This is a genomic window from Micromonospora sp. NPDC005220, assembly GCF_040607895.1.
Classification (GTDB): domain Bacteria; phylum Actinomycetota; class Actinomycetes; order Mycobacteriales; family Micromonosporaceae; genus Micromonospora.
This window is the reverse complement of sequence record NZ_JBEXHP010000004.1, coordinates 55,214-108,109: the sequence shown is the minus strand read 5'-3', so window position 1 is coordinate 108,109 and position 52,896 is coordinate 55,214. Positions and strand designations below refer to the sequence as shown.

Genomic DNA, 52,896 nt, shown 5'->3' with positions numbered 1-52,896 from the left:
CCGGCGGCGTTCGGGGCAAATAAATTAATTAACAACGGGCCACACGGGTGGGGAGAAGCACCCGGGATGTGGTGGGGGGGCCGTGGATTCAGCCACGGCCCCCGCTGTTGTTCAGGTGGTTAGTGCTTGTCGTTCTGATCCGGGTGGGCGAAGTTGAGGTGCTCCGGAGGCAGCGGGAAGGTCACGTCGTCGCCGAACGGCGACGGCGCGGCGGCCCGGTCGAAGGTGAGCTCGGTCAGCGGCAGCTTGCCCCGATCGTCGACCGCCGGCGCGGTCGGGTGGGGCACCTCCCGGTGCCAGTTCACGCCGCTCTGCGCCTGCGCCTCGGCCCGCGAGTCGTGGGAGCCACCCGCGTGCGAGTGCACCCCACCCCGGGCGGAGCCCGGCGTCGCCGAGCCCGGACGGGCGGTGGTCACGCTGGTCTGGGGCGTCTCGCCCCGACGGAAGATCTTGCTACCAAGCCACACAAGGGGATCGTACCTGCGGTCCACGACCCGTTCCTTCATGGGGATGATCCCGTTGTCAGTGATCTTGATGTGCTCGGGGCAGACCTCGGTGCAGCACTTGGTGATGTTGCAGAAGCCGAGGCCCTGTTCGGCCTGCGCGTACTCCTTGCGGTCGGTCCGGGCATCCAGCGGGTGCATGTCCAGCTCGGCCGCCCGGATGAAGTACCGCGGGCCGGAGAACGCCTGCTTGTTCTCGTCGTGGTCGCGGATCACGTGGCAGACCGTCTGGCACAGGAAGCACTCGATGCACTTGCGGAACTCTTGCGAGCGCTCGACGTCGACCTGCTGCATCCGGTAGTCACCCGGGGCCACGTCCGCCGGAGGGGCGAACGCCGGAGTCTCCCGTGCCTTCTCGTAGTTGAACGAGACGTCGGTGACCAGGTCCCGGATGACCGGGAAGGTGCGCAGCGGGGTGACCGTGACGGTCTCGTCGTCGCCGAAGGTCGACATCCGCGTCATGCAACCCAGCCGCGGCTTGCCGTTGATCTCGATCGAGCAGGAGCCGCACTTGCCGGCCTTGCAGTTCCACCGGCAGGCCAGGTCGGGCGCGTCGGTGGCCTGGAGGCGGTGGATGACGTCGAGGACGACCTCGCCCTCGTTCACCTCCACCATGTAGTCCTGGAGGTCACCGCCGGTCTCGTCGCCCCGCCAGATCCGGAACTGACGCTTCGCGCTCATCGGTTGTCCGCCTCTCCAGCGTCGGCAACGAGGGCGTCGAAGTCGGCGAGCTCCTCGTCGGTGAGGTACTTGGCCAGCTCGGCCCGGTCGAAGAGGCCGATCAGCTCCGGCCGCATCTTCGGCAGCGGCTTGCGGGTCAGCTGCACGGTGTCGCCGTCGAGCGCGCAGACCAGGTTGACCTGCCGCCATTTCGGCTCCATCGCCGGGTAGTCCTCCCGGGTGTGCCCGCCGCGCGACTCCTGCCGCTCCAGCGCCGCCTTCGCGGTGCACTCCGAGACCACCAGCATGTTGCGCAGGTCCAGGGCCAGGTGCCAGCCCGGGTTGTAGCGTCGGCCGCCGGCCGCGCTCACCTTGGCCACCCGCTCGCGCAGCTCGGCCAGTCGCACCAGCGCGTCGGCCAGCTCGCCTTCGCGCCGGATGATGCCGACCAGATCCCCCATCACCGCCTGGAGGTCCTGCTGCAGGGTGTACGGGCTCTCGCCGGTGTCCCGTTGCAGCGGAGCGAGCGCGGTCTCCACGGCGGCCTCGACCGCGTCCACGGCCACCTTCGGCCGGGCGGCCAGCCCGTCGGCGTAGCTGGCGGCGTGCCCACCCGCCCGCTTGCCGAAGACCAGCAGGTCGGACAGGGAGTTGCCACCGAGTCGGTTGGAGCCGTGCATGCCGCCGGAGACCTCACCGGCGGCGAACAGCCCGCGTACGTGGCCGTAGGCGGCGCCCGAATCCGGGTCCACCTCGACGCCGCCCATCACGTAGTGGCAGGTCGGCCCGACCTCCATCGGCTCGGCCGTGATGTCGACGTCGGCCAGCTCCTTGAACTGGTGGTACATCGAGGGCAGTCGGCGGCGGATCTCGTCGGCCGAGCGCCGGCTCGCGATGTCCAGGAAGACACCGCCGGCGGGGGATCCCCGACCGGCCTTGACCTCACTGTTGATGGCACGGGCCACCTCGTCACGGGGCAGCAGCTCCGGCGGACGCCGGTTGTTGTCCGGGTCGGTGTACCAGCGGTCCGCCTCCTCCTCGGTCTCCGCGTACTGCTTGCGGAAGACGTCGGGGACGTAGTCGAACATGAACCGCTTGCCTTCGGAGTTCTTCAGGACGCCACCGTCACCGCGCACCGACTCGGTGACCAGGATGCCCTTCACCGAGGGCGGCCAGACCATGCCGGTCGGGTGGAACTGGAGGAACTCCATGTTGATCAGCGTCGCCCCGGCGCGCAGCGCCAGCGCGTGCCCGTCCCCGGTGTACTCCCAGGAATTCGAGGTGACCTTGTAGGAGCGCCCGACGCCACCGGTGGCCAGCACCACCGCCGGCGCCTCGAAGAGGATGAACTCGCCCGACTCGCGGTAGTAGCCGAACGCGCCGGCCACCCGGTCACCGTCGAGCAGCAGCTCGGTGATGGTCGTCTCGGAGAACACCCTGATCCGGGCGTCGTACGAGCCGAACTCCCGCTGGTCCTCCTGCTGCAGCGAGACGATCTTCTGCTGGAGGGTGCGGATCAGCTCCAGGCCGGTCCGGTCGCCCACGTGCGCCAGGCGCGGGTACTCGTGGCCGCCGAAGTTACGCTGCGAGATCTTGCCGTCCTTGGTGCGGTCGAAGAGCGCCCCGTACGTCTCCAACTCCCAGATCCGCTGCGGCGACTCCTTCGCGTGCAGCTCGGCCATCCGGAAGTTGTTGAGGAACTTGCCGCCGCGCATGGTGTCGCGGAAGTGCACCTGCCAGTTGTCCCGGCTGTTCACATTGCCCATCGCGGCGGCCGCGCCGCCCTCGGCCATCACCGTGTGCGCCTTGCCGAACAGCGACTTGGAGATGATCGCGGTCTTCTTGCCGGCCAGCCGGGCCTCGATCGCCGCGCGCAGACCGGCGCCGCCGGCCCCGATGACGACGACGTCGTAGTGGTGTCGTTCGATGCGAGTGGTAGTGGTCATGTCAGGGGCCCTTTAGTTGATGAACCGCAGGTCGGAGAACCAGCCGGCCGCGAGCGCCATGATGTAGAAGTCGGCCAGCGCCAGGGTGCCGAGGGTGATCCAGGCGAGCTGCATGTGCCGGACGTTCAACGCCGAGACGAAGGTCCAGGCCCGGTAGCGCACCGGGTGCTTGGAGAAGTGCTTGAGCCGGCCGCCGATGATGTGCCGGCAGGAGTGGCAGGAGATTGTGTACGCCCAGAGCATCACCACGTTGACGAGCAGGATGATGTTGCCCAGCCCGAAGCCGAAGCCCTTCGGTGAGTGGAAGGCGAGGATCGCGTCCCAGGTGTTGATCAGCGAGATGATCGCGGCGGCGTAGAAGAAGTAGCGGTGCAGGTTCTGTCCGAGCAGCGGGAAACGGGTCTCCCCGCCGTACTCCTTGTGCCCGTCTGGAACGGCGCAGGCCGGCGGCGACAGCCAGAACGACCGGTAGTACGCCTTGCGGTAGTAGTAACAGGTGAGCCGGAACAGCAGCAGGAACGGCAGGGTCAGCGCGGCGTCCGGGATGATCCACCAGCCGGGCAGGAACCGGCCGAAGTGCGAGGCTTCCTCGACACACCGGTCGGTCACGCACGGCGAGTAGAACGGGGTCAGGTAGTGGAACTGGTCCACCCAGTACCACTTGTGCATGAAGACCCGGACCGTCGCGTACGCCACCCAGGCGCTGAGCCCGATCACGGTGATCAGCGGGGCGAACCACCATCGGTCGGTACGCAACGTCTTCGCCGCGATGGCGGCGCGCGCCCGCGCCCCCCTCGGCCTCGTTGCCGTTGAAGTCATTCGAGTCGTCTCCTCGACGGGCCCGTACGGGCGGGCTGGTCTCTCTCCGGTCGGCACGCGGACCGGCGAACCCGCACCCGCTGCCACGTCATGCGCACACCAACGACCACGCCGGATCGACCGACGCAGCTAAGTGACACACGTTACGCCGATCTCTGCGGGCCGTCCGCGCAAGGGAGTGTCCCGTGTGTCTGGCCTGCGGAAAAGCCGGCGATGCGCCGCGTCGCCGGACACGTCAGCCCGACGCGCCACCGGTGAAGTGCCAGGACGCCAGGCGTACCGAGGGCGCCGCCCACCAGGCACCGTCCACCCGGTCCGGTTGACGCACCGCCTCCGAGCCCAGCCCGAGCACCGCCCCCGGCCCCAGCGCCCGCGGGTACGACTCGGTGAACCGCAGGTCACGGACCGCCCGGACGACAGTGCCGTCCTCGATCAGCCAGACGCCGTTGCGGGTCAGCCCGGTGACGACCAGGCTCTTCGGATCGAGCACCCGGGTGTACCAGAGGTCGGTGACCAGCAGCCCTCGGCGTACGCCGGCCACCAACGCGGCGGTGTCCGCGTCGACGACCGCGCCTGCCGCCGCGCCGGTGGTGCTCCGGCCCGCCGCACTGACCGGCCCCGCCACCGCGCCGGTCAGCCGCAGGTTACGGGCCATCGGGCCCCAGGTAGTGCCACCCGCAACCGCGTGCCCGGTGGACTCCGCGCCCGCCTCGGCGGCGGTCCGGCGATCGTGCGCCACCGCCCGGGTGGTGCCCGCCTCGACCAGCGTCAACGCCCGTCGACCGGTGCCCTCCGCGTCGAACGGCACCCCGGACCCGCCGAGCGGGTCGTCCACCACTGTCACCGCCCGGTCGAACTGGGCCACGCCCGGCTCGGCGAACGACTGCCGCTCGGCGTACCGCTTGCCGTTGAAGCCGTAGAACGACAGGTTCTGCAGCAGGTCCGCCACGGCGGCCGGCTCGAACACCACCTCGTAGTGCCCCGGCGGCAGCTCCACCGGGTCGGCCGCCGCCTGCGCCTTCGCGGCCGCCCGCGCGCCCAGCTCGGCGCCGTCGAGGTCGGACAGCCGGTCGGCGCTGCGCCGGGCCACCCCGTCCGCGCCATCGCGGCGGGCGATGCCGTCCATCGCCGCCTCCACGGAGCGGCCGTACGCCGAGTGCCCGGCCGAGTTGGCGAACGCCGACGAGCGGTGCGCGGTGCGGCAGTAACCGGCGGTGCTGAGGCCCCCGGCGGCGGCCACGAACGCCCCCACCCGGTCGGCCCGCTGATCCGGCTCGGCGTGCGCGGTGGCCTCGTCGACGGGCGGCGCCTCCGGCACGGGCATGGGCGGGGCCAGCCCCGGCCAACCCGGGTCGGGTGGGCAGAGCCGCGCCGCCGCCAGGGTGCGCTCCACCAGGGCGGCCAACCCGTCGGAGGTCACCACGCTGCCGCCGCCGGCGGCCGTCCGACCGTCGACGTGCACCCGCAGTCGAACCCCGACGGTCGACTCCGAGACGTTCTGATGGATACCCGAGTTGGCGAACCGGGTCAGCGCCAGGTCCGCCCGCGTCACCACCGCCTCGGCCTGCGCGGCCGGCCCGCCAAGACGCCGAACCAGCTCCATAACCTGCCCCGCCAGCTCCAACTCCGTCTGCCCACTCACGCTGAGCCCTCTTTCGTTCGCGACTGCGGGGCTCGCAAACCCGGCTCACTCCTCGCGCTCACTGAGCCCTCTTTCGTTCGCGACTGCGGGGCTCGCAAACCCGGCTCACTCCTCGCGCTCACTGAGCCCCCTTTCGTTCGCGACTGCGGGGCTCGCAAACCCGGCTCACTCCTCGCGCTCACGCTGACACCCCCACCCGGACGTTGCGGAACCGGGCCGGCGCCGCCGGGTGGCCGGTGTGCCCGATCTGGCCGGGTTGGCCCTTGCCACAGTTGGGCGTGCCCCAGGAGACCGTCTCGCCGGAGAGCATGTCCATCGAGCGCCAGAACAGCGGGCCGATCCCGGTGTACGTGGGGTTGCGCAGCATCCGCCCCCGCCGCCCCTTCTTGATCTCCCAGCCGACCTCGCAGCCGAACTGGAAGTTGAGCCGCTTGTCGTCGATCGACCAGGACCGGTTGAGGTCCATCAACACGCCGTCGTCGGTGGCCGCGATGATCTCCTCCAGGGTGTGCGGGCCGGGTTCCAGGCCGACGTTTGTCATCCGCACCATCGGCAGCCGAGCCCACCCGTCGGCCCGTACGCTGCCGCCGTAGTCCAGGCTGGCCATCGCTGCGGAATCCCTACCGGCCAGCACACCCACCCAGCGACCGTCCCGGACCGCGTCCCGCTTGACCGCCGGGTAACCCTCGTCGTCGAAGCCGAAGCTGCCCAGCGCGCCCGGGATGGTCGGGTCGATGGTGATGTTCATCAGCTCCGAGCCGTAGCGCAGCGAGCCGAGCTGGGCCAGGTCCAGCCAGGACGTGCCGGCGAACGCCGCCTCCCAGCCGAGGATCCGGTCCAGTTCGATGGCGTGCCCGACCGACTCGTGGATCTGCAAGGCCAACTGCTCGCCGCCGAGAATCAGATCCGTCTCACCGGCCGGGCAGAGCGGCGCGGTGAGCAGCGCCCGGGACTCCTCGGCGATCTGCGCGGCGTGCGCGGCGAGATCCAGCGACTCCACCAACTCCCACCCGGTGGTGCCGTACTGCCCGCGGTAGCTGGGCCAGGAGCGGCGCTGCGTCTCGCCGTCGCCGATCGAGGTGGCCGAGATGCCGCCGCCGCACTCGCGGATCCGCTGGTCGATCCGGTGGCCCTCGCTGGAGACGAACCACTTCGCGGTGTCCCAGATCTGGTACAGGCCCTCGGCCAGGTCCGCGCCGTGCTCGGCCATCGTGCGGGTCGCGTCGACCAGCAGGTCGCCCTTGTCCGACAGGGGCACCCCGAGCGGGTCGATCTGGCAGCCGGAGGCCCAGCTCGCGGTGACCGCCTCGACCGGCACCAGGTCGACCGGAGGGCCCGGCACCCGTGCGCTCGCCATGGCGGTCCGGGTCGCACGCCGGCCGGCGTCGCGGGCGGCGGCGTCCGACAGATTGGGTACGGCGTGGAAGCCCCAACTCGCCCCGACCAACGCCCGGACTCCCAGCCCGACGCTCTCGTCCTGGGTCAACTCCTCCACGTCACCGTTGCGCGCGGTCATCGACTCGTAGCGGCGGTGCATCACCCGCGCGTCGGCGTACCGCGCCCCCGCGTCGAGGGCGGCCTGGACGGCGGCGCTGGCCGCGTCGAACTCGGTCATGGACCGACCCTAGGCCAGCCAACCGACACCCGTCAGGGGACGAGATCCTCCGGCCGGATGGTGGCCCGCACCGGTTCGGTCAGCTCCAACACCTCGCCGCGTTTTGTCGTTGCCCGCTCCACGTAGTGGCCGCCCTGCCGCTGGTAAAGGCGCATGGCACCCGTCCCCTGCTCCACCAGCAGATACCACTCAATGCCGGCTGCGGCGTAGTAGTGCATCTTGAGGACTTTGTCGGTGGACGCGTTGCTGGGCGAGATTATCTCGCAGACCAGGCGCACATCAGCTGACTCGATGTTGGGCTCGTCGAGATCGATTGCGTTGGTGACGACGAGGTCGGGAATCGGTATTCGACCTGGCCGGAGCCGGACGTTCACCGCCTCCAGCAGCTCAAGGTTGGCCGCCTCTGCGGCTGCCTCCAGGATGTTGCCAAGCTTGCGGGAGATTCGTTGGTGCCGTGGAGTGGGTCCTGGGGTCACGTGGAGGCTCCAGTCGAAGAGTTCGACGCGATCCTGCGTCTCGCCGAGGGCGAGGAACTCCTCTTCGGTCCACGGACCTTCGTGATCGAACACCGCCGCGGTCATGGGTCACCTCCACCTCGTGCCACGGGCATCCTCTGCTGGCTGCTCGCCCAATGATCGCACTTGACGTGCGATCAAAGCCATGAACGGGCGTGGATGGCGAGGTGACGGGGGTGCGGGGCCGATGCCGACTCGTTACGCTCGGGCCCGCTGACAGCTGCCGCCTTTGTAGCTTATTTTCGCCCTCGGGACTTTGCTGTAAGTTCTCTTCGTCACTGAGGGAGGCGGCCGTGGACAGCTCGGAACTCTCGCCGTCCGGGGACCCGGATGACCGCCCCGCCGCGCCGGCGCAGCGCTCCGACCAGGACGCCTACCTGCGGGTGCGTGACCTGCGGGTCCGGTTCGACACCGAGGACGGCACCGTGCGCGCGGTCGACGGGGTGTCGTTCGCCGTCGAGCGGGGCCGCACCCTCGGCATCGTCGGGGAGTCCGGCTCCGGCAAGAGCGTCACCTCGCTGGCGATCCTCGGCCTGCACGACCCGAAACGGACCACCATCACCGGGGAGATCTCCGTCGGTGGCCGGCAGGTGGTCGGTCTTCCAGACGAGGAGGTACGCCGGCTGCGCGGCCGGGACATGGCGATGATCTTCCAGGATCCACTGTCGGCGCTGCACCCGTACTACACGGTCGGCCGGCAGATCGCCGAGGCGTACCGGGTGCATCACCCGAAGGCCAACCGGCGCGAGGCCCGCCAGCGGGCGGTCGACATGTTGGACCGGGTCGGCATTCCGCAGCCGGCGCGTCGCTTCGACCAGTACCCGCACGAGTTTTCCGGCGGCATGCGCCAGCGGGCGATGATCGCGATGTCGCTGGTCAACGACCCGGCGCTGCTGATCGCCGACGAGCCGACCACCGCGCTGGACGTCACCGTGCAGGCGCAGATCCTGGACCTGCTCGCCGACCTCCAGGCCGAGTTCCACTCCGCGATCATTCTGATCACCCACGACCTCGGCGTGGTCGGCCAGGTCGCCGACGACGTGCTGGTCATGTACGGCGGGCGGGCCGTCGAGCGGGGCAGCGTCGAGCAGGTGCTCCGCTCGCCGCAGCATCCGTACACCTGGGGGTTGCTCTCCAGCGTGCCGTCGCTGCACGGCGACGCGGACGCGGACCTGGTGCCCATCCCCGGCAACCCGCCCAGCCTGATCAACCTGCCACCGGGCTGTGCGTTCCACCCACGCTGCCGGTACGCGGACCGTGCCGGCAGCCGCTCCCGCACCGAGGTCCCCGAGCTGCGCCCCGCCGGGGCAGATGGTCACCTGGTCGCCTGTCACCTCAGTGCCGAGGAGCGCGCCACGTTCTACGCCGAGGACATCGCACGAGTGGGGGTGGCTGTGTGAGGGCGAGGAACGCAGCGCAGCGGAGTACCGCAGTCCCGAACGGAGGACTGTGGAGATGACCGACGAACCACTGCTGCGGGTACGCGGCCTGAGCAAGCACTTCCCGGTACGCCAGGGGCTGCGCGCCACCGGTCTGGTGCGGGCGGTGGACGGGCTTGACTTCGACGTGCGCCCCGGCGAGACGCTCGGCCTGGTGGGGGAGTCAGGCTGCGGCAAGACCACCACCGGCCGGATGCTGGTGCGGCTGTTGGAGCCGACCAGCGGCAGCATCGAGTTCGACGGGCGGGACATCACCCACGCCGGCCGCCGCGAACTGCGCCCGCTGCGTCAGGAACTTCAGATCATCTTCCAGGACCCGTACGCCTCGCTGAACCCGCGGCACACCGTGGGCCGGATCGTGGCGATGCCGCTGCAGGTCAACGGGATCAAGCCGCCGGGCGGGATCAAGGCGCGGGTGCAGGAGCTGTTGGAGCTGGTCGGGCTGAACCCGGAGCACTACAACCGGTACCCGCACGAGTTCTCCGGCGGGCAGCGCCAGCGCATCGGTATCGCCCGCGCGCTGGCCCTGCGGCCGAAGCTGATCGTCGCGGACGAGCCGGTGAGCGCCCTGGACGTCTCGATCCAGGCGCAGGTCGTCAACCTGCTGCGGGACCTGCAACGGGAGCTCGGCCTGGCCTTCGTGTTCATCGCGCACGACCTGGCCGTGGTCCGGCACTTCTGCCAGCGGGTCGCGGTGATGTACCTGGGCCGGATCGTGGAGATCGGCGACCGGGCCGACATCTACGAGCGCCCGCAGCATCCGTACACCCGGGCGTTGCTCTCCGCGATCCCGGACGTCACCCAGCTCGGCCCGGCGGGTCGGATCCGGCTGACCGGTGACGTGCCCACCCCGCTGGACCCACCGTCGGGCTGCCGGTTCCGCACCCGCTGCTGGAAGGCGCAGGACATCTGCGCCACCGAGGAGCCCGCGCTGGTCCCGCGCGACGGCGGCAGCCAGGCCACCGCTTGTCACTTCCCCGGAGGGGAATCGGCCAGCACGAGCCCCGGAGGGGGAACAGCCGGCACGAGCCCAGAGAGTGGGGCGCCCGTCGGGGCGACCGACGCGGTCGTCGAGGAGGTGTCGTCGTGAGTCTCTCCCCGGTGGAGGGTGTGGCGCTGGCCGAGATCGAGTCCGGCACCGACCCGGGTGAGCCGGCCGCGAAGGGCGTTGTCGGACGCTCGCCCGGTCAGCTCGCCTGGCTGCGGTTGCGCCGCGACCGGACGGCGGTGGTCAGCGGCGTACTCCTGGTCTTCTTCATGCTGTTGGGGTTGGCCGCCCCGCTGATCGAGATGGTCTACGGGATCGGCCCGCGGGAGCAGTTCCAGAGCCTGCTGGACGGCTTCGGCATGCCGCTGGGTTACGCCGGTGGGGTCGGCGGCGGGCACTGGTTCGGGCTGGAGCCGGGGCTGGGTCGGGACATCTTCATCCGGCTGATCTACGGGCTGCGGACCTCGCTCTTCATCGCGTTCGCGGCGGCCCTGATCACCGCGACGATCGGGGTGGTGCTCGGCGCGCTCGCCGGCTACCTCGGCGGCTGGCTCGACGCGGTGATCAACTGGATCACCGACCTGACCCTGGCGATGCCCTTCCTGATCATCGCACTGGCGCTCATGCCCACCGTCACGCTGCGCTTCTACGGTGAGCGGGGGCAGGTGTCGTCCGCGTTCGGGGTGGGTGTGCTGATCGCCGTCTTCGCCATCTTCGGCTGGACCAGCACGGCCCGCCTGGTGCGCGGGCAGGTGATCGCACTGCGCGAACGGGAGTTCGTGGAGGCCGCCAAGGCCAGCGGCGCCGGGCTGGGGCACATCATCTTCCGGCAGCTCCTGCCGAACATCTGGGCACCGATCCTGGTGTCGTTCTCCCTGGCGGTGCCGCAGTTCATCACCAGCGAGGCGGCGCTGTCGTTCATCGGCGTCGGCCTCAGCGACGAGACGCCGAGCTTCGGCCGGATGATCTACCGCAGTCTGGACTTCCTCCAGACCGACCCGGCGTACGTGTTCTTCCCGGGCATCACGATCTTCGCGCTGGTGTTCGCCTTCAACCTCTTCGGCGACGCGTTGCGGGACGCGCTCGACCCGAAGTCGTCCCGGTAGGGGTGGACCCATGTCACGGTTCCTGATCAAGCGGCTGTTCTCCGCCACGCTGACCCTGTTCGCGGTGAGCGTGTTGACCTTCCTGATGTTCTTCGCCCTGCCGCGTGACCCGGTCAGCAGCATCTGCTCGAAGAACTGCAACCCGGAGCGGCTGGAGCGGGTCCGCGACGACCTGGGCCTGAACGACCCGCTGATCAGCCAGTACGCCGGTTACATGAAGGGCATCGTCACCGGACGGGACCTGGGCAGCGCCCAGGGCGGCAGGTGCGACGCGCCCTGCCTGGGCTGGTCGTACGTCACCAACGAGGCCGTCTCGGACACCATCGCCCGGGTGTTGCCGGTGACGCTGAGCATCGTGATCCCGGCGGCCATCCTCTGGTTGCTGCTCGGCGTGGGGCTCGGCATGGTGTCCGCGCTGCGTCGGGGCACCTGGCTGGACCGGCTGGCGATCGGCTTCTCGCTGACCGGCGCGTCGTTGCAGCTCTACTTCGTCGGTGCGGTGCTGCTGCTGGTGTTCGTCTACAACCTGCGGTGGCTGCCGGTGCCCAGCTACACCCTCCTCTTCGACAACCCGGCGAAGTGGGCCAGCGGGCTGGTGCTCGCCTGGGTGGCGCTGGCCTTCCTCTTCTCGGCCATCTACGCCCGGCTGTCCCGGGCGCAGATGTTGGAGACGCTGTCCGAGGACTTCGTCCGGACCGCGCGGGCCAAGGGCCTGGCCAAACCCATTGTGTACGGGCGACACGCGCTGCGCGCGGCGATCACTCCGGTGGTGACGATCGCCGGGCTGGACGTGGGTGGGGCGCTGGGCGGGACGGTGATCACCGAGACGACGTTCGGCATCCAGGGGTTGGGGCGTACCGCGGTGGACGCGGTGCGCTCGGGTGACCTGCCCACCATCATGGCCACCGTGCTGATCGCGGCCGTCTTCGTGGTGCTGGCGAACGTGCTGGTGGACCTGCTCTACGCGGCCATCGACCCCCGGGTGCGGCTGCGCTGAGCCGTTCGCCGTCCCGCGCGTGGCTGCTGGCGGAATTTATCGACAACTGTTACACAACTCGTAGGTTTTCTTCCTTACGATCCTCGGGACGTCGGCGGTTCTCGCCCCGACGAAACCGCACGGCACATGGGTGAAGGGGGTACTTCATGAGACCACGCGTGGTGGCTGCCGCAGGCGGCGCGATCGCTCTGGTGGTGGCATTGGGTGCGTGCTCGAAGAACACGGGCGAGGGCACCACGGTGAACACCGAGCGGCAGCAGACCGGGGTCATCGCGACCGACCCCAAGGACTCGCAGGGTCCGGCGGCCGAGGTGAGCGGGGCGCAGAAGGGCGGCACCTTCACCGTCATCCGGGAGTCGCCGATCTCCCACCTCGACCCGCAGCGGACGTACTCGTTCGCCGGTCTGATGGCCAACCCCCTCTGGTCCCGCTACCTGACCACCTGGAAGGACGACGGCAAGGGCGGCCTGGTCCTCGTCGGCGACCTGGCCGAGACGCCGGGCAAGAACGTCAACAACGACTGCAAGGTCTGGGAATTCACCATCAAGGACGGGGTGAAGTTCGAGGACGGCCGGCCGATCACCTCCAAGGAGATCGCGTACGGCATCGCCCGGTCCTTCGACCCGGACCTCTCCGGTGGCCCGACCTACCTCCAGGAGTGGCTGGCCGACACCCCGCAGTTCGACACCAAGTGGGACTTCAAGAAGAACAAGACGTCGCTGCCGCCGGGCCTGAGCACGCCGGACGCCAAGACGCTGCGCTTCGAGTTCGCCAAACCCCGCTGTGACCTGCCGTTCGCCGTCTCGCTGCCGACCACCGCGCCGCTGCCCGCCGACAAGGACACCGGCATCGACGTGGACAAGCAGCCGTTCTCGTCCGGCCCGTACAAGGTCGCCAAGAACCAGGTCGGCGTGCAGATCACCCTGGACCGCAACCCCAACTGGGACCCGAACACCGACCCGGTCCGGCACCAGTACCCGGACCAGTTCGTGTGGACCTTCGGCCCGACCGCGGACGCCGCCAACAACCGGGTGATCGCCGACAACGGCGCCGACCAGAGCGCCCTCGCCTTCAACACCGTGCCCGCCTCGCTGGTCGCCAAGGTCGCCGGGGACGCCGCGCTCAAGTCGCGGACGATCCTCTCCCCGACCCCGAGCGCCAACCAGCTCGTCATCAACAACCAGCGGGTCACCGACCTGAAGGTCCGTCAGGCGCTCAACTACGCCATCGACCGCGAGGGCATGATCAAGGCGCTCGGTGGTCAGACCGTCGCCGCGCCGCTGACCACGCTGATGCCGCCGGCCACCATCGGTTACAAGGCGTACGAGGCCTACCCGGCTGGCCCCAACGGCAACGTCGACAAGGCCAAGGAGCTGCTCGGCGGCAAGACGCCGGAGTTGGTCCTCGGTGTCGCCGACAACTCCACCGAGCAGCAGCAGGGCGCTCAGCTCAAGGCCAACCTGGAGCGCGCCGGCTTCAAGATCACGCTGCGGAACATCTCGGACGACGCGAAGCTCGACGAGATCAAGAAGAAGGACAACCCCTGGGACCTGTACATCGGTAACTGGGCGGCGGACTGGCCGAGCGGGGCCTCGATCCTGCCGGTGCTCTACGACGGTCGCACCATCAAGGCCGAGGGCAACAGCAACCAGTCCTACTTCAACGACCCGACGATCAATGCCGAGATGGACCGGATCTCGGCGCTGCCCGCCGCCGAGCAGGGCCCCGAGTGGGCCAAGCTCGACGAGCGGATCATGAAGGAGCACGCGCCCGTGGTGCCGCTCTACGTCGACGTGGCCTACAACGTGCACGGGTCCAAGGCGGGCGGGATCTTCATCTCCAGCGTCTTCGGCTACCCGTCGTTCGTGAACGCGCACGTCATGCCGTAAGGCACACCGCAGACCAGAAGGGTCCCCTCTCGACAACGCCGTCGGGAGGGGACCCTTCTGTTCCTGGCGATCGGCTGCGACCTGCGGTTTGTAACCTTGCGGGTACGTACCCGAACGGTTACATTGACGTCATGGACGCCGTGTTGCACGCGCTGGCAGACGAGAGCCGGCGCACGGTTCTCGATATCCTCCGCGATCATCCGGCGAGTGCGGGAGAGCTGGCCGAGGCTCTCCCGATCGCTCGCCCGGGCGTGTCCCGGCATCTCCGCGTGCTGCGGGAAGCCGGGCTGGTCGACGTACGCCAGGACGCGCAACGCCGGATCTACACACTCCGCCCGGAGGCGCTCGTCGAGGTCGACGAGTGGCTTGGGGAGTACCGCCGGCTCTGGGAGAACAGGCTCGACGCTCTTCATACCGAGATCGCACGAGGAAAGAAGGCGCGACGATGACCACGACCGCCACGATGCGAACGCTCGACGAGACCCGCGGAGCAGTCCGGGTCGAGTCCCTTTACGACACGGACATCGGCGACCTCTGGCAGTCGTGCACGACGCCGGAGCGGCTGGCCCGCTGGATGGCCCGGGTCGACGGCGACCTGCGGGTCGGCGGCACGATCCAGGCCGTCTTCACGAGCAGCTGGACCGGTCCGGCACGCATCGAGGTGTGCGATGCGCCCCACCACCTGCTGCTGACGACGAAGCCGGGTACGGACGACGAGGGGCAGATCGAGGCGTGGTTGACCAAGGAGGGCTCCAAGACCCGGCTGGTGGTCGAGGAGCGCGGCCTGCCGATCAGGAATCTCCCGTTCCACGCCTCCGGGTGGCGGGTCCACTTAGAGGATCTCGGTCGGTCGCTGGAGATCGACGGCCCGGTCCATCCGGAGGGCTGGAACTCCGATGCCGGAGCGCCCGGCTGGAAGCAACGCTGGGAAGAGCTCACGCCGGCGTACCAGCAGATGGGAATCAGCTGATGTCGGACCAGATCAGGCTCAGCCTGACGACGGTCAATGCGCCCGACGCGATCGCGCTCGCACGGTTCTACGCCGAGATCACCGGCGGGGTCGCGAAGGGTGACGAGTGCTGGGCGCTCGTCGAGGGGCCGAACGGTGACATCGGGTTCCAGCAGATCGACGACTACCGGCCACCTACCTGGCCGGATGGCGAGGTGGGGATGCAGATGCACCTCGAGTTCTTCGTCGACGACCTGGAGGCGACCGGAGCGCGTGTGCTGGCGGCCGGCGCTACCCGATTCGCGCATCAGCCCAACGCGGACCACTGCTTCGTGTACGCCGACCCGGCCGGGCATCCGTTCTGCCTGTCCACGTGGGGGGTCCCGAGAGTCGGTGACTGATTCAGCTCGTTCGGGCATCTGTTCCGGCGCGACCAACCACGGGGGTTGAATGATGGACTGGTATCCGCCCATCGAGCCGTACGACTCCGGGATGCTCAGCGTCGGCCACGGTAACGAGGTCTACTGGGAGCTGTGCGGAAATCCGGGTGGCAAACCCGCGGTGTTCCTGCACGGTGGCCCCGGCGGTGGCCTGCTCCCGGACAATCGGCGGTACTTCGACCCGTCCGGCTATCAGGTCGTGCTGTTCGACCAGCGAAACTGCGGGCGCAGCCGGCCCTCCGCGGGCGACCCGAAGACGTCACTGGAACGCAACACCACCCCGCATCTGGTGGCGGACATCGAGCGGCTACGCGAGCACTTGAGGATCGAGCGTTGGCTCGTCTTTGGCGGCAGTTGGGGCAGCACCCTCGGCCTGGCCTACGCGCATGCCCATCCCGAGCGGGTCACCGAACTCGTGCTTCGTGGCGTGTGGTTGGTTCGCAGGTCAGACGAGGCCTGGGCGTTCACCTCGGCTGGCGCGGCGCACCTGTTCCCCGCTGAGTGGGCGGCATTTCGTGCTGCGATCCCCGTCACCGAACAGGACGACCTTGTCGGCGCCTATGGCCGCCGCATCAACGACCCCGACCCCGCGGTCCACGGCCCGGCGGCCCGCGCCTGGATGAACTGGGAACTCTCGGCCAACACCCTGCTGCCGATGACGCCACCCGACATCGACGACACCAGCCTGCTGGCGTTCGCCCGCATCACACACCACTACATCAGCAACGGCGGCTTCCTCCCGCCGGAAGGTCTCCTGGCGGGCGTCGACCGCATTCGACACATCCCGACGGTCATCGTGAACGGCCGTTACGACATCAAGACGCCGCCGAACCAAGCCTGGGACCTGCATCGGGTCTGGCCTGAGGCGACGTTTCACATCGTGGAGGGTGTGGGCCACAGCGGCTCCGAACCTGGCACCCGCGGCCTGCTCATCGAAGCCACCACCCAGTTCCTCGCCCGCCAGGCGAACGATCGCGGGTGACGCGAACAGGAGATCTTGGACAGTTTCCGTCCGCTGCTGACGGAAACTGTCCAAGATTCACGGCCCGGCGTCACCGGGACCTCCTTCGCGGGTGTCGCCTCGGCGGGTGCAGAGCAAAGGGTGCTTACCGCAGGTGGGTACGCAGGAAATCCAGCTCCAGGGGGAGCAGCCGCTCGGCGGTGCCGTTGGCGGCCATGTGCGTGGCCCCGGTCAGCGGCAGCACGGCGTGCGGCCGGCCAGCGCTCAGCAGAGCCGCCGACAGCCGCAGCGTGTGCGCGGCCACCACGTTGTCGTCGGCCAGCCCGTGCACCAGCAGCAACGGGCGGGCCTGGTCGGGGCCGGTGACCGGCTCGGCAGCCAACTCGACGAGCGAGTGGTGCGCGTAGATGTCCAGGCCGTCTTCCGGCAAACCCAGATAACGCTCGGTGTACGCGGTGTCGTACAGCGCCCAGTCGGTCACCGGGGCGCCCGCGATCCCGCACTTGAACAGCTCCGGGTGGCGCAGCACCGCCAACCCGGCCAGCCACCCGCCGAACGACCAACCGCGCACCCCAACCCGGCCCAGATCCAGATCGGGGTGCTTGCCGGCGAGCGCGGTGAGGGCGTCGATCTGGTCGGCCAGGATCACGTCGGCGACCCGTCGGTGGATCGCCTTCTCGAACGACGGCGCCACGCCCGGCGTACCCCGGTTGTCGATGGTGACCACCGCGAACCCGGCGTCGGCCCACCACTGCCGTTCCAACCACGCGGCCCGCGCCGCCACGACCTCCTGGTGCCCCGGGCCGCCGTAGATGTCCAGCAGCACCGGCAGCCGCCGGCCGGTCACGTGGTTGTCCGGGTAGAGCACCGCCGCCGGCAGCCGCCGATCGGTCACCCGTTCCAGCAGCGGCAGCGGAGAATACGGCGGGGTGGCGGCGAACGAGCGCAGCTCGGCGATCTCCTCGTTGCCGCGGCGGACCGTCCAGCGCACCCCGGCATGATCCAGCGACGCGAAGCCGACCGCCTGCACGTCCCCACCCACCGCGGCGGTGTACCAGCCGGAGTCGGTGGTGAGCCGGCGCGCGTCCACCCCACCGCCGATGGTGGTGCGGACCCGGAACAGGTGCCGCTCGCTCGGCTCGCCGTCGCTCGCCTCCACCAGCAGGTCGGCCGGGCCGGCGGTGGCCGGCAGCCGACCCACCACCCGCCGCACGTACAGCGACGGCGGGGTGAGCAGGGTGCCGTCCGCGAACAGGCAGCGGGCGTCGTACCCGTCGTGAGCCAGCTCCCCACCGACCAGCACCCGGCCGTCCGGCAGGTGGGCGGGGGTGCCGGCGATCGGCTCGACCCAGCGCGGGTCGGCCAGCTCGGCGTGCACCTGCGTCTCACCCGTGCGAGGGTCCACCGCCAACACCAGCCCGTGCTGCTGCGAGCGGCGCAGCACCGTGATCAACGGGCTGCCCTCGCCCCAGCTGACCCCGGTCAGGTACGGGTAGGTCTCCCGGTCCCAGTGCACGTCGACCCAGCCGTCGTCCAGGTCCAGCAGGTGCAGGCTGACCTCCGCGTTCGGCCCACCGGCCCGGGGGTACGCGACGGCCGTCGGCGGGCTGGCCGGCTGCGCCGGATCGTGCAGGTGCCACCGCTCCAGGCGGGACTCGTCGACCCGGGCGGCGAGCACCGAACGGCCGTCCGGCGCCCACCAGTACCCTCGGTACCGGCCGAACTCCTCGGCCGCGATGTGCTCGGCCAACCCCCAGCTCACCCCGGCGTCCTCGCCGGCCAGCAGGGTGTCGGTGCCGTCGGGGTCGATCACCCGCAGCTCACCCCGGCGCACCCCCTCGGCCGCGTCCGTCACGTACGCCAGCCGCTGCCCGCTCGGGTCCGGGCGTGGATCCAGCACCGGGCCGACGGCCGCCACCTCCACCACGTCCCCGTGCACCAGATCGGCCCGGAACAACCGCCCGGCCAGCGCGAACACCGCAACCCGACCGGCCGCGTCCAACGCGTACGAGCCGATGCCGGCGGCGCTGAGCCGCAGCCGCTCGCGCAGCGCGCGTTCGCCGGGGGAGAGGGAGCGGACGTTCCCGCCCTCGCCCAGCAGGGTCGCCGGATCGGCGACCAGCCGCTCCTCGCCGGTGCCCACGTCCAGCAGCCACAGCGCGTCCGCCGGATCCTCAGGGCCGGCGGAGCGCAGGAAGATCACCCGGGAGCCGTCCTCAGCCACCGAGACAGCGCGTGGCGCGCCGTGGCTGAACCGGTGGGTGCGGGCGGCCAGCTCCGGAAAGTCCACACGCCAAATCGTAGAGCCGGAGCGGAGGTGATGTGGCCGACCTGCGCGGACGCGTCAGCCTCGGCCGGACCGGCCCGCCAGTTAGAGTGACCGTCGTGACGATGCTGCCCGACCGCCGCCTGCTGCTGGTCCACGCACACCCCGACGACGAGTCGATCGGCACCGGCTCGACGATGGCCCACTACGCCGCCGACGGCGCGCACGTCACGCTGGTGACCTGCACGCTCGGCGAGGAGGGCGAGATCCACGTGCCCGCGCTGGCCCAGCTCGCCGCCGCCGAGGCCGACCAGCTCGGCGGGTACCGCGTCGCCGAGCTGGCCGCCGCGTGCGCCGCGCTCGGCGTCGACGACCACCGCTTCCTCGGCGGCGCCGGCCGCTACCGCGACTCCGGGATGATGGGGCTCGCGACCAACGAGCACCCCCGGGCCTTCTGGCAGGCCGACCTCGACGAGGCCGCCGGGCACCTCGTGGAGATCATGCGAGAGGTACGCCCGCAGGTGCTCGTCACGTACGACCCAAACGGTTTCTACGGCCACCCCGACCACATCCAGGCGCACCGGGTGGCCATGCGCGCCGTCGAGCTGGCCGCCGCCGAGGGCTGCGCCCCGGCCAAGGTCTACTGGACGGCCATGCCGCTGAGCGTCCTGGAGGCCGGCATGACGCACTTCGCCGAGTCCTCCGACAACCCGTTCGGCGGCATCGAGGACATCGCCGACCTGCCCTTCGGCACCCCGGACGCGCAGATCGCCGCCCGGATCGACGGCACCGACCGCCACCAGGCCAAGGAGGCCGCGATGCGGGCGCACGCCACCCAGATCCCGGCCAACTCCTGGCTCTACTCGATTGCCGGCAACTTCGGCGGCGAGTTCATGGGCGTGGAGTTCTTCACCCTCGCGGTCGGCGAGAAGGGCCCGGGCAACGGGCCGTACGGCTGGGAGGACGACCTCTTCGGCGGCCTGCCCGCGGAGAGCGCCCCGGACCGGTCCCCGGTCGCGGCGGCGGGTCTCCGGTGACAGTGCCGGTCGCACCGATGACGGTCGTGCAGGACCCGCAAGCCCCGCCCCCGGCGGGGCCACCGCCGCGGTTGGTGGACCTGGGCCTGCGGCTGGTCGGTGCGATCGTCGTGGTCGTCGCCGGGGTGGTGACCGGGGTGCTGGAGCTGCTGCTCGCCACGGTCCGCGTCGGTGGGCAGTTGATCGGCGTGTCGGTACTCCTCGCCATCGGCGCCAACATCGTGCTGAGCTGGTTCGCGTACGAGGCGGTCGGCCGTCGCTGGGCGGTGGCGCTGCCGGCGGTGCCGTGGTTCGCGCTGATGGCGGTCGCCGCCATCCGGACCAGCGAGGGCGACCTGTTGCTGGCCGGCGACAACTGGGTCGGGCTGGCCATGATCGTGGCCGGCGCGATGACCTTCGCGGTGATGGGCTTCCGGCAGATCCTCGCCCCGCAGCCGCCCATGCTCGGCGGCTGATGCCGGGTTGCTGCCGGGTGATGACGTCTCCCAGGTAAGGGTGGTAGATATTCCTGCCAGGGATGCGAACCCCGCGACGGGGCGTACGGCAGGAGGGTCCGGCGATGGACAAGCGGTGGCGTGACCTCGGGGTGCTCGTAGCAGCGCTGTTCGCGGTCAACGTGGTCGCCCGACTGGTCACCCGGTTCGGCTTCGACACTGACGACACCGCGGCCGACCGGGTGTCGCTGGTGATGTTCACGGTGATCGGGCTGCTCCTCGCCGTGGTCGCCTTCCGTTGGGGCCGTCGCCGACCGCTGGCGGACTGGGCGGCCGACATGGCCCTGGTGGTGCCGGTGGCGATGCTGCTGACCGTGCTGGTCGGGCCGCTGCTGGTCGGTCACAACCCGTTCGCCGGCGGCGCGGCGACGTTCTTCGCCCAGATCTGGCTGTACCTGCTCGCCACCGGCGCCGGGCTGCTGATCGGCTACCTGGTGCTCACCGCGCTCGGGCGGGACTACCGCTCTCAGCAGCTCAAGCGGTACGCCGAGGTCAGGGCCGCCAAGCCGCGCCGGGTCGTCCGCCGCTGACCACCGGCCCAGCCCGACCCGCGCCAGGCTTGGCCCGACCGGCCGTACGTCCGGCCGGCCTGACTCGCGCCCCCGCGGCTTGATCGACTCGGCTTCCTTGAAGTCGGGGTGTCCTGGGCACCGGGATGCCGCGAGTTCCTGAAAGTCGAGTGGATCAGCGTTCCGGCGCGACCCGGGTCAGGTAGGTGTGGTGGGTGACGAAGCCGAGCCGCTGGTAGAGCGCGACTGCCGCTTCGTTCCGCTGCTCGACCTGGAGGAACGCGTGCGTCACGCCGCCGGACACGCCCCAGGCGGCCAGTTCGTTGATCACACGGCGGGCCAGTCCCTGCCGGCGGGCCACCGGCAGCACCTCGATCAGACTCAGGCCCAGCCAGCGCCCCTGGCCGGTCACCGTGCCGCGGCCGACCGCCACCAGGGCGCCATCGGCGTACACGTGGGCGAAGCGGACCTGGTCCACGGCGGTGAGGACGTGCCGGGCGGCCTCCGGCAGACCGCCCTTGCGGCCGGCGGCGATGGCCAGCCACTCGTCGCTCGGCGCGGTGGCCAGCTCGACGACCGCACTGCTCCCGCCGGCCGGTGCACCGGCGGCGTCGTCCAGGGCGCCGGCCGACGCGAGCCGGGGGAGCGGCGCGGTCTGCACCAGCGTCGGCGGGCGAGCGCCCCAGCCGCGGGCGTCCAGTTCTGCGCCGACCGGCGCGGCGAGGGGCAACGGCGTGTTGATCAACGCCGGTTGGCCCCGCTCGGCGTACCAGCGCTCCACCGCGTCGACCGCGGCGGCCAGTGGCCGGTCCGGGTCGCCGATCGGCAGTGCCGAGTTGGCGCGCCCGGTCCAGCCCTCGGCCGACCGGAGCAGCCAGTCACCGAGCCGGCCCCGGGTCGGTGCCGGCCACGCCTCGTCGGCGGCCCGCTCCAGCGCCACGACGGCGGCGGCGGTCGGCCGACGGGTCGGCGGTACCCGCTTGGCGCGGTGGACCTGCGCCACCGGCACCCGGAGCTGTCCCTGCGCGGTGGCCAGCGTGAGATGAGTCTCGCTCAGCTCAACCAGCTCGCCGAGGGCATCGGAGAATTGTGGGCGGCCCTCGCGAATCCCCACAATCCGGCGGACCACGATTCGGTGTCCCACATCCTGCTGTCGGAGCACGATCGACCCCCTCCCCGGCGAGATACTAGGCTCTTACCGTCGCGGGAGATCGCGGCGAGTCTTGCGGAGGAGAAGACCGGTGACCTACATCATCGCCGAGCCGTGCGTAGATGTGCTCGACAAGGCATGCATCGAGGAATGCCCGGTCGACTGCATTTACGAGGGCAACCGGATGCTCTACATCCACCCCGACGAGTGCGTCGACTGTGGTGCCTGTGAGCCCGTCTGCCCTGTGGAGGCGATCTTCTACGAGGACGACGTCCCGGAGCAGTGGAAGGACTACACCGCCGCGAACTACGAGTTCTTCGAGGACCTGGGCTCGCCCGGTGGTGCCTCGAAGGTCGGCAAGGTGGAGAAGGACGCCACCTTCGTCGCCGCGCAGCCGCCGCGCGGCGAGGGCCACTGAACCGGCCCGCGCCGGTCTCGTCGCGGCTGCCCGAGTTCACCTGGGACACCCTGGACGCCGCGGCCACGCTGGCCGCGGCGCATCCGGAGGGCCTGATCAACCTCTCCATGGGTACGCCGGTCGATCCGGTGCCCGAGGTGATCCGCCGGGCGTTGGCTGACGCGTCCGACGCTCCCGGTTACCCGCTGACCGCCGGCACCCCGGCGTTGCGGGCCGCGATCGCGGCGTGGGTGTCCCGCGCCTGTGGCGCCGGCGTCGACGGTCTCGGTGTGCTGCCCACCATCGGCTCGAAGGAGTTGGTGGCCTGGCTGCCCACCCTGCTCGGCATCGGCCCGGGGGACGTGGTGGTGGTGCCGTCGATCGCGTACCCCACCTACGAGGACGGTGCCCGGCTGGCCGGGGCGACAGTCGTCCGCACCGACTCGCTCACGTCGGTCGGGCCGACCTCCCGGGTCCGGTTGGTCTGGGTCAACTCGCCCGGCAATCCGACCGGCCGGGTGTTGCCCGCGGCGCATCTGCGCAAGGTGGTCGACTGGGCCCGGGAACGGGGCGCGGTGGTCGCGAGCGATGAGTGCTACCTGCCGCTGGGCTGGTCGGCCGAGCCGGTTTCGGTGCTGTCTCCGCAGGTCAGCGGGGGCAGCTACGCCGGGGTGCTCGCCCTGCACTCGCTCTCCAAGCGGTCCAACCTCGCCGGCTACCGGGCCGGCTTCGTGGCCGGCGACCCGGCGCTCGTCGCCGAGCTGCTCAAGGTCCGCAAGCACGCGGGCATGATCGTGCCCGCGCCGGTGCAGGCGGCCATGGTGGCCGCGCTGGAGGACGAGCGACACGCCGAGGAGCAGCGGGAGCGTTACCGCGCCCGGCGGGAGGTGCTCACCGCGGCGTTCACCGGTGCCGGGTTCACCGTCGAGCACTCCGAGGCGGGCCTCTATCTTTGGCTGACCAGGGGTGAGGACTGTTGGCAGACGGTCGACTGGCTGGCTCGTCGCGGCATCCTGGTCGCCGCCGGCGTCTTCTACGGCCCCACGGCCGGGCAGTATGTCCGGGTCGCGCTGACCGAGTCCGACGAGCACGTCGCGGCGGTAGCCGGCCGGCTCCGGGCCTGACCCCGGGCGGCCGGCGATGACCGACGGCATGACCGGGCGGTACGCCAGGGTGCGCGCCGCCGTGATCGGCACCGGGCTGATCGGCGGCTCGGTGCTGCTGCGCCTGGCCGACGCCGGCCTGGACGTTGTCGGATGGGATCCGGACCCGGCCACCCGGGAGCGCGCCCAGCGGCGGGGTGTGCTCGCCCCGGCCACGATCGAGCAGGCCGTGGCCGATCGGGACGTGGTCTTCCTCTGCGGCCCGCTGCCCACTCTGCCGCACACCCTGGCCCGGGTCGCCGAGCTGACCGGGCCCGGCTGCGTGCTGACCGATGTCGGCAGCACCAAGGTGGAGGTGACCGAGACGGCCGATCGGCTCGGCCTCAGCGATCGGTTCGTCCCCGGGCATCCGATGGCCGGCGCGGAGTCCGCCGGTCTGACCGCCGCCACGCCGACCCTGCTGGCCGGTGCGGCCTGGGTGCTCTGCCCGGCTCCCGGTGCCGCGATGGCGGCCTTCCGTTGGCTGACCGGGCTGCTGGTGGAGTTGTTCGGCGCCCGGGTCGTGCCGATGTCCGCGCCGGCACACGACTCGGTGGCCGCGCTCGCCTCGCACGTGCCGCACCTGCTGGCGGGTGCGCTGGCCGGGGCGACGCAGCGGGCGCCGCTGCGGGACGCGGTGCTGGCGCTGGCCGCGGGCAGCTTCTCCGACGGTACGCGGGTCGCCGGCACTCCGGCGGAACGGACCGCGAACATGCTGCTCGGCAACCGGGACCGGGTACTGCACGAGTTGGCCGAGGTCCGCGCGTTCCTGGACGGGCTGGCGGCCGCCCTGCGGGCCGACGACGCCGAGACGCTCATCGCCCGTTACACGGAGGCCAGGGCGGCCCGGTCGGCGCTGCTGGACCGGCGGTTCACCGGCCAGTCCAGGCGGTTCGCGGTCGACGGCGACCAGGACGCCGAGCTGGCCTGGCTGCGCGGGTTGGGCGGCGCCGGTGGGCACCTGACGGGGTGTCAGGTCGACCCGGACGCGGTTTCCTACGCCGCGTGGCTTCCGGTGGCTGGCTAGGCTGAGGGGTATGGCGGTGGACAGTCCGGTGGTGCAGGTGCGCGGCGAGGCGTACCGGGAGGTGCCGCCCGAGCTGGCCCGGTTCGCGGTCACCGCGAGCGCCCGCGACCGGGACCGGGAGGCGACGCTGACCCGGTTGGCCGAGCGGGCTGCGGCGGTCCGGGTGCTGTTGGACGGCTCCGGGCCGGCGGTGGCGCGGCGGGAGACCGGCGACCTGCGGGTGCGGCCGGAGACCCGGCGCTCGGGTGAGCGGGTGGTCGCCTGGCACGGCAGTGTCACCACCACCGTCACGGTCACCGACTTCACCGCTCTGGGCGAGTTGATGCTCCGGCTCGCCGACCAGGACCAGGTCGAGGTGGCCGGCCCGTGGTGGGAGCTTCGTCCGGACAGCCCGGCCCATCGTGCGGCCCGGCATGCCGCGATCAGCGACGCGCTGCTGCGGGCCCGGGAGTACGCGGAGGCACTGGGCGCCCGGGTCACCTCGTTGATCGAGTTGGCCGATGCGGGCCCCGCCGACCGGCCGATGTTCGCCCGTGCGGCCTTCGCCGGGGGCGGCGACGTGGGCGGTGGTCCGCCGGAGCTTGAGCTGGACCCGCAGCCGCAGACGGTGCAGGCGGCGGTGCAGGCGCGCTTCACCATCAGCGACCCGGTTTTGGGCTGATGCCGCCGGCCCAGGTGCTCTCCGTCGACGAGCTGGTGGCGCGGGCGTTGGTGCTCGCCGAGTCCGGCCCACGACAACTGCTCGGCATCGCCGGTGCTCCGGGTGTCGGGAAGTCCACCCTGGCGGAACGGATCGTCGCCGAGGTCGGGTCGGCCGCCTGCCTGGTGCCGATGGACGGCTTCCACCTGGCGCAGTCGCAGCTGGTCCGCCTGGGCCGCGCCGACCGCAAGGGCGCGGTGGACACCTTCGACGCCAACGGGTACGTCTCGCTGCTGCGCCGGTTGCACCGGTTGGAGCCGACGTCGGTCTACGCGCCGGAGTTCCGCCGGGAGCTGGAGGAGCCGGTGGCCGGCGCGATCGAGGTGCTGCCGTCGGTCCGGTTGGTGGTGACCGAGGGCAACTACCTGTTGTTGCCGGATTTCCCCTGGCAGGAGATCCGACCGCTGCTGCACGAGGCGTGGTTTCTCGACCTGGACGCCGAGGTGCGGCACCGCCGGCTGACCGCCCGGCACGAGGCGTTCGGTCGGTCTCCGGAGCAGGCGCGGGCGTGGGCGCTGGGCAGCGACGAGTTGAACGCGGCAGTGATCACCCCCAGCGCCGACCGGGCTGACCTGGTGGTTCGGCTGTCGGATCCACCGACGGTCTAGCCGAGTTCGCGGACCGGCCGGGCCGGGTTGCCGACCGCCACCACGTTGGCGGGCAGGTCCCGGGTGACCACCGCGCCCGCGCCGACGACGGTGTCCGCGCCGATCGTCACGCCGGCCAACACGATCGCGCCACCGCCGAGCCACACGTTGTCGCCAATGGTGATGGGTTTGGCCGCCTCCCACTTGTCCCGTCGGGGGCCGGGCTCGACCGGATGCGTCGGGGTGAGCAGCTGCACGTTCGGGCCGACCTGGACGTCCGCGCCGAGGGTGATCCGGGCGACGTCGAGGAAGACCGCGTTGTAGTTGACGAAGCTGCGCGGGCCGATCCGGATCTGCCAGCCGTAGTCGCAGTGGAACGGAGGGCGGATCCAGGTGTCCTGGCCCAGCTCGCCGAGGAGTTCACGCAGTGCCGCGATCCGCGCCGGTGGGTCGGCCGCCGGACTGGTGTTGAAGCGCTCCATCAGCCGGGCGGCCCGGCCCAGGTCGGCGATGATCTCGGGATCGTCGGCGATGTATGGCTCGCCGGCGAGCATCCGGTCCTTCATGGAGGTCACCGCCCGATCATGCCGGCTCAGTTCGTCGGCTTGTGGCGGGTCCGTCGTTTTTCGGCCTTCATTTTGCATACCCGGTATGTAATTCTGGGTTGTCGATGCGACTCTCATACATCAAGACGCTTGACGAGGAGGATCCGTTGCACCAGGGAAGAAGATTGGCCGCCCTCGGCCTCGTGTTCACGCTGGCGCTCTCCGCGCCGGCTCCCGCCACGGCCGCCGTGCCCGCCCCACCCGGCGGCACCGACCAACAGTCCACTCCGGGCGGACCCACCGCCAACCGCTCGACCACCGTCACGCTGATCACCGGTGACCGGGTCACCGTCACCGCCTCCGGCGCCTCGGTCCGGCGCGGCGCCGGCCGCGAGGACGTGCAGTTCCTGGTCCAGCGCGAGCGCGGGCGCCTCTCGGTGACGCCGACCGACGCGCTGCCGTTGCTGCGCTCGGGCCGGGTGGACCGACGGCTCTTCGACGTCACCGGGCTGGTCGAGGCGGGTTACGACGACGCCCGCCGCAGCACCCTGCCCCTGTTGCTGGCGTACGGGCCGACGGGCGCCGCCCGCCGCGCCGCGGCCGGGCTGCCCGGCAGCCGGGTGACCCGCGACCTGCCGGTGATTCGCGGTGCCGCACTGAGCAGCGACAAATCCTCCCTCGGCGCGGTCTGGGAGAGGGTCACCACCGGCCCTGCCGGGGCCCGGCTCGACGCGGCGGGGGGCGTCGAGCGGATCTGGTTGGACGGCCGTCGACGGGTGACCCTCGACCACAGCGTGCCGCAGATCGGCGCGCCCGCCGCCTGGGCGGCCGGGTTCACCGGCGCGGGAGTGTCCGTCGCGGTGCTGGACACCGGCGTCGACGCCACCCACCCGGACCTGGCCGGCAAGGTGGCCGAGGCGCGCAACTTCACCGAGGTCGCCGACGCTCGGGACACGGTCGGCCACGGCACCCACGTGGCCTCGACCATCGCGGGCAGTGGCGCGGCCTCCGGCGGCAAGTACCGGGGTGTGGCGCCGGACGCGACAGTGCTGGACGGCAAGGTCTGTGAGGACACCGGCTGCACCGACTCGGCGATCCTCGCCGGCATGCAGTGGGCCGCGGTGGAGAAGAAGGCCGCCGTGGTCAACATGAGCCTCAGCGGCTGGGACACCCCGGAGGTCGACCCGCTGGAGGAGGCGGTGCAGACGTTGACCGCGCAGACCGGCACGCTCTTCGTCCTCGCCGCCGGCAACGACGGCACGGACGGCTCGGTCGGCTCCCCGGCCAGCGCCGACGCCGGGCTCGCCGTGGGCGCGGTGGACCGCGACGACGAGTTGGCCGACTTTTCCAGCCGGGGACCGCGAGTCGGCGACGACGCGCTGAAGCCGGACATCACAGCGCCCGGCGTCGACATCGTCGCCGCGCGGTCCGCCGACGGGTTCATCGGCGATCCGGTGGGGGACCGCTACGTCACGCTCTCCGGCACCTCGATGGCCACTCCGCACGTGGCCGGGTCGGCTGCGCTGCTGGCCCAGCAGCACCCGGGCTGGCGAGCCGACCGGCTCAAGGCCACCCTGATGGCCGCCGCCAAGCCGCACCCGGACCAGACCGCCTACCAGCAGGGCGCCGGGCGGGTCGACGTCGCACACGCGATCACCCAGCAGGTCACCACCGACCCGGCGAGCGTCTCGTTCGGACGTACGCTCTGGCCGCACGGTGACGACGCCCCGATCACCCGCACAGTGACCTGGCGCAACGACGGCTCGGCCCCGGTCACCCTGGAGCTGAGCATCGAGGGCGCCGGCCCCGGCGGTCGCGCACTTCCGGCCGGTCTGTTCCAACTGGGCGCCAACCAACTCACCGTGCCGGCGGGCGGCACTGCCGCCACGACCGTCACCACGAACACCCGGCTCGGCGACGCCGACGGCTACTGGACCGGGCGGATCGTGGCCCGGTCCGGTGCGGCGGTCGCGGTCACCCCGCTGGCCGTGAACCGGGAGGTGGAGAGCTACACGCTGACCGTGGAGCACCTGAACCGCGCCGGCACGCGCACCGCGGACCACTGGACCCTCCTGGTCGGGATGGACACCTTCAGCACCTGGGACCTCGTCAGTTCGGACGGGGTGGCCATCGTGCGGGTGCCCAAGGGGCACTACGGCCTGAGCGGCCTCGTCTTCGAACCCGGACCGGAGGATAAGCAGCGCGGGATGTCGCTGTTGATGCAGCCCGTACTGACCATCGAACGGGACACCCGGATCGTCGTGGACGCCCGCCGGGCCAAGCCGATCCGGATGACGGTTCCGGACCGGACCGCCGTCCCGCAACTGATCGACGTCAGCGGTAACTTCACCGCCGACGACGGCAGCGCGTACGGCGTCGGGCTCTGGGCGGACACGTTCACCGGTCTGACCAGCGGTGCGCTCGGCAAGCCGGTCCCCGCCGACCAGTTCGTCGGCACCGTCAGCAGCCAGTGGACCACGCCGGACGCGGCCAACAGCCCGTACCTGTACGCACTGGCCGAGGGGGTCCCTGGCCGGATGCCCACCGGGTTGGTCCGGGACTACACCCGACGGGACCTGGCCACCGTCGTGCACCAGTTCCGCGGTGGCTACCCGGGCATGACGGCCGAGCGGACCGTGTACCCCGTGCTGGAGTACAACGTCGGCAGTTCCGCCCCCGTCCTGCCCACCGCCGTGCCCGGCCAGCGGGTGGAGTACTACAACACCCGGGGCGTGAGGTGGGAATCCGAGGTCTTTGTCGGAACGGTGGACGAGGACGGCTGGTTGAGCCCGCGTCTGGCGCTCTTCTCCACCCCCACCGCGTACCGGGCCGGGCGGACGGTGCGGGAGATCTGGAACCAGGCTCCGTACGGGCCGTCCTTCCCGAACCCGCGCTGGCCGGAGCAGAGCGTCACCCGGGCCGGCGACACCATCCTCGTCAACGTGCCGATGTTCAGCGACGCGGCTGGGCACCCCGGCGGCTCGTTGAGCGACAGCGAGGCAACCAAGCTGTGGCGCAACGGCAAGCTGGTCGGTGAGAGCGAGTACGCCGGCTACGGAGAGTTCCCCGTGCCACCCGGTAAGGCCGACTACCGGCTCGTCACGTCGTCGAAGCGCAGCTTCACCGACCTGAGCACCGAGGTGGAGTCCAGCTGGACCTTCCGGTCGCGGCACGTCGCCGGTGAGACGCCGGCCCGACTGCCGCTGTCGGCGATCCGTTTCGCGCCGCCGTTGCGGGCCGACAACAGCGCTCCGGCCGGTCAGGGCTTCATCGTTCCGGTGCGGGTGCAGCGGCAGCCCGGCGCTCCGGCCACCCGGGTGGAGAAGCTCGCCGTCGACGTCTCGTACGACGGCGGGAAGACCTGGGGTAAGGCGAAGCTGGTCCGCACCTCTGCCGACGGCTGGTCGGCAGTGTTGCGTCATCCGGCCGGCCCCGGTCACGTGTCGCTGCGGGCCACCGCCCGGGACACCGCCGGCAACACGGTGACCCAGCGGATCATCCAGGCGTACCGGTTGCGCTGAGGCGTACCCCCGTCGGGTCCGCGGCCGAGTGCCGCGGACCCGGCGGGGTCGTCAGTCGTTGGCGTGCAGGGCGGCGTTCAGCTCGATGCCCCGGCCGGTACGCGGGCGGGCTTCCAGCGCGCCGGTGACCGAGTTGCGCCAGAACAGCAGGCCGTCGACGCCGGACAACTCGCGGGCCTTGACCACCCGGCCGTCCGGCAGGGTGATCTTCGACGCGGCGGTGATGTAGCAGCCGGCCTCGACCACACAGTCGTCGCCGAGTGAGATCCCGACGCCGGCGTTCGCGCCGACCAGGCTTCGCTCACCGATGCTGATCTTGTCGGTGCCGCCGCCGGAGAGGGTGCCCATGATGGAGGCCCCACCGCCGATGTCGGAGCCGTCGCCGACCAGCACGCCCTGCACGATCCGGCCCTCGACCATCGAGGTGCCGACGGTGCCGGCGTTGAAGTTCACGAAGCCCTCGTGCATCACAGTGGTGCCGGCGGCCAGGTGCGCGCCGAGGCGGACCCGGTCGGCGTCGGCGATCCGCACCCCGGAGGGCACCACGTAGTCGGTCATCCGGGGGAACTTGTCCACCCCGTACACCGCCAGGTGGCGGCCGGCGGCCCGCTCGATCACCCGCAGCTCGTCCACCCGCTCCGGTGGGCACGGCCCGGCGGACGTCCAGGCCACGTTGGCCAGCTTGCCGAAGATGCCGTCCAGGTTGAGCTGGTTGGGTCGCACCAGGCGGTGCGACAGCAGGTGCAACCGGAGGTACGCGTCGGAAGCGTCCTTGATCGGGTCGTCCAGCGAGCCGATCACGGTGACCACCTGCACGGTACGCAGACCAGGCAGCGACCGGTCACCCAGCGCGGCCGGCGGCAGGTCGAGCACGTCCGCCTTGTCCTCACCGGCGACCAGCGGCAGCTCGCCCAGGCCCAGCTTGCCGGTCGGGTACCAGGTGTCGAGCACCTGCTCGTCTGCGGTGACCGTAGCCAGGCCGATGCCCCAGGCGGAATCTGCGGACGTCACTGTTACACCTCTCGGTCACGGCCGGGTTGACCTCGGCTCGCTCCTCGCGCTGACAGACCTGAAGGTACCGTGCGAACCATGGAGAACCCGCTGACCCCCGAGGTCCTCGCCGATCCGGTGCAGCTGACCCGCGCTCTGGTCGACATAGAATCCGTGTCCCTCAACGAGAAGGCGATCGCCGACTGTGTCGAAGAGGTGCTGCGGGGCGTACCGCACCTGACCACCCACCGGCACGGCAACACGGTGATGGCGCGCACCGACCTCGGTCGGTCGCAGCGTGTCGTGCTGGCCGGGCACCTCGACACGGTGCCGTTGAACAACAACTTCCCGTCCACCATGCGCGGCGACCTGATGTACGGCTGCGGAACCTCCGACATGAAGTCCGGCACCGCGTACGCCCTGCACCTGGCGGTCACGCTGCCCGAACCGCGCTACGACGTGACGTACTTCTTCTACGAGGCCGAGGAGATCGAGTCTCAGTACAACGGGCTCAACCTCGTCGCGCAGGCGTTCCCGGAGTGGCTGGAGGCGGACTTCGCGGTGCTGCTGGAGCCGACGTACGGCATCGTCGAGGCGGGCTGCCAGGGCACCATGCGCTCGGTGGTCACCACGACCGGCGTACGCGCCCACTCGGCGCGCTCCTGGCACGGGGTGAACGCCATCCACGCCGCCGGTGAGGTGCTGCGACGCCTCCAGACGTACGAGGCGCGCCGGGTCACCATCGACGGCTGCGACTACCGCGAGGGCATGAACGCGGTGCGGATCAACGGTGGAGTGGCCGGCAACGTGGTTCCCGATCACTGTGAGGTCGAGGTCAACTACCGGTTCGCCCCGGATCGCACCCCGGCCGAGGCGGAGGCGCACCTGCGTGAGGTGTTCGCCGGCTTCGAGGTGACTGTCACCGACACGGCTGCCGGTGCCGCTCCTGGGCTCGACGCGGCCCCCGCGAAGGAGTTCCTGGCGGCGGTCGGCGCCGCGCCGATCGGCAAGCTGGGCTGGACGGACGTGGCCCGGTTCGCGGCGATGGGCATCCCCGCGCTGAACTTCGGCCCGGGCGACCCGAACCTCGCCCACCACCCGGACGAGCACGTCGAGATCAGCAAGATCCGCGACGGCGCGGCAACCCTGCACCGCTGGCTGGCCCCGGCCTGATCCCCGGGTCTCCGGACCCCCGCCCGCCGGGTGATCAAGAGGTTTGCGTCAGCCTGGCCCGTTGTCGGCGACGCAAACCTCTTGATCGGCTCCGGATGGGGTGGGGGAGGTGGGGGTTGGGTTCTGCTGGCGGGTGCGGCGGCGTTCGGCCACCACGTCCTGGATTCGTCGCTGCATCTGGCGACGAATCCGGATCATCTCGCTGTTACTGATCACGCTGTCTCCTCCCCCGAAGGCGCGCGCCGGGGCATACCCGGTATGTGAATAGTAAGACGTACGGGAGCGGCGAAAAGTTGCCCATGATCCCGAACTATTTCTCGGCGTCTGCGCCCCGCGCACCCGGCCGGTGCTGCTCCACTACGGTTGCCCCATGAGCCACAGCAACGGGCGGGAGGCCGGTCGCGGTCCGGGACAGGAGCGGCATCGCGGTGCGGTCACCCTGCGCAGAGGGGCGATCCCGAGCAGCACCGCCGATCAGCGACTGCTGGATTCACGGGGGCGCGGCGACTGGAAGACCAAGGACGCCTGGCGCGCGCTGCGCATCCTCGCCGAGTTCGTCGAGGGCTTCGACACCCTGGCCGACGTACCGGCCGCGGTGAGCGTCTTCGGCTCCGCGCGCAGCGCGCCGGACAGCGCCGAGTGCCAGTTGGCCGAACAGTTGGGCGGCGCACTGGCCCGAGCCGGCTACGCGGTGATCACCGGAGGCGGGCCCGGGGTGATGGAGGCCGCCAACCGCGGCGCCAGCGAGGCCGATGGGCTCTCCGTGGGGCTCGGCATCGAGCTCCCGTTCGAGCAGGGCATCAACGACTGGGTCGACCTGGCCATCGACTTCCGCTACTTCTTCGCCCGCAAGACGATGTTCGTCAAGTACGCCCAGGCGTTCGTCGTGCTGCCCGGCGGGTTCGGCACCATGGACGAGTTGTTCGAGGCGCTCACCCTGGTGCAGACCGGCAAGGTCACCCGGTTCCCGGTGGTGCTCATGGGGGTCGCCTACTGGCAGGGCCTGCTGGACTGGCTGCGCGACACGATGGCCGCCACCGGCAAGATCGGGCCGGTCGACCTGGACCTGATCTGCCTCACCGACGACGTCAACGAGGCGGTCCGGCACATCGTCGCGGCGGAGGCCGCGCTCTCCGCCGAGCAGGAGGCGGTCCGCGAGGAGGCTGTCGCCCGTACCGGCGTGGACCAGCAGGCCGCCGCCGAGCAGGCTCGGAATCACAACTGATGGCCGCGATCTGCGTCTTCTGCGCGTCCTCCCGTACCCTCGATCAGCGCTGGTTGGACCTGGCCGCCGAGACCGGCGCGGAGCTGGCCCGGCGCGGGCACACGCTGGTCAGCGGTGGTGGCTGCGTCGGCATGATGGGCGCGCTGGTGGACGGCGCCCGATCCGCCGGTGGGCGCACCGTCGGGGTGATCCCGCAGTCGCTGGTCGATCTGGAGGTCGCCGACCTGGCCTCGGACGAGCTGCTGGTGACCGACTCGATGGCCAGCCGCAAGACCTTGATGATCGACAAGTCGGACGCCTTCCTCACCCTGCCCGGCGGGCTGGGCACCCTGGACGAGTTGTTCGAGGTCTGGACCACCGCAACCCTCGCCCTGCACACCAAGCCGATGGTGCTGATCGACACCGACGGCTTCTACCGCCCCCTGCTGGACTGGCTCGACGCGCTGGCCGACCAGACCTTCCTCAAGCCCGCCGGCCGCGACCTCCTGACGGTCACCACCACCGTCAACGAGGCCCTAGACGTCCTGGAATCCCACCTAACCTGACCCCACCCCGGTCCCGGCCCGCGGTGATCATGAAGTTAGCGACGTCGCTGTCGGCGTGTCGCGCCGCTAACTTCATGATCGACGGGGTGGGTGGGGTTGGGGTGGGGTTTGGGGGGTGGGTGGGTGTCGTATGGGTCTGATGGGATGAGCTGATGCAGGCGTACCGGTTGGTGCGGCGGCCCGGGGGGCCGGCGCGGGGAGACGGGGCGACGCCTGACAGCGCTTCCGGGCCCGCCAGCGGTGGCCTGTCCGGCGGAGGTGTCGGCGCGTCGGGTGGGCCCGATGGCGTGGCCGGGCCGGAGCTGGCCGTGGTCGGCGGCGGCTGGCGGGCCGATCCGGTGCAGGCCGAGGTGGTCGGGCACACCGACGGGCCGATGCTCGTGGTCGGCGGCCCGGGCACCGGCAAGACCAGCACGCTGGTCGAGGCGGTCGCCGCCCGGGTGGCCGAGGGGGTCGACCCCGAGCGGATCCTCGTGCTGACCTTCGGCCGCCGAGGCGCCACCGCGCTGCGGCAGCGCATCGAGGCCCGAATCGCGCAGGACGGCCACCGGGTGCTGCGCGAACCGCTGGTGCGCACCTTCCCGGCGTACGCCTTCGGGTTGCTCCGCCGCGCCGCCGCCGAGCGGGGCGAACCGTCGCCCCGGCTGCTCACCGGCCCCGAGCAGGATCTGATCATCCGTGAGCTGCTGGACGTGGTGGGCGAGGAGCCCGAGGACGACCCGGTCGGCTGGCCGACCGACCTGCGCCCCGCCCTGCGGACCCGGGCGTTCGCCGGCCAACTGCGCGACCTGCTCATGCGCGCCGCCGAGCGCGGCGTGGGCCCGATGGACCTGGCCCGGCTGGGGGAGAAGCTCGGCCGCGCCGACTGGCCGGCCGCCGCCCGTTTCCTCCGGGAGTACGTCGCCGTGCTGGCGCTGCGCGACGTCAGCAACCGGGGCTCCATCGCGTACGACCCGGCGGAGCTGGTCCGGGCGGCCACCGGGCTGCTGCGCGACGACGAGGAGTTGCTGACCGCCGAGCGCCGCAGGCTCGCCCACGTCTACCTCGACGAGTTGGCCGACACCGACCCCGCCCAACAGGAGCTGCTCTCGGTCATCGCCGGCGGCGGCAAGTCGCTTGTCGCGTTCGCCGACCCCGATTCCTCCACGTACGCCTTCCGGGGCGCCGATCCGGCCGGGGTGGCGACGTTCCCGCACCGCTTCCGGACGGCATCCGGTGCGCCCGCCGCACAGGTGCTGCTGACCACGTCGTACCGGGCCGGGCCGGGTCTGCTCGCGGCGATCGCCCGGCTGGGGCGCCGGCTACGGGGTCCGGCCACGCATCGTCGGCTGCACCCACTGCCGGACGCGCCGCCCGGCACGGTCGAGGTGCACACCTTCCGCTCGGCGACCAGCGAGGCGGCCTGGCTGGCCCACGCGCTGCGCTCGGCCCACCTGCTCGACGGCGTGCCCTGGTCACGGATGGCGGTGCTGGTGCGGTCCACCGCGTTGCAGCTGCCCACCCTGCGACGGGCGCTGCACGCCGCCGGCGTACCCACCGTGGTGCACGGTGAGGATCTGCCCCTGCACCTGCAACCGGCGGTCGCGCCGCTGCTGCTCCTGTTGCGCTGCGCGCTGGAGCCGGAACGACTCGACGAGGAGGCGGCCGTCGCGCTGCTGCACTCGCCGCTGGGCGGGGCCGACCCGCTCGCCGAGCGGCGGCTGCGGCAGGGCCTGCGCGCCCTCGCGCTGGCTGCCGGCGACCGACGCCCCTCCGGGGAGCTGATCGTCGAGGCGTTACGCGATCCGGAGGAGTTGGCCAGCATCGACCGGCGCTGGGCGGAGCCGGCGCAGGCGGTGGCCGGGCTGTTGGCCATCGCACGCGAAGCCGCCGCTCGGCCGGGTTCTACCGCCGAGGACGTGCTCTGGGCCGTCTGGCACGCCAGTGGTCTCGCCGAGCGGTGGGCGGGCGCGATCGGCCAGGGGCGTCCGGAGGCCGGCGAAGGCGACCTGGCCCGGCGACGGCGGGCCGAGGCGGCCGACCGCGACCTGGACGCCGCGCTGGTCCTCTTCGACGCGGCGGCCCGGTTCACCGACCGGCTGCCCGGTGCCCGTACCGAGGTCTTCCTCGACCACGTGCTCGCCCAGGACCTGCCAGCCGACACCATCGCCCCGACCGCCGACCGGGGTGCGGCGGTACGCCTGCTCACCGCGCACGCCGCGAAGGGCCTGGAGTGGGACCTGGTCGCGGTGGCCGGCGTACAGGAGGGCATCTGGCCGGACCTGCGGCTGCGCGGCAGCCTGCTCGGCTCCGAGCGACTGGTCGACGTGCTGGCCGGCCGGTCGGTCGACGGCGCGACCAGGGCGAACGTGGTGGGTCAGACCTCGGCGTTACTGGACGAGGAGCGCCGGCTCTTCCACGTCGCGATCAGCCGGGCCCGGCACCGGCTGCTGGTCAGCGCCGTGGCGTCGGCCGCTGTCGGCGGTGACGATCACGAGGAGCAGCCCAGCCGGTTCCTGCACGAGCTGGGCCCGAGCACCCCGCCGCCGAGCCCGCCGCCCGGCCCGCCGCCGACCCCGCCCGGCCCGCCGCCGGCAGCGGTTGGCTCGCCGCCCGGTCCACGCACCGAGCCGTCCTCCGGTGACGGCACCGGGGGCGCTTCGCCGGGCGAGACAGGCGACGAGGAGCCGGACCGTCCCGGCGCGCTGCCGGTGACCCGTCCACCCCGGGCGCTCACCCTGCCGGCGTTGGTCGCGGAACTGCGTACCGCCATCACCGACCCGGCCGCCCCGGCGACCCGGCGGCGCGCCGCGGCGGCCGAACTGGCCCGGCTCGCCGCCGCCGGGGTGCCCGGCGCGCACCCCGACGACTGGTGGGGGTTGCGGGTGCTCTCCGACGACCGGCCGCTCGTCGACGACGGCGACCCGGTGCGGGTCACCCCGTCGGCCATGGAGAGCGCGTTGCGGTGCAGCCTGCGTTGGCTGCTGGAACGGCACGGCGGCAGCGGCCCGACCAGCACCGCGCAGGGGGTGGGCAACCTGGTGCACGCCGCCGCGATGCTCGCCGAGGACGCCAGCGCCGACCGGGGCGCGTTGCTCGACTACGTGGCCGCCCGGTTCGATGCGATCGAGCTGGCGGCCCGGTGGATGGCCGGGCCGGAGCGGGAACGCGCCGAGGCGATGGTCGACAAGCTGCTGCGCTGGCTGGCCACCAATCCGCGTCGGTTGCTCGCCATCGAGCACGAGTTCGCCGTCCGTCTGGACGACCCGAACCGGCCCGTCGACCTGACCGGCCGGGTCGACCGGCTGGAGGTCGACGAGGCCGGGCGGCTCGTGGTGATCGACCTGAAGACCGGCAAGTCCACCGCTGTCACCGGCAGCGACCTGGCCGAGCACCCGCAGCTCGGCGCCTACCAGGCGGCGGTGGAGGCGGGGGCGTTCGCCGAGTTCGGGGACGAGTCCGGGGGTGCTGCGTTGGTGCAGCTCGGGACGTCCGCCAAGGACGCCAGGGAGCAGAATCAACCGGCGGCCAGCGAGGGGCCGGCGGCCGGTTGGGCGACCGCGCTGGTCCGGCGGACCGCCGATACGATGGCAGCCGCCACGTTCGCCGCGGTGGCCAACTCGAAGTGCCGGGTCTGCCCGGTGCGCACCAGCTGCCCGGTCTCCGGGCAGGGGCGCCAGGTCGTCGAGCCGCCCACCGTCCGGCGCACTGGTGCGGGCGAGGAGTGAGCTTGCGAGCCCAGTGGCGACCTGGGACGGCACCCGTGAGGGCGAGGAGCGCGCCGGTGTTGGGAACTGAGACGGCACGGTGAGTCAGCCCACCCTGTTCGGCGCGGGTCCCGCGCCGACGCCCCGGCTCGCGGACTCCGGCCCCCGGTACACACCGGTGGAGCTGGCCAAGCTGCTGCGGTTGCCGGCGCCCACCCGGGAGCAGGCCGCGATCATCGCCGCCCCGGTGGAGCCGCTGCTGGTGGTCGCGGGCGCCGGGTCCGGCAAGACCGAGACGATGGCCGCGCGGGTGGTCTGGCTGGTGGCCAACTCGTACGTGCGGCCGGAGCAGATCCTCGGGCTGACCTTCACCCGCAAGGCGGCCGGCGAGCTGGCGCACCGGGTCCGCACCCGGCTCGACCAGCTGATCCGCCGCCTCGGCCGGCAGGGACGCGACCCGCTGGACGATCCGCTCGCCGGTGAGCCCACCGTCTCCACCTACCACTCGTACGCCGGGCGGATCGTCACCGAGCACGGGCTGCGGGCCGGCTACGAGCCGTCCACCCGGCTGCTCACCGAGGCGTCCCGCTGGCAGTTGGTCGACCTGCTGGTGCGCAACTACGACGGCGACATGTCCGAGGTGGACCGGATGCCGAGCACCATCACCGACGCGGTGCTGGCGCTGGCCGGGGAGTTGGACGAGCATCTGGTCGCGCCGGACGAGTTGGCGGCCTGGACCGGTCGGTTCTTCGCCGAGGTGCAGTCCCGGCCGGGTCGGGTGTACGCCGACGTGCGCAAGGCGCTCACCCTCCAGCAGACCCGGTTGCGTCTGCTGCCGCTGGTGCGGGCGTACGCCCGGCGCAAGGAGGACTTCGAGGCGATGGACTTCGCCGACCAGCTTGCCCGGGCGGCCCGGGTGGCCCGGGACCACCCCGGGGTCGGCGTGATCGAGCGGGACCGTTTCCGGGTGGTGCTGCTCGACGAGTACCAGGACACCAGCCACGCCCAGGTGGTGTTGCTCAACGCGCTGTTCGGTGGTGGGCACCCGGTGACCGCGGTGGGCGACCCGTGCCAGTCGATCTACGGCTGGCGGGGAGCCAGCGCGGGCACCCTGGACCGGTTCCCCACCGAGTTCGCCCGCGCCGACGGTGAACCGGCCCCCGCGCTGGGGCTCACCACGAGTTGGCGCAACCGTCCGGAGATCCTCCGGGTGGCGAACGCGCTCTCCACCCCGCTGCGGGCGGCGGGTGCCCGGGTGCCGGAGCTGCGCTCCGCGCTGACCGTCCGGGACCCGATCCCGCACCGCAGCCCGGGTGGCGCGGCCGGCGGCACTGTGCACTGCGCGCTGCTGCCCACGTACGCCGACGAGGCCGACTGGATCGCCGACAGCGTGCTCGCCGCGTGGCGCGGGGCGGCCGGGATGCCGGGCGCGGCCCCGGAGCACATTCCGGTGGCCCGACGCCCGACGACCGCCGTGCTGGTCCGGGTGCGCAGCCAGATCCCGGCGATCGAGTCGGCGCTGCGTGAGCGTGGCCTTCCGGTCGAGGTGGTCGGGCTGGGTGGTCTGCTGGACACCCCCGAGGTACGCGACGTGGTCTGCACGCTGCGGGTGCTGGCCGACCCGACCGACGGGGCCGCGTTGCTGCGGTTGCTCACCGGCGCCCGGTGGCGGATCGGGCCGCGTGACCTGGTGGCGTTGCACCGACGGGCTCGGGCCCTCGCGAACGCCCGTCGTCAGGTGGCCGCCGACGAAGCCTCGGACATCAGCCCCGACCTGTTGGACGAGGCGACTCTGGTGGAGGCGTTGGCTGATCTCGGGCCGGCGCAGGCGTACTCGGCGGAGGGGTTCGCGCGGCTGCGCGCGTACGGCCGGGAGTTGGCGCTGCTGCGCTACCGACTGGACCAGGCGCTGCCGGATCTGATCGCGGACATCGAGCGGACCATCGGCCTGGACGTGGAGGTCGCGGTGCGGGCCGGCCGGGACGGCGCCGGCGACGCGGGCCTGGCCCGGGGGCATCTGGACGCGCTCGGCGACGTGGCGGCCCGGTTCAGCGGGGAGACGCCCGGCGCGACCCTGTCCGGCTTCCTGTCCTACCTGGCCGCCGCCGAGGACGAGGAGCGTGGTCTCGCGCCGGGCGAGGTCGAGGTGGTGGAGGGCGCGGTGCAGGTGGTCACCGCGCACGCCGCCAAGGGCCTGGAGTGGGACGTGGTGGCGGTGGCCGGTCTGTGCCGTGGCTCGTGGCCCGGTCCGGTACGCAACTCCGACCACTGGCTGGGTGGGCTGGGTGTGCTGCCGTTCCCGCTGCGCGGCGACGCCGACGGGCTGCCCGAGTTGGCGCTCGACGAGGCGGCGGACCAGCGGGCCGTGGCGCGAGCGGTGACCGACTTCACCGACGCGTGGCGGGCCCACGACGAGCGGGAGGAACGCCGGCTGACGTACGTGGCGGTCACTCGCCCGCGCCGGCTGCTGCTGTGCTCCGGGTACTGGTGGGGGGAGGGCACGAAGCGGCCGCGAGGTCCGTCGGTCTTCCTGCGCGAGGTGTACGACGCCTGCCTCGACGGCGGGCCGGGGCACCTGATCGACGTGTGGGCGCCGGAGCCGACGCCCGACGCGACGAACCCGACGGCCGAGGTGGTGCTCCGCGCGGAGTGGCCGGCCGACCCGCTGGGCGGTCGCCGGCCGGCGTTGGCCGAGGCGGCCGGGTTGGTGCGCCGCCTGATGGCCGACGGCCCGGCGGCGCTCCCCGGGCCGGTCGGGCCGGTGCTCGCCGGGCCGGTGCGCGCCGAGCCGGTTACGCCGGACGGGTCGACGGTCGAACCGGTCGAACCGGTCGAGCCGGAGGTGAATCCGGAGGTGGCGCGCTGGCAACGCGAGGCGGACCTGCTGTTGGCGGAGCGCGCCGAGCTGACCCGGCTCTCCGGCGCGGTCGAGGTGGCTCTGCCCGGGGCGCTGAGCGTCACCCAGCTGGTCGCGCTGCGGCGCGATCCGGCGGCGCTGGCCCGTACGCTGCGTCGCCCGGTGCCGACCGAACCCAACCCGTACGCCCGTCGAGGTACCGCCTTCCACGCCTGGTTGGAGCAGCGCTTCGGCGCCGACCGCCTGCTGGACCTGGACGAGCTGCCGGGCGCGGCCGACGCCGACGCCGCACCCGACGAGGCGCTGGTCGAGCTTCAGGAGCGGTTCCTGGCCAGCGAGTGGGCCGACCGGTCGCCGGTGGAGGTGGAGGTGCCGTTTGCCACGGTGATCGCCGGAGTGGTGGTGCGGGGCCGGATGGACGCGGTCTTCGCCCGGCCGGGTGGCCGGTTCGACGTGGTCGACTGGAAGACCGGGGCGCAGCCCACCGGGCCGGCCGCCGAGGTGGCCGCCGTGCAGCTGGCCGTGTACCGGCTGGCCTGGGCGGAGCTGGCCGGCGTGCCGGTCGACCGGGTGGGCGCGGCGTTCCACTACGTCCGGCACGGGGTGACCGTCCGGCCCGCCGACCTGCTCGATGTGAATGGCCTCACAGCCTTGATCGCCCAGTTGCCCGAAGATTCCGCCCAAGCTTGACCATGACGGGGGAAGCTGTGGTAGCTTATCCGGGTTGCAGTTTTGGTTACCAGAGACTCTGTGTGCGCCTGGCGGGAATTGTGGCCCCAGGCGCTCTTTGTTGTGTCCGGAGTTCTCCGGGCGGGGCGACCAGAAGCGACAGGCGATTCGCGCATCCCCGCGCGGAGCGCTCCTCTTCGGGCACACAACAAGTGTGTGTCCGACGTTCCGTCAAGGAGACGAAACACATGGCTATTGGCACCGTGAAGTGGTTCAACGCTGACAAGGGCTTCGGCTTCATCACCCCGGACGGCGGCGGCGCTGACGTCTTCGCCCACTTCTCGGCGATCCAGTCCTCCGGCTACCGGAGCCTGGACGAGAACCAGCGGGTCGAGTTCGAGGTGACCCAGGGCCAGAAGGGCCCGCAGGCGGAGAACATCCGCCCGATCTGATCTTCGGATCGGTCAGCATTACCTGTCGCGCCCTCCGGGTGTGACGGTGACGGGACCGGCCCGCCCCGCCCCGCCTGCGTACGCAGGCGGCGGCCCGGCGGCGGGCCGGCCTGTACTCCAATCGGTTCGTGCTTGTGAGTCCTGGCTGCCTTGCGCCGCCGGTTGACAGCGCCGACTTCGGCGCCCTCCCTCGACACGTTCCGCGTCGAGGAAGGCTTTCGCATGACCACAGTTATTCCGTCTTTTGCTCTTACCGGCTTGGCGCCGGCGCTGCTCACCGCGCTGACCGCGCAGGGCATCAACGAGCCGTTCCCGATCCAGACGGCGACGCTGCCCGACTCGCTCGCCGGCCGGGACGTGCTGGGCCGGGGTCGTACCGGCTCCGGCAAGACCCTCGCCTTCGGGCTGCCGCTGCTGTCGCGCACCGCCGGCCGTAAGGCCCGGCCGGGTCGCCCGCTGGCCCTGGTGCTGGTGCCGACCCGTGAGCTGGCCCAGCAGGTCACCACAGCGCTGGCCCCGTACGCCCGCGCCGTCGGGCTGCGCTGCACCACAGTCGTCGGCGGGCTGTCGTTGCAACGGCAGGCCGACGCTCTGCGCGCCGGTGCCGAGGTTGTCGTCGCCACCCCGGGCCGGCTGCACGACCTGATCAACCGCGGCGACGCCCGGCTCGACCAGGTCGAGATCACCGTGCTCGACGAGGCCGACCAGATGGCCGACATGGGCTTCCTGCCGCAGGTCACCAAGCTGCTGGAGCAGGTCGCGCCGCAGGGGCAGCGGATGCTCTTCTCCGCGACCCTGGACGGCGGTGTGGACCGGCTGGTCCGCCGCTTCCTGAGCAACCCGGTCACCCACTCGGTCGACCCGGGCACTGCGACGGTCACCGCGATGACCCACCACGTGCTGCACGTCGACGCGCTGGACAAGCCCGACGCGCTGACCCGGATCGCCGCCCGTGAGGGCCGCACCATCCTGTTCATGGGCACCAAGCACCGCGCCGACCGGCTGGCCCGCCAGCTGCTCTCCAAGGGCGTACGCGCGGCCGCGCTGCACGGCGGCAAGTCCCAGCCGCAGCGCACCCGGATCCTGGAGCAGTTCCGCAACGGTCAGGTGACCGCCCTGGTCGCCACCGACGTGGCGGCCCGCGGCATCCACGTGGACGGCCTGGACATGGTGGTCAACGTGGACCCGCCGACCGAGGCGAAGGACTACCTGCACCGGGGCGGCCGTACCGCCCGGGCCGGCGAGTCCGGTTCGGTGGTCACCCTGGTCCTGCCGGAGCAGCGCCGGGACGTGTCCCGGCTGATGGCCACCGCCGGCATCCGGCCCGAGTCGGTCCAGGTGCGCCCGGGTGACGGGGCGCTGGCCCGGGTCACCGGCGCCCGCGAGCCGTCCGGTGTGCCGGTGACCATCGTCGCTCCGCCGGCGCCCGCCTCCCGGGCACGCACCTCCGGCGGCTCGGCCGCCGACGGTGGCGCCCGCCCGGCACACCGTGCGTCGGGCCGGTCCCGTCGTCCGCGTCGCCCCCGTACCGTCTGATCTTCCTGCGTTCACCGGCCCGTCCCGCTCTCGCGGGGCGGGCCGGTCGCGTCAGCCGTCCGTGCGGCCCACTCGCCGCGCCGACCGGTCGATCCGCCGCGCCGCTCGGTCGGCCGGCTGAGTCGGTAATCAGCCTCGGCTTGGTCGGCTGGCCGACTGCGCCCCGGCCGCCCGTGGTCGAGGCTGACCGACGGGGGGAAACCGGGCGGGGGGCCCGGCACGGGAGGGGTGACCATGGCGGGCGAAGCCGGCTCGGGCGCACTGCGTGAACTGATCCTGGTGGTCGCGGTCGCGCTCGCCGGGTTGTTGCTCGCCATGGTTGCGGCCTTCGCACCCTGGCACGCCACCCCGGCGGGTAACGCTCCCGCCGGTCTGGTGGAGCTGCGCAGTCCTGGCGGCCCGGGCCCCGGCCCGACGGTCGTACACGTGGGCTGAGCAGCGGCCGGCCTACCGGCGCCGGCGGAGGGGCAGGCCCGGTCGGGATCGGTACGAGGTGTGGTCGGGTCGGCGGGGCACCGACCCGACCACATCGCCTCAGTGCCGCGCTCGGTCGTGCCCGACGGCGGCAGCGTCCGACGCGCCAGCTCACGATCGCGCTCGATCCAGGAAATAGGCCCTTCGCCGTGCGGGCGAGGGGCCTACATCAACGATCGAGCGCGATCATGGCCGGGGTGCGCCGGCGCTGACCGGACTCACGAGGTGGTGGTGGCGGGGTCGGTTGATCGGTGGGTGAGCAGGTTGGCCAGGGTGGTGCTGTCGACAACCGTGGCGATCGCGCCGTGCACCGCCAGCCAGACGTCGGTGAGCCCCGCTGCCACTCCGTGATAGCCGGCCCGCTCGGCCGGTAGACCGCGCACCGTGGTGAGCGAGCCGCCGACCGCGCGCAGCACGTCTCCGACGGTGATCTCGTCGGGTGGGCGGGTCAGGGCGTACCCGCCCTCGGCACCGCGGTGGCTGTGCAGCAGACCGGCCCGGCGAAGGTCGAGCAGGATGCCCTGCAGGAAGCTGAGCGGGATGTCCTGCACCTCGGCCAGGCTGGCTGCCTTCACCAACTCGCCGACCTTCTCGCCGTCGCCGCCGCTGGCGGCGGCGACGGCGAGCATCGCCCGGAGCGCGTAGTCGCTGCGCGCGGAGACGTACACGGGTCAGTTGCCCGCCTGGTCGAGCACGCCCCAGCGACGCCGGATCGCCTTGTCCGCCGCGCCGAACGCGGCGTCCACCACTATGCCGACGACCAGGATGACGATCATGACGGCCATCAGCCGTTCCGCGTCCGAGAAATCCCTGGCGTAGGTGAGTTGAGCGCCGATCGACGTCCGCGCGGCGATGACCACGAGCAGTTCACCGGCCATCAGACTGCGCCACGCGAAGGCCCAGCCCTGCTTGAGGCCGGCGACGATCGCGGGCAGCGCGGCGGGCGCGATGACGTATCGGTACAGGTTGAGACCTCGGGCACCCAGGTTGCGGCCGGCGCGCTGCAGCAGCGGCGGGACGTAGTCCACGCCATGGATGACACCGTTGGCGATGGACGGTGCGGCACCGAGCACCACCACGAAGAAGATCGCCTGTTCGCTGAGGCCGAACAGCAGGATCGCCAGGGGAAACCAGGCAATCGACGGCATCGTCTGCAGCGCCGTGATCATGGACCCGATGGCGGCCCGGAGCACCTTCGATCGAGAGACGCCGAGGCCGAGCAGCAGCCCGACGACTACTGCGGCGGCAAAGCCGAAAAACGCACGTCGTGCGGTGGTGGCCAGCCCGTCCCAGAGCGCCTGACTCATGAAGTAGTCGGCGAGGTCGGCGAAGACCGGCCCCGGGCCGGGCAGGGCCCACGGGTCCTTCCAGCCGGTCCAGACCACTGCCTGCCAGATTCCGATGGCGATGGCCAGCGCGGCGAGCTTGGGCCAGGTGGCCGCCCAGATCCGGGCGCCCCGGGAGACATCCTTGTCCCGGCCGGCGATCTCCAGCGCGTCGAGTCCGCTGATCTCCGCGTCGGTACGCGTCGAACTGGTGAGGGTGTCACTGGCCATGGCGGCCCACCTCCGTACGGAGCCGCTCGGTGACCTCGGCGGCGATGGCGGCGACCTCGGGAGAGTCGATCCGGCGAGGGCGCGGGATGTTCACCTCGGTGGAGTAGATGATCCGACCCGGCCGGCTGGAGAGCAGGATGATCCGGTCGGCCAGCCGGGCGGCCTCGCGGACGTTGTGCGTCACGAAGAGCACCGAGAGCTTGCGCTCGGACCAGATCCGTTCCAGCTCGTCGTGCAGGATGTCCCGGGTCATCGCGTCCAGCGCGCCGAACGGCTCGTCCATGAGCAGCACCGGAGTGTCCAGGGCCAGGGTGCGGGCCAGAGCGACCCGCTGCCGCATGCCGCCAGAGAGCTCGTGCGGGCGCTTGCGGCCGAAGTCGGCCAGGTGCACCGTCCGCAGCAGCTCGGCGACCCGCGCGCGGCGTTCGGCCCGGGGAAGCCGGCGCAGCTTGAGGGGCACCTCCACGTTGGCGTCGACGGTCAGCCACGGAAAGAGCGCCGGCTCCTGGAACATCAGGCCCGGGTTGGCGTCGCCGGCCAGGGTGATCTGCCCACCGCTGACCCGGTCCAGCCCAGCCACCAGGTTGAGCAGGGTGCTCTTGCCGCAGCCGGACGCGCCGACCAGACAGACGAACTCGCCGGGCGCGACGTCCAGCGACACACCGTCCAGGGCCAGGACCGCGTTCGCCCCGCGCCCGTACACCTTGGTCACGCCGGAGAGCGCGACCGCGGTGGTCGCGCTCTCCGGCGTCGTCGTGGTCGACGTCATGGCTGAACAACCTCGGGCTTGCCGGCGGCCTTGAGGGCCTTGTTGAGGTAGGTCAGGTCGTACAGGCCCTTGAGGTCGACCGGCTCGGTCAGGCCGACGTCGACGGCGTGGTCGAGCCCGGCCTTGAGCGAGGAGGAGATCGGGTCGTTGGTGAACTCCAACGTCGGCCACGCCTGCTTGATCAGCTTCAGGTCCAACGGCTTTCCGGTGATCTTGCCGATCGCGTCGGAGATGGCCTGCTGCGCCTCGTCCGGCTTGGTGTTGACGAACTCGTTGGCGGCCACCTGGCCGTCGACCAGCTTCTGCACCACGTCCGGGTGCGCCTTGAGGAACTTCGTGCTGACCAGCAGGTTGGTGATGACGAACTTCTTGTCCGGCCACAGGTCGCGCTCGTCGACGAGCACCTTGCCGCCGGCGTTGACCAGGCGGGAGACGAACGGCTCGGGCACCCAGGCGCCGTCGATCGCGCCGCTGTTGAACGTCTCGACCGTCTGGGCGTTCTCCTGCGGCACGATCTTGACGTCGCCGCCACCCTCCTTCGTGGTGGTGAGGCCCTGCTGCTTGAGCCAGTACCGGATCGCCACGTCCTGGGTGTTGCCCAGCTGCGGGGTGGCGATCTTCTTGCCCTTCAGGTCCTGCACCCCGGTGATGGCGGGCTTGACCACCAGCGCCACGCCGCCGGAGGCCGCGCCGGAGACGACCCGGACCGCCTCGCCCTTGGACTTGGAGAAGGCGTTGACCGTCGGGTTCGGACCGATGTAGGTGGCGTCCAGCGCGCCGGAGAAGACCGCCTCGATGGCGGCCGGGCCTGCGTTGAAGGTCTTCGGGTCCAGCTTGACGTTGCTGCCGAGCTTCTCCGCGAAGATGCCCTCCTCCACGCCGACGACCGCCGGCGCGTGGGTGATGTTGGGGAAGTAGCCGAGGCGCAGCGTCACCGGACCGGAGCTGCCGCCCGCGCCCTCACTGTCGTCGCCGCACGCGGCGGTGCTGCCCAGGGTCGCCGCGCCGACCACGGCGAGGGTGGCCAGGGTGACCAACCGGCGCAGGGGGAGCCGTCTCATCGTCCATCCAATCCGCAGTATTCCTACTTAGTTGGTAGGAAGAGTGGGCCAGGCTGCGGTCAGCGTCAAGACCCATCCACATGACGGGATGGCGCGTCTCAGTTATGTCGGCATTTCCTACTAGCTTGCTAGGGTAATCGCCATTCGGTGACCGGCAGAGAGGTGACTCGCGATGACCTTCCACTGGTTCCTGCCCACCTCCGGCGACGGCGACCAGGTCGGTGCCGCCACCGTCACCGCGGGCGCCGCGAGACACGACCGGGCCGCCACGGTGGCCTATCTGGCCGAGGTCGGCCGGGCCGCCGAGGCGAACGGGTTCACCGCCGTTCTCACGCCGGTGGGCGCCGGCTGCCCCGACCCGTGGATCGTCTGCGCGGCGGTCGCCCAGCACACCGAGCGGCTCGGCATGCTGGTCGCGGTCCGGGCCGGCTTCGCGCTGCCCACCCTGATCGCCCAGCAGGCCGAGGCGTTCCAGGCCATCTCGGGTGGCCGACTCTCACTCAACATCGTCACCGGGGGCGACCCGGCCGAACAGCGGGCGTACGGCGACTTTCTCGGGCACGACGACCGCTACGCGCGGACCGGCGAGTTCGTCGAGGTGCTTCGGCGCGCCTGGGCCGGCGGGCCGTTCGACTACGCCGGCAAGCACTACCGGGTCGACGGCGGCGGCCTGGCCACCCCGCTCGCCGTGCCGCCGCCGGTCTACTTCGGCGGCGCTTCCCCGGCCGCCGAGACGGTGGCCGCCCGCCAGGCCGACGTGTACCTGATGTGGGGTGAACCCCCGACGTCGATCGCGGCCCGGGTCGCCCGGGTCCGGGCGCTCGCCGCCGAACAGGGCCGCACCCTGCGCACCGGCCTGCGGCTGCACGTCATCGCCCGGCCGACCAGCGTCGAGGCGTGGGCGGAGGCCGACCGGCTGCTGGCCGGGATGAGCCCGGAGCGGATCGCCGCCGCCCAGGCCCGGTTCCGCCGGATGGACTCGGTGGGTCAGGCCCGGATGGCCGCGCTGAACGCCGGCCGCACCGACGGGCTCACCGTCGCACCGAACCTCTGGGCCGGCGTCGGCCTGGTCCGCGAGGGCGCCGGCACCGCGCTGGTCGGCAGCTACGCCGAGGTCGCGGCCCGGATCGACGAGTACGCCGGGCACGGCGTCGACGAGTTCATCCTCTCCGGCTGGCCGCACCGCGAGGAGGCCGAGCGGGTCGGCGCCGAGGTGCTGCCCCTGGTGAGTGCCCCGGTCGCGGCGGCTCCGGGAAGGTCGCGGGTGGCGAAGGTGTCGACGCGCTAGGGTCGACTCCGTGGCGGCGCGGAGATCCAGAATTCCAGCGACGAAGTATCCGGTCGAGCGGTTCACCCTCGACAACGGCCTGCGGGTGGTGCTCACCCCCGATCGCAGTGCCCCGGTGATCGGGGTGGCGGTGGTCTACGACGTCGGCATCCGCTCGGAGCCGGAGGGGCGCACCGGCTTCGCCCACCTCTTCGAGCACCTGATGTTTCAGGGCTCGGAGAACCTGGAGAAGCTGGCCCACTTCCGGCACGTGCAGGGCGCGGGTGGCACCTTCAACGGCTCCACCCACCTGGACTACACCGACTACTTCGAGACGCTGCCGAGCAACGCGCTGGAACGCGCGCTGTTCCTGGAGGCGGACCGGATGCGCGGCCCCCGGCTGACCGAGGAGAACCTGCGCAACCAGGTCGACGTGGTCAAGGAGGAGATCCGGGTCAACGTCCTCAACCGGCCGTACGGCGGTTTCCCCTGGCTGACCCTGCCGCCGGTCATGTTCGACACCTTCCCGAACGCCCACGACGGCTACGGCTCCTTCGACGACCTGGAGTCGGCGACCGTCGCCGACGCCGCGGACTTCTTCCGCCGCTACTACGCCAGCGGCAACGCCGTGCTGGCCGTCAGCGGCGACATCGACGTGGCCGAGGCGACCGAACTGGTCACCCGGCACTTCGGCGACGTGCCGGCCCGGCCGGCACCGCAACGGCCCGACTTCACCGAGCCCGACCTGAGCGCCGAGCGGCGCACCTCGTACACCGACGCCCTGGCGCCGCTGCCGGCGGTGGCCGGCGCGTGGCGCGTGCCCGACCCGGTCACCGACTTCGCCGGCTACCTGCCGTACGTGGTGCTGGCCGAGGTGCTCACCGACGGTGACGCGTCGCGGCTGGTCGAGCGGCTGGTGCAGCGGGACCGCACGGTGACCAGCCTCGGCGGGTACCTCGGTTTCATGGGCGACCCGTTCGACGTACGCGATCCCACCGCGCTGCTGTTGCAGGCGCACCTGCCGCCCGGCGGCGACGTGGACAAGGTGCTGCGCACCATCGACGAGGAGCTGGACCGGCTGGCCACCGACGGGCTGACCGACGGTGAGCTGGCCCGCACCCAGGCCCGGATGGCCACCCACCTGCTGCGGGACACCGACGCGGTGCTCGGTCGGGCGCTGCGGATGGCCGTGCTGGAGCAGCAACGCGGCGAACCGGGCCTGCTCAACGAGTTGCCCCGGTTGGTCGGCGAGGTCACCGAGGAGCAGGTCCGGGCCGCCGCGGCCACAGTGCGCCCGGAGCGCCGGGCCGCCATCGAGGTCATCCCCGGAGGTGTTCGGTGAGCGCGAGGAGTGAGCCGGTTTTGCGAGCCCCGCAGTCGCGAACGAAGGTGGCACAGTGAGCGTTACGACCACCACCGCTCCGGTCGGGCCGCGGACGCTGCCGCCGCTCGGTCCGACCCGCAAGCTCAAGGTGCCCAAGCAGGCCGAGCGCACGCTGCGCAACGGTCTCACCGTGATCGCCGTACGCCGGCCCGCCGTACCCCTGGTCGAACTGCGGCTCTGGGTGCCGTTCGGCCGGGTGCACCTGGCCCGCGGCGCGATGCTCTCGCAGACCATGCTCTCCGGCACCGAGTCGATGACCAGCGTGCAGATCGCCGCCGAGTTGCAGAAGGTGGGCGGCGGGCTCTCCGCGGGCGTCGACCCGGACCGGCTGATGCTCTCCGGCGCCGGCCTGGTCACCGGGCTGGACCGGATGCTGGAGTTGCTGGCCGAGGTGCTGACCGGCGCCAGTTATCCCGGCGACGAGGTGGCCACCGAACGGGACCGGCTGGTCGACCGGATCCAGGTGGCGCAGAGCCAACCGGCCCACCTGGCCCGGGAGGCGCTGCTGAAGCGGATCTACGGCCGGCACCCGTACGCGACGCAGACGCCGGAGCCCGGTCAGATCCGGGCCGTCCGGCCGGCGGCGCTGCGCACCCTGCACTCGGAGCGGGTCCATCCGGCCGGCGCGCAGTTGGTTGTGGTCGGTGACGTGCAGCCGGAGAAGGCGCTGGACGCGGCCGAGCGGGCGCTCGGCGGCTGGTCGGGTCCCGGGCGGGTGGCCGAGCTGCCGGCGACCCCGCCGCTGGAACCGGGGCCGCTGCTGCTGATCGACCGACCGGGCTCGGTGCAGTCCTCGCTGCGGATCGCGCTTCCGGCGGTGTCGCGCACCGACCCCGACCACGCCCCGCTGCAACTGGCCAACCTGATCTTCGGCGGTTACTTCTCCTCCCGATGGGTGGAGAACATCCGCGAGGACAAGGGCTACACGTACGGCCCGCACTCGGTGATCGAGCACTCCGTCGCCGGGTCGGTACTTGTCGCCGCCGCCGACGTGGCCACCGAGGTCACCGGTCCGGCGCTGCTGGAGACGACGTACGAGCTGGGGCGGTTGGCGTCGCTGCCACCGAAGCCCGAGGAGTTGGAGCAGGCCCGGCAGTACGCCCTGGGCACCCTCCAGCTCGGCATGTCCACCCAGGCCGGGTTGGCGGCGTTGACCAGCGCGTACGCGGGCAACGGTCTGCGCCTGGACTTCCTCGCCGAGTACGCGGCGAGGTTGGCGAAGGCGAGCATCGACGACGTCGCGCAGGCGGCGGCCCGGTACCTGGCACCTGCTCGGGCGGCGATCGTGGTGCTCGGCGACGCGGAACGGGTCACCCCGGGGCTGTCCGCGCTGACCACGGTCCACACCGAGCTGAAGGCGTGAGCGAGCGAGCCATGGGGTTCAGCAGCGGAGCGTCGGTGTGAGCGAGCGGAGCGAGCGAACCATGAGGTTCAGCAGCGGGCCCTCTCGCGGCGGCGCGGAGCGTAGCGGAGCGTCGGTGTGAGCGGGGAGGCGGCGCCGCCGTTGGCGCGGTCCACGCTGGACCGGGCGGCGCACCGGCGGGGTGACTCGCAGTGGTTGACCGAGGCGTGGCTGCGCGCTCGGGTGCTGCTGCTCGATTCGACCGCCGAGGGTCGGACGCTGGCCCGCACCGAGACGTCGCCACCGGCGTTGGTGCTGTTCGGGGCGGGCGACGTGCCCGCCGGGTCCGAGGCGACGGCGATGTTCCTGGGTGTCGAGCCGGACGGGGTGCCGGTCTTCGCGGTCGACGCGCCGCTGCCGGCGATCCCGGGGACCCGGGCGGTCCACCTCCGGGAGGTGGGTCACCTGCTCGCCGACCGGGAGGCCGGCATCTTCACCACCGCGTTGGCCCTGGTCAACTGGCACACCCGCCACGGTTACTCGACGAGCACCGGCGCGCCGACCGCGATGGACGAGGCCGGTTGGTCCCGGGTGGACCGCAACGGTGGGCGGATCTGGCCGCGTACCGACCCGGCGATGATCGTGCTCGTGCACGATGGCGTGGACGGCCCGGACGGCCGCTGCCTGCTCGGCAACAACGCCAGTTGGCAGGGGACTCCGGGGGGTCGGCGCTACTCCTGCCTGGCCGGCTACGTGGAGCCGGGCGAGTCGGCGGAGGCGGCCGTGCTGCGCGAGGTTCGCGAGGAGGTGGGCATCGGGGTCGAGCGCATCGGGTACGTGGGCAGCCAGGCCTGGCCGTTCCCCGGCTCGCTGATGCTGGGCTTCCTGGCCACCGCGAACCCGACGGAGCCGGTGCGGGTCGACCCGTCCGAGATCGCGTACGCCCGGTGGTTCTCCCGGCAGGAGATCGGGGCGGCGTTGGCCGGGCAGACGGTGGACGCGGGCGACGGGGCACGGCTGATCCTGCCGCCTCCGTCGTCGATCGCGCTGTTCCTCATTCACCGCTGGCTGGACGGCTGGGTGGACGCCGACCGCTGAGCACGGTCCCGACCCGTGGCCGCCGTTGCCGCGGCGGTCACGGGCCGGGAACACGGGCCGTCGTGGTCGGTGGGTGCGAGAAACGCGGCGGGGGAGCCGGTCCGACCACGACGGACGACCTGTGGATTCAGGTGCCGGTGCGGCCCGATCTGTGTCGGAAGGCGGGCCGCGGCTCGATCAGCGGGAGGACCTTGACCCGTTGCTTGCCGGCGCGGACCGCGCCGACGGTGGCCAGGGCTCGGGCCAGCAGCAGTGCGGCGTCCCGGTCCTCGGCGTGCACGATCTGCCGTCGCGGCTCGGGCGTGGTCGTCTCGTCGCGAAGCCGGTGGCCGTCCGCCCAGGCGGCGGCGATGTCCCCGTCAGCGACGGCGCGGATGTCGGTGCGAACGATCAGGAACCGCATGAGGGTCTCCGGATGAACCGCGACGGATGAGCCAGTGTGGAAGTTCCACGTACTCGAGGTCATGCTACGCCCCGTGTTCGTCTCAGCAAGTGAAACGCGCCTTTCGATTTCGGGCGTCGTCCGATCGGCGGATGGCTGCTCAGCGGGGTCGGCGGGCTCGCAGCGCGACGGGTCGGCGGGTGGTGACGCGACGGGGCCGCCGGCAGTGTGCCGACGGCCCCGTACCCGATCATCGGATCAGTTCAGATCGAACTGGCCCTTCTTCGCTCCGGTGATGAAACCGAGCCACCCCGCGCGGTTGAACAGCAGCACCGGACCGCCCCGGTCCTTGCTGTCGCGCAGGGCGACCGCCGACGGGCCGGTGGCGAGCGGGGCGACCTCCACGCAGTTGGAGGTCTGGCTGCGGGTGCTGGTACGCCACGGGGCGTCCGCCAACGAGTGGGCGGAGACGGACGGCGTTTTGCGGATGTCGTTCATGGTTCTGCTCCTGATGTGCAGCGATCCAATGGGACGAGTGGTGCCGCACGTCCCGACGGAGGGTCCCCCGTGGATCACCGGTCCGTCA

The 52,896-nt window shown here is 71.8% G+C and carries 48 protein-coding genes (1 of these 48 running past the window's edge); 30 read left to right on the top strand and 18 right to left on the bottom strand.

Translation table 11 applies throughout. The features are described 5' to 3' along the window. Positions 1 to 119: 119 nt before the first annotated feature. From ABZU52_RS03320 to ABZU52_RS03295, 6 genes are all read right to left on the bottom strand, one after another. Entirely contained in the window at positions 120 to 1,184 is a 1,065-nt protein-coding gene (locus tag ABZU52_RS03320; protein ID WP_354969463.1) for a succinate dehydrogenase/fumarate reductase iron-sulfur subunit, read from the bottom strand. Beyond that, entirely contained in the window at positions 1,181 to 3,109 is a 1,929-nt protein-coding gene (locus tag ABZU52_RS03315) for a fumarate reductase/succinate dehydrogenase flavoprotein subunit (RefSeq protein ID WP_354969462.1), read from the bottom strand. Before ABZU52_RS03315 ends, ABZU52_RS03320 begins: the two co-directional genes overlap by 4 nt. Before the next feature lie 12 nt (positions 3,110 to 3,121). Further along, positions 3,122 to 3,928 (bottom strand): hypothetical protein, encoded by an 807-nt coding sequence (locus ABZU52_RS03310; protein ID WP_354969461.1) that lies wholly within the window; start codon positions 3,926 to 3,928, stop codon positions 3,122 to 3,124. A gap of 235 nt (positions 3,929 to 4,163) precedes the next feature. Further along, a complete protein-coding gene (locus tag ABZU52_RS03305; RefSeq protein WP_354969502.1) occupies positions 4,164 to 5,531 on the bottom strand; it encodes a metallopeptidase TldD-related protein in 1,368 nt (455 codons plus the stop codon). Between the two features lie 217 nt (positions 5,532 to 5,748). Then, on the bottom strand, positions 5,749 to 7,185 hold the full coding sequence (locus ABZU52_RS03300; RefSeq protein WP_354969460.1) for a TldD/PmbA family protein: 1,437 nt from the start codon (positions 7,183 to 7,185) through the stop codon (positions 5,749 to 5,751). 32 nt (positions 7,186 to 7,217) lie between these two features. Next, positions 7,218 to 7,766, bottom strand: coding sequence for a Uma2 family endonuclease (locus tag ABZU52_RS03295; RefSeq protein WP_350858118.1), 549 nt, complete (start codon positions 7,764 to 7,766; stop codon positions 7,218 to 7,220). A 227-nt stretch (positions 7,767 to 7,993) separates the two neighbouring features. Between ABZU52_RS03295 and ABZU52_RS03290 the strand changes: the two genes are divergently transcribed. The 9 genes from ABZU52_RS03290 (at position 7,994) to pip (ending at position 16,490) form a co-directional block, all read left to right on the top strand. Further along, entirely contained in the window at positions 7,994 to 9,100 is a 1,107-nt protein-coding gene (locus tag ABZU52_RS03290; protein ID WP_354969459.1) for an ABC transporter ATP-binding protein, read from the top strand. Positions 9,101 to 9,155: 55 nt separating this feature from the next. Beyond that, positions 9,156 to 10,229: a dipeptide ABC transporter ATP-binding protein gene (locus ABZU52_RS03285; protein ID WP_354969458.1), complete on the top strand. Its 1,074-nt coding sequence runs from the start codon at positions 9,156 to 9,158 to the stop codon at positions 10,227 to 10,229. Beyond that, a complete protein-coding gene (locus ABZU52_RS03280; RefSeq protein ID WP_354969457.1) occupies positions 10,226 to 11,233 on the top strand; it encodes an ABC transporter permease in 1,008 nt (335 codons plus the stop codon). Before ABZU52_RS03285 ends, ABZU52_RS03280 begins: the two co-directional genes overlap by 4 nt. 10 nt (positions 11,234 to 11,243) lie before the next feature. Further along, complete coding sequence (locus ABZU52_RS03275) at positions 11,244 to 12,230, top strand: ABC transporter permease (protein ID WP_354969456.1); 987 nt, start codon at positions 11,244 to 11,246, stop codon at positions 12,228 to 12,230. 146 nt (positions 12,231 to 12,376) lie between these two features. Beyond that, positions 12,377 to 14,119 carry an ABC transporter substrate-binding protein gene (locus ABZU52_RS03270; protein WP_354969455.1) on the top strand — a complete coding sequence of 581 codons (1,743 nt, stop codon included), beginning with the start codon at positions 12,377 to 12,379 and terminating at the stop codon, positions 14,117 to 14,119. 131 nt (positions 14,120 to 14,250) lie between these two features. After that, positions 14,251 to 14,568 (top strand): metalloregulator ArsR/SmtB family transcription factor, encoded by a 318-nt coding sequence (locus tag ABZU52_RS03265; protein WP_112619359.1) that lies wholly within the window; start codon positions 14,251 to 14,253, stop codon positions 14,566 to 14,568. After that, positions 14,565 to 15,089: an SRPBCC family protein gene (locus tag ABZU52_RS03260; protein WP_354969454.1), complete on the top strand. Its 525-nt coding sequence runs from the start codon at positions 14,565 to 14,567 to the stop codon at positions 15,087 to 15,089. Before ABZU52_RS03265 ends, ABZU52_RS03260 begins: the two co-directional genes overlap by 4 nt. Then, the gene (locus tag ABZU52_RS03255; RefSeq protein ID WP_354969453.1) at positions 15,089 to 15,469 is read left to right on the top strand and encodes a VOC family protein; all 381 of its coding nucleotides are present in this window, start codon (positions 15,089 to 15,091) and stop codon (positions 15,467 to 15,469) included. Before ABZU52_RS03260 ends, ABZU52_RS03255 begins: the two co-directional genes overlap by 1 nt. A 52-nt stretch (positions 15,470 to 15,521) precedes the next feature. Then, the gene (pip, locus tag ABZU52_RS03250) at positions 15,522 to 16,490 is read left to right on the top strand and encodes a prolyl aminopeptidase (RefSeq protein ID WP_354969452.1); all 969 of its coding nucleotides are present in this window, start codon (positions 15,522 to 15,524) and stop codon (positions 16,488 to 16,490) included. A gap of 124 nt (positions 16,491 to 16,614) precedes the next feature. On the opposite strand, the gene ABZU52_RS03245 is transcribed toward pip, so the two are convergent. After that, complete coding sequence (locus ABZU52_RS03245) at positions 16,615 to 18,759, bottom strand: prolyl oligopeptidase family serine peptidase (protein WP_354969451.1); 2,145 nt, start codon at positions 18,757 to 18,759, stop codon at positions 16,615 to 16,617. 86 nt (positions 18,760 to 18,845) lie between these two features. On the opposite strand from ABZU52_RS03245, the gene mshB reads away from it, so the two are divergent. The 3 genes from mshB (at position 18,846) to ABZU52_RS03230 (ending at position 20,796) form a co-directional block, all read left to right on the top strand. Further along, positions 18,846 to 19,772, top strand: a complete 927-nt coding sequence (mshB, locus tag ABZU52_RS03240; RefSeq protein ID WP_354969450.1) for an N-acetyl-1-D-myo-inositol-2-amino-2-deoxy-alpha-D-glucopyranoside deacetylase — start codon at positions 18,846 to 18,848, stop codon at positions 19,770 to 19,772. A 17-nt stretch (positions 19,773 to 19,789) separates the two neighbouring features. Beyond that, entirely contained in the window at positions 19,790 to 20,227 is a 438-nt protein-coding gene (locus ABZU52_RS03235) for a hypothetical protein (protein WP_354969449.1), read from the top strand. A 104-nt stretch (positions 20,228 to 20,331) separates the two neighbouring features. Then, the gene (locus ABZU52_RS03230; protein ID WP_354969448.1) at positions 20,332 to 20,796 is read left to right on the top strand and encodes a hypothetical protein; all 465 of its coding nucleotides are present in this window, start codon (positions 20,332 to 20,334) and stop codon (positions 20,794 to 20,796) included. Between the two features lie 154 nt (positions 20,797 to 20,950). Here the strand turns inward: ABZU52_RS03230 and ABZU52_RS03225 are convergent, their stop codons facing one another. After that, positions 20,951 to 21,937, bottom strand: coding sequence for a GNAT family N-acetyltransferase (locus ABZU52_RS03225; protein ID WP_354969447.1), 987 nt, complete (start codon positions 21,935 to 21,937; stop codon positions 20,951 to 20,953). A 79-nt stretch (positions 21,938 to 22,016) separates the two neighbouring features. Between ABZU52_RS03225 and fdxA the strand changes: the two genes are divergently transcribed. Genes fdxA through ABZU52_RS03200 form a run of 5 tightly spaced genes read left to right on the top strand, consistent with a single transcriptional unit; the run spans position 22,017 to position 25,799 of the window. Continuing rightward, the gene (fdxA, locus tag ABZU52_RS03220) at positions 22,017 to 22,343 is read left to right on the top strand and encodes a ferredoxin (protein ID WP_088975946.1); all 327 of its coding nucleotides are present in this window, start codon (positions 22,017 to 22,019) and stop codon (positions 22,341 to 22,343) included. Further along, complete coding sequence (gene dapC, locus ABZU52_RS03215) at positions 22,340 to 23,446, top strand: succinyldiaminopimelate transaminase (RefSeq protein ID WP_354969501.1); 1,107 nt, start codon at positions 22,340 to 22,342, stop codon at positions 23,444 to 23,446. The genes fdxA and dapC overlap by 4 nt, the downstream gene beginning before the upstream one ends. Positions 23,447 to 23,462: 16 nt before the next feature. Further along, positions 23,463 to 24,491, top strand: coding sequence for a prephenate dehydrogenase/arogenate dehydrogenase family protein (locus ABZU52_RS03210; RefSeq protein WP_354969446.1), 1,029 nt, complete (start codon positions 23,463 to 23,465; stop codon positions 24,489 to 24,491). Between the two features lie 10 nt (positions 24,492 to 24,501). Then, positions 24,502 to 25,152, top strand: coding sequence for an SIMPL domain-containing protein (locus ABZU52_RS03205; protein WP_354969445.1), 651 nt, complete (start codon positions 24,502 to 24,504; stop codon positions 25,150 to 25,152). Next, positions 25,152 to 25,799 (top strand): nucleoside/nucleotide kinase family protein, encoded by a 648-nt coding sequence (locus ABZU52_RS03200; RefSeq protein WP_354969444.1) that lies wholly within the window; start codon positions 25,152 to 25,154, stop codon positions 25,797 to 25,799. The genes ABZU52_RS03205 and ABZU52_RS03200 overlap by 1 nt, the downstream gene beginning before the upstream one ends. On the opposite strand, the gene ABZU52_RS03195 is transcribed toward ABZU52_RS03200, so the two are convergent. Then, positions 25,796 to 26,353 (bottom strand): sugar O-acetyltransferase, encoded by a 558-nt coding sequence (locus ABZU52_RS03195; RefSeq protein WP_354969443.1) that lies wholly within the window; start codon positions 26,351 to 26,353, stop codon positions 25,796 to 25,798. The genes ABZU52_RS03200 and ABZU52_RS03195 overlap by 4 nt on opposite strands. A 95-nt stretch (positions 26,354 to 26,448) precedes the next feature. On the opposite strand from ABZU52_RS03195, the gene ABZU52_RS03190 reads away from it, so the two are divergent. After that, positions 26,449 to 29,844, top strand: coding sequence for a S8 family serine peptidase (locus ABZU52_RS03190; RefSeq protein WP_354969442.1), 3,396 nt, complete (start codon positions 26,449 to 26,451; stop codon positions 29,842 to 29,844). A gap of 51 nt (positions 29,845 to 29,895) precedes the next feature. On the opposite strand, the gene dapD is transcribed toward ABZU52_RS03190, so the two are convergent. Then, positions 29,896 to 30,855 (bottom strand): 2,3,4,5-tetrahydropyridine-2,6-dicarboxylate N-succinyltransferase, encoded by a 960-nt coding sequence (gene dapD, locus ABZU52_RS03185; protein WP_354969441.1) that lies wholly within the window; start codon positions 30,853 to 30,855, stop codon positions 29,896 to 29,898. 78 nt (positions 30,856 to 30,933) lie between these two features. Between dapD and dapE the strand changes: the two genes are divergently transcribed. Beyond that, entirely contained in the window at positions 30,934 to 32,007 is a 1,074-nt protein-coding gene (gene dapE, locus ABZU52_RS03180; RefSeq protein ID WP_354969440.1) for a succinyl-diaminopimelate desuccinylase, read from the top strand. 48 nt (positions 32,008 to 32,055) lie between these two features. Here the strand turns inward: dapE and ABZU52_RS03175 are convergent, their stop codons facing one another. Then, complete coding sequence (locus tag ABZU52_RS03175; protein WP_196930473.1) at positions 32,056 to 32,223, bottom strand: hypothetical protein; 168 nt, start codon at positions 32,221 to 32,223, stop codon at positions 32,056 to 32,058. Positions 32,224 to 32,377: 154 nt separating this feature from the next. Here ABZU52_RS03175 and ABZU52_RS03170 point away from each other — a divergent pair, with 154 nt between their 5' ends. From ABZU52_RS03170 to ABZU52_RS03140, 7 genes are all read left to right on the top strand, one after another. Then, positions 32,378 to 33,232, top strand: coding sequence for a TIGR00730 family Rossman fold protein (locus tag ABZU52_RS03170; protein WP_354969439.1), 855 nt, complete (start codon positions 32,378 to 32,380; stop codon positions 33,230 to 33,232). Beyond that, a complete protein-coding gene (locus ABZU52_RS03165; protein ID WP_354969438.1) occupies positions 33,232 to 33,777 on the top strand; it encodes a TIGR00730 family Rossman fold protein in 546 nt (181 codons plus the stop codon). Before ABZU52_RS03170 ends, ABZU52_RS03165 begins: the two co-directional genes overlap by 1 nt. Positions 33,778 to 33,929: 152 nt before the next feature. Continuing rightward, entirely contained in the window at positions 33,930 to 37,484 is a 3,555-nt protein-coding gene (locus tag ABZU52_RS03160; protein WP_354969437.1) for an ATP-dependent DNA helicase, read from the top strand. Between the two features lie 79 nt (positions 37,485 to 37,563). After that, positions 37,564 to 41,010: an ATP-dependent DNA helicase gene (locus tag ABZU52_RS03155; RefSeq protein WP_354969436.1), complete on the top strand. Its 3,447-nt coding sequence runs from the start codon at positions 37,564 to 37,566 to the stop codon at positions 41,008 to 41,010. A gap of 227 nt (positions 41,011 to 41,237) precedes the next feature. Further along, the gene (locus tag ABZU52_RS03150; RefSeq protein WP_101369720.1) at positions 41,238 to 41,441 is read left to right on the top strand and encodes a cold-shock protein; all 204 of its coding nucleotides are present in this window, start codon (positions 41,238 to 41,240) and stop codon (positions 41,439 to 41,441) included. A gap of 222 nt (positions 41,442 to 41,663) precedes the next feature. Continuing rightward, a complete protein-coding gene (locus ABZU52_RS03145; RefSeq protein ID WP_354969435.1) occupies positions 41,664 to 42,977 on the top strand; it encodes a DEAD/DEAH box helicase in 1,314 nt (437 codons plus the stop codon). Positions 42,978 to 43,211: 234 nt separating this feature from the next. After that, positions 43,212 to 43,412 carry a hypothetical protein gene (locus ABZU52_RS03140; protein WP_354969434.1) on the top strand — a complete coding sequence of 67 codons (201 nt, stop codon included), beginning with the start codon at positions 43,212 to 43,214 and terminating at the stop codon, positions 43,410 to 43,412. A gap of 257 nt (positions 43,413 to 43,669) precedes the next feature. On the opposite strand, the gene ABZU52_RS03135 is transcribed toward ABZU52_RS03140, so the two are convergent. From ABZU52_RS03135 to ABZU52_RS03120, 4 genes are read right to left on the bottom strand one after another with little or no spacing between them, the layout of a single operon-like run. Beyond that, on the bottom strand, positions 43,670 to 44,119 hold the full coding sequence (locus tag ABZU52_RS03135) for an Rrf2 family transcriptional regulator (RefSeq protein WP_354969433.1): 450 nt from the start codon (positions 44,117 to 44,119) through the stop codon (positions 43,670 to 43,672). Between the two features lie 3 nt (positions 44,120 to 44,122). Then, on the bottom strand, positions 44,123 to 45,007 hold the full coding sequence (locus tag ABZU52_RS03130; protein WP_354969432.1) for an ABC transporter permease: 885 nt from the start codon (positions 45,005 to 45,007) through the stop codon (positions 44,123 to 44,125). Then, positions 44,997 to 45,776: an ABC transporter ATP-binding protein gene (locus tag ABZU52_RS03125; protein WP_354969431.1), complete on the bottom strand. Its 780-nt coding sequence runs from the start codon at positions 45,774 to 45,776 to the stop codon at positions 44,997 to 44,999. Before ABZU52_RS03125 ends, ABZU52_RS03130 begins: the two co-directional genes overlap by 11 nt. After that, positions 45,773 to 46,837: an ABC transporter substrate-binding protein gene (locus ABZU52_RS03120; protein WP_354969430.1), complete on the bottom strand. Its 1,065-nt coding sequence runs from the start codon at positions 46,835 to 46,837 to the stop codon at positions 45,773 to 45,775. Before ABZU52_RS03120 ends, ABZU52_RS03125 begins: the two co-directional genes overlap by 4 nt. Before the next feature lie 172 nt (positions 46,838 to 47,009). On the opposite strand from ABZU52_RS03120, the gene ABZU52_RS03115 reads away from it, so the two are divergent. The 4 genes from ABZU52_RS03115 to nudC all read left to right on the top strand — a co-directional run bounded on the left by ABZU52_RS03115 (position 47,010) and on the right by nudC (position 51,928). Continuing rightward, positions 47,010 to 48,125, top strand: a complete 1,116-nt coding sequence (locus ABZU52_RS03115) for an LLM class flavin-dependent oxidoreductase (RefSeq protein ID WP_354969429.1) — start codon at positions 47,010 to 47,012, stop codon at positions 48,123 to 48,125. Positions 48,126 to 48,135: 10 nt separating this feature from the next. Then, entirely contained in the window at positions 48,136 to 49,446 is a 1,311-nt protein-coding gene (locus ABZU52_RS03110; protein WP_354969428.1) for a pitrilysin family protein, read from the top strand. 55 nt (positions 49,447 to 49,501) lie between these two features. Further along, a complete protein-coding gene (locus ABZU52_RS03105) occupies positions 49,502 to 50,851 on the top strand; it encodes a pitrilysin family protein (RefSeq protein ID WP_354969427.1) in 1,350 nt (449 codons plus the stop codon). Between the two features lie 117 nt (positions 50,852 to 50,968). After that, positions 50,969 to 51,928 (top strand): NAD(+) diphosphatase, encoded by a 960-nt coding sequence (nudC, locus tag ABZU52_RS03100; RefSeq protein ID WP_354969426.1) that lies wholly within the window; start codon positions 50,969 to 50,971, stop codon positions 51,926 to 51,928. 127 nt (positions 51,929 to 52,055) lie between these two features. Here nudC and ABZU52_RS03095 read toward each other — a convergent pair whose 3' ends face one another. The 3 genes from ABZU52_RS03095 to ABZU52_RS03085 all read right to left on the bottom strand — a co-directional run. Then, complete coding sequence (locus ABZU52_RS03095) at positions 52,056 to 52,331, bottom strand: hypothetical protein (protein ID WP_354969425.1); 276 nt, start codon at positions 52,329 to 52,331, stop codon at positions 52,056 to 52,058. Between the two features lie 237 nt (positions 52,332 to 52,568). Further along, on the bottom strand, positions 52,569 to 52,808 hold the full coding sequence (locus ABZU52_RS03090) for a DUF397 domain-containing protein (RefSeq protein WP_354969424.1): 240 nt from the start codon (positions 52,806 to 52,808) through the stop codon (positions 52,569 to 52,571). Positions 52,809 to 52,882: 74 nt separating this feature from the next. Then, on the bottom strand, positions 52,883 to 52,896 hold the 3' end of the coding sequence (locus ABZU52_RS03085; protein ID WP_354969423.1) for a helix-turn-helix transcriptional regulator. Its footprint extends 967 nt past the window's final position; the window shows 14 of its 981 coding nt (coding positions 968–981); its start codon lies off the right edge, out of view; the stop codon is at positions 52,883 to 52,885.

Bases quoted from the DNA above. Each gene is read 5' to 3' on its own strand.
- ABZU52_RS03260 (WP_354969454.1), top strand. From the start codon at position 14,565: ATGACCACGACCGCCACGATGCGAACGCTCGACGAGACCCGCGGAGCA.
- ABZU52_RS03270 (WP_354969455.1), top strand. From the start codon at position 12,377: ATGAGACCACGCGTGGTGGCTGCCGCAGGCGGCGCGATCGCTCTGGTG.
- ABZU52_RS03320 (WP_354969463.1), bottom strand. From the start codon at position 1,184: ATGAGCGCGAAGCGTCAGTTCCGGATCTGGCGGGGCGACGAGACCGGC.
- pip (WP_354969452.1), top strand. From the start codon at position 15,522: ATGGACTGGTATCCGCCCATCGAGCCGTACGACTCCGGGATGCTCAGC.
- ABZU52_RS03190 (WP_354969442.1), top strand. From the start codon at position 26,449: ATGCGACTCTCATACATCAAGACGCTTGACGAGGAGGATCCGTTGCAC.
- ABZU52_RS03295 (WP_350858118.1), bottom strand. From the start codon at position 7,766: ATGACCGCGGCGGTGTTCGATCACGAAGGTCCGTGGACCGAAGAGGAG.
- ABZU52_RS03235 (WP_354969449.1), top strand. From the start codon at position 19,790: ATGACGGTCGTGCAGGACCCGCAAGCCCCGCCCCCGGCGGGGCCACCG.
- dapE (WP_354969440.1), top strand. From the start codon at position 30,934: ATGGAGAACCCGCTGACCCCCGAGGTCCTCGCCGATCCGGTGCAGCTG.
- ABZU52_RS03165 (WP_354969438.1), top strand. From the start codon at position 33,232: ATGGCCGCGATCTGCGTCTTCTGCGCGTCCTCCCGTACCCTCGATCAG.
- ABZU52_RS03305 (WP_354969502.1), bottom strand. From the start codon at position 5,531: ATGGAGCTGGTTCGGCGTCTTGGCGGGCCGGCCGCGCAGGCCGAGGCG.
- ABZU52_RS03230 (WP_354969448.1), top strand. From the start codon at position 20,332: ATGGACAAGCGGTGGCGTGACCTCGGGGTGCTCGTAGCAGCGCTGTTC.
- ABZU52_RS03170 (WP_354969439.1), top strand. From the start codon at position 32,378: ATGAGCCACAGCAACGGGCGGGAGGCCGGTCGCGGTCCGGGACAGGAG.
- ABZU52_RS03275 (WP_354969456.1), top strand. From the start codon at position 11,244: ATGTCACGGTTCCTGATCAAGCGGCTGTTCTCCGCCACGCTGACCCTG.
- ABZU52_RS03160 (WP_354969437.1), top strand. From the start codon at position 33,930: ATGCAGGCGTACCGGTTGGTGCGGCGGCCCGGGGGGCCGGCGCGGGGA.
- ABZU52_RS03090 (WP_354969424.1), bottom strand. From the start codon at position 52,808: ATGAACGACATCCGCAAAACGCCGTCCGTCTCCGCCCACTCGTTGGCG.
- ABZU52_RS03300 (WP_354969460.1), bottom strand. From the start codon at position 7,185: ATGACCGAGTTCGACGCGGCCAGCGCCGCCGTCCAGGCCGCCCTCGAC.
- ABZU52_RS03310 (WP_354969461.1), bottom strand. From the start codon at position 3,928: ATGACTTCAACGGCAACGAGGCCGAGGGGGGCGCGGGCGCGCGCCGCC.
- ABZU52_RS03125 (WP_354969431.1), bottom strand. From the start codon at position 45,776: ATGACGTCGACCACGACGACGCCGGAGAGCGCGACCACCGCGGTCGCG.
- ABZU52_RS03130 (WP_354969432.1), bottom strand. From the start codon at position 45,007: ATGGCCAGTGACACCCTCACCAGTTCGACGCGTACCGACGCGGAGATC.
- ABZU52_RS03255 (WP_354969453.1), top strand. From the start codon at position 15,089: ATGTCGGACCAGATCAGGCTCAGCCTGACGACGGTCAATGCGCCCGAC.
- ABZU52_RS03265 (WP_112619359.1), top strand. From the start codon at position 14,251: ATGGACGCCGTGTTGCACGCGCTGGCAGACGAGAGCCGGCGCACGGTT.
- ABZU52_RS03285 (WP_354969458.1), top strand. From the start codon at position 9,156: ATGACCGACGAACCACTGCTGCGGGTACGCGGCCTGAGCAAGCACTTC.
- ABZU52_RS03120 (WP_354969430.1), bottom strand. From the start codon at position 46,837: ATGAGACGGCTCCCCCTGCGCCGGTTGGTCACCCTGGCCACCCTCGCC.
- ABZU52_RS03315 (WP_354969462.1), bottom strand. From the start codon at position 3,109: ATGACCACTACCACTCGCATCGAACGACACCACTACGACGTCGTCGTC.
- ABZU52_RS03150 (WP_101369720.1), top strand. From the start codon at position 41,238: ATGGCTATTGGCACCGTGAAGTGGTTCAACGCTGACAAGGGCTTCGGC.
- ABZU52_RS03145 (WP_354969435.1), top strand. From the start codon at position 41,664: ATGACCACAGTTATTCCGTCTTTTGCTCTTACCGGCTTGGCGCCGGCG.
- ABZU52_RS03115 (WP_354969429.1), top strand. From the start codon at position 47,010: ATGACCTTCCACTGGTTCCTGCCCACCTCCGGCGACGGCGACCAGGTC.
- ABZU52_RS03200 (WP_354969444.1), top strand. From the start codon at position 25,152: ATGCCGCCGGCCCAGGTGCTCTCCGTCGACGAGCTGGTGGCGCGGGCG.
- ABZU52_RS03210 (WP_354969446.1), top strand. From the start codon at position 23,463: ATGACCGACGGCATGACCGGGCGGTACGCCAGGGTGCGCGCCGCCGTG.
- ABZU52_RS03095 (WP_354969425.1), bottom strand. From the start codon at position 52,331: ATGCGGTTCCTGATCGTTCGCACCGACATCCGCGCCGTCGCTGACGGG.
- ABZU52_RS03140 (WP_354969434.1), top strand. From the start codon at position 43,212: ATGGCGGGCGAAGCCGGCTCGGGCGCACTGCGTGAACTGATCCTGGTG.
- ABZU52_RS03205 (WP_354969445.1), top strand. From the start codon at position 24,502: ATGGCGGTGGACAGTCCGGTGGTGCAGGTGCGCGGCGAGGCGTACCGG.